Below are 55,918 nucleotides of genomic sequence, written 5' to 3' on the forward strand. Positions count from 1 at the left end.
CGCCGCAGTAACGAAGCCCGGGCCCAGGCAGTTTTGAGGGTTCGTTGACTGTCGGCGGCCGTCAGCGCCGGCCTAGAAGGAAGCGTTCACCGTCGCGAGGCTCTCCCGGATCCAGCCGGCCGTCGCGGCGACGTCATCCGGCCACCCGGAGAAGAAGAGGCGATCCGTCTCGTCCTCGATCCGCCGGCGCGCGTTCGCGCCCTTTTCGGTCGTCCGCGGCGGATCGCCCGCCGCGACGAGGCCGTCGCGCCGGAGGCGCGTCAGCTCTGCCGCGACGTCGGCGGGTCGCTGGGAGGTCAGCTTCGCGGCGAGATCAGCCTCGCTGGCGGCCTCGCCGCGCCAGATGCGGGTGAGGGCATCCAGCGTCGGGCCATCGAGGCCGGCCTGCCGCCAGGCCGCCATGTGGCAGTCGTCCCGTGCCTGCCAGAGACCAAAAACTGCGTTCTCGAGCGCGATCATCGGATGCGCCGTGGCGTCGCCGGCCATGCGCGCGGCCCTGGGGATGTGTGAGTGCCAGCGCCCGTCGAGGCTCGCAGCCGTCGCCTCGAAAGCGCCGTGCAAGAGGGACGCGAGCCGCGCGAGATCCTCCTTCGCGAGTGGCGACGGCAGCGTTCCGAGGTACGCATCGGCCTCGCGGCGGTAGCGTTTGAGGAGCTCGCGACCCTTCGGCGTGAGGTCCCAGCGCCCGTCCTTCTCGTCGACCAGGCCGGCGTCACGCGCCGCGGCGGAGGCGGCTTGCTGCTGGTCCCACTGGGTCGCGTAGGGGTTCCACATCTCGCTGAAGCGCCCGCCGCCTTGCGGAGCGACCCCGCCGATGGCGAAGAACAACGCGGGTCGATCGATCCCGAGCTCCTCCAGGAGGCGCAGCGGGAATGTGAACTTCGTCCGCCGCTTGTTCAGGAACTCGGGAAAGAGCGGCACGAGCTCCAGCGGATAGGGCGCTCTCATGCGGGCACCGCTTTGCGCGTCGCTAGTCGCAGCGCGAGCTGCTTCAGCGCGATGGCGGTCTTGTCGTTCGGCTCCGCGAGGATGTAGGGCACGCCGAGGTCCGCGGCCGCATCTGCCTTCTCCGCGAACGGAACGATGTTGTCGGGCTTCCGCTTCAGGAACTTCGCGATGCCCTCGTCCTCGATGCCCTTCGCCGTGCTGCGAACGAGCGCGACGAGGATGCGCTCGTCGGCGATGCCGATACGCGTGAGCATCGCAAGCGTGTCGGATGTACCCCGGAGCGATGCGAGATGTGGTGCGGTAACAACGCAGACGATGTCGGTGACATCGAGCGCCGCGAGCGTGATCTCGTCGAGCTTCGTCGCGAGATCGAGGACGACTGCGTCGCGTCCGCCACGAGCGAGATCGATCGCCTGCTGGACCGCGCCGACGCTCACCAGCTCGGCCTCCTCCGGTGACGCTGGCGCAGCGAGGACACGTACGCCGCTCTTGTGGTCGGCCAGGAACCGATTGAAATCGTCCTCGGTCACACGGCCGATGTCACCGCGCGCGAACTCCACGATCGTCGTCCGGGGACGTAGGTCGAAGAACATCGCGGCGTTACCGAACTGAAGGTTCAGGTCGAGCAACACGACGGACTTACCGTCTGTTGCGAGAGCCGCTGCGACGTTGGCCGCGAGTGTGGTCGCGCCCACGCCGCCCTTCCCGTGCGCGAAAGCGATGACCATGCCCAGCTTGCGTGGCGTCGCGACCACTTCAGCAACGGTTCGGGTGTGTCGCAGGATCGTTTCGATCTTCGCAGCCAGGACGGCGAGGTCGATCGGCTTGCCGATGTAGTCGTCCGCGCCGTGCGCGTAGCCGGCCAGGATGTCCGTCTCCTGCTTCGCTGCGGAGAGAACGATGATCGGTGTGCGCGCCGTACGCCGGTCCTCGCGCAGGCGTTTCACCAACTCGAGGCCGTTCATCAGGGGCATGTTCACGTCGGTCACGACGAGGTCGGGCGCGCCCTTGCTTTCGATGAGCTTTAGGGCATCGACACCGTTCGCGACCGCCTCGACCCGGTAACCGCGCTTCGCGAGATAGACCGTACAGAGCTTCCGGATCGGGTCCTCGTCGTCGACGCAGAGGATCTTCTCGCCCGCCATGCCTTCCTTTCGGCCTTCCACCCGCCGCTAGACTCGCCGCAGTGCGCGACCGCGAAACGATAGTGCTTCCTTGAGCACGGGAATCAATCTCGGAGACCCGTACAGCAGTCCGCGACGCTCGCGCCTGGCAGCCCGCATCCTTCTTGCGCTCGGAGTGATCATCGCCGTCATAGCGGGCGCGGGCACCTACTTCTACGCGGTCGCGGCGCGCACGGCTCCCCCGTCGGAGACCGCGATGGTCGACGTCCTTGTGGCCGCACGAGACATCGAGGCGCGATCCGCCCTCGGATCAACTGACGTCAAGGTCGTTCAGCTGCCACGCGACGCGGCGCCAGCCAACGCGCTTCACGATGCGACCGGCATGACCGGTCTGGTCACGACCGTCCGTCTTTCGGCGAACGAGCCGGTACTCCCGACGAAGATCGCGCTGCCGGGCAGTGAAGGTCACATCGCGGTCCTGCCACCCGGCCAGACCGTCGCGACCTCGGCCGCGTTCCGCGCGATGTCCGTGAACGTCCCGGATGCGAACGCGGCAGGTGGACTGATCGAGGCCGGGGATCACATCGACATCCTGTACACGCTCGCGATCATCGATCCGACGAAGCCGGACTTTGTCGGTCGCATCGTGCTCCAGGACATTCCCGTGCTCGCGAAGACGATCACGGTGTACACGCTTCGAGTCGACGCCACCACCGCGGAGCGCATCGCCGCACTCCAGGCGTCGGGCGGGAGCCTCCAGCTACTGCTTCGCGCGCCCGGTGATGCGCGACCCGCAGGCACCGCCGGCGCGAGCTTCTCCAATGAGGCGCAGCGAGTCTTGAGGCCCTAACTTCGCGCGAGCTATTCCACGAGTGATGGCACGCGCGTGCCCGCGACCGATCCCGCGGTGAAGCTCATCGTGAGCAGGTTGCCGCCCGCTATCCCGAGCTCGTACGCCACGATCTGCGACGCGATCGTCACGTTGTTCGCGGCGGTGATGGTGAGCGTCGCCGCGGGCACGTAGAGCGTTCCGCTGAGCGACGTTCCGGTCCGCACCGTGATCGCGACGGCGCCGGCGCAGCTGCGGTCTTGGAAGACGAGCATGCCAGCGTAGGAGCCGGTCGCGCCTGCTGATAGCGTCATCGTCCCCGAGCCGGCGAGCGACAGACTCCCGCAGACTCCGCCCACCGCCGGATAGTTCGCGTTGGCGTTGTACAGGAGAACACCGCCAGCGCCGGCGAGGATCAGCGAACCCGTGCCGGTCGTCGTGAGGCCGGCGCGAAAGATGTACCTCCCCGCGTTGAGCCTCGCGATACCGAGATTGCCGACGGTGACCAGTCCGGTGTACAGGCCGGGGCTCAGCGTCACCGTGGCGTTGGTGATGTTCTGCCCCGCGTAGCTCGGCACACCCGATGTCGTCGGACCAGCCAGCGATGAGAACGGATCGGCGACCGCCGCCGCACCCGTCGTCGGCGCCGGGCTCATGCGTCCCGCATCAGCCGCCCGCACGCCGCCGGTGAACTTGTGAAAGGTCGCGGTCAGGAAAGCACCGCCGCCCGCGATCTGTATCGCGTTGGCACTGGTCGTATTCGTGTTCGTGCCGCCGCCGGTGACCGTGAAACGCGTGCCAGTCGAAAGCCGGAACGTGGTGTTGCCACTTGGGCGCGTGACGATCACCGCCTGGCCCGAGCCGGACCGCGCGAGACCAGCGACGGCCCGGACCGTGATCGGGGTGCGACCTCCGCTTGCGCCGAAGAGGAATCTCGTGAGCACCTGCTCGGTGATCGTGACTTCGATATAGCCGGGATCTCCGATGAACGCCCCGGTCGTCGGTGGCGCCGCGGTGGTGAGGGTGATGAAACCGCCGTCCGTGTAGCCGTTGCGGGTCGCATCGGTCGCTGCGGCCGTGCGCGCCTGGGCAGCGCTGCCGCCCGCATAGAGCACAGCCGCGCCGGCCCACGCTCCCGCGTCCGCCGCCGTCTGCGCCGCCCGGCGCGCCACGAACAGCTGTCCGGTGTCGAGTGCGAGGCCGATACCGAGCAGCAGTCCGCCGAGCGCTAAGGCGATGAGGACGAGCGCCTGACCGCGCTCGTCGCGCGACCAGCGTCTCACTGCTCGATCACCAGCGTCGAACTGGATCGCAGGGTGATGCCGAGCCCGCTCCCGAGGAACACTTGCGAAAGGATCGGCGTGAACGGGAACGTCGCGGTCACAACGATGCGGCTTCCGCGGTTCGCGTTGCCGTCGGGCCAGGTCGACAGGACCGTCAGGTTGTTCGGCACGCCGGACGCATAGCCCCGGACCTGTGCGGTGATCGCGGTGTCCGTGTCCGGCGCCGTGTACGACGCCGCACCGGGGCCGGTCGGCGACGCGCTGAGAGCTCCGTGCACGATGCCGTAGCGCGTCCCCTCACGCACAGCCGTCGCCAGCGTGTTGCTGAGCCAGACCGCTCGGCCAGCATCAAAGAGGCCGACGATGAGAAGTAACAGGAGCGGTAGAACGAGCGCAGTTTCGACGAGAGCCTGTCCGCGCGAGTTGAGTGCGGACCCGAGAGACGGGCCGAGACGATCGACGCGGCGACGAGCGCCGCGCACGAACAGGGTCACGGGTAGTTCCTAAATGTCGCGGTCCGATCGAGCGAGAGCGAGTTCGGGACGAACGGCCAGGGCGCGAGCGTTCGATACGTGTACTGCACTCGCACGTTCACGAGCGACTCTCCACCCGCACCTGTCGTGTGAGTCACCGTGATCGTTGCCGCCGCGGGATCGACTCCCGCGATCCGGCCAAGCTCGTCGGTTGCGTAGGCGATGGCTTGAGCGTCGGTCGTGGCGGCGCGCGTCGCCCACGCTTCGGCGCCGGCGCGAGCGGAGTTCTGCACTCCCATCTGGGCCGCGAACGCCCGCGCCATGTCGGCGCCGCCGAGGATCGTGAACACAAGGAGGGACAGCGAGAGCGCGGTCTCGACCAGCGCCTGTCCGCTCTCGCCTCCGTGATGACCGTCTCGGGTCGCGCGACGCATGACTGCGCCTTCATTGTGCGGGTGGGTGTTTCCTCGCAGAATCGCCACATGCAACCCGACGAGCTCAGCAAACGGCGGGCGGAGTTCCATCTGCTCGACGTCCGCGAGGACGACGAGTGGGCGGCCGGCCATATCGAGGGAGCGCAACACATCCCGTTGGGGCAGCTGTCCGGCCGTCTCGGCGAGCTCCCGAAGGAGCGGACGATCGTCGCGGTCTGCCGGAGCGGCGGCCGGAGCGAAGCCGCGGTCCGCGGGCTGCGAAAGCTCGGCTACGAAGCGGAGAACCTCGAGGGCGGCGTGAACGCATGGGATCGTGCGAAGCTGCCGCTCGTCGACAACAGCGGCGGGCGCGGCCGGGTCATCTGAGTACGCTACGCGGGATGGCACAGCCCACCGCGAACGACGCGAGGCACCTCGACCGTGCTTGGCTCAAGCAGCATCTCGCCGACGAGCGCAAGGAAGCCGAGTGGCTCGGCGAGATCCGGGAAGCGCTCTTCGGAATGCAGGACGGGCTCGTCAGCACGCTCGCCGTCGTCAGCACCGTTGGCGCTGCGAGCGGCGATCGCTTCGCGGTCCTCGTAGCGGGGATCGCCTCCGCGCTCGCTGGGGTGTTCTCGATGGCAGCGGGCGAATACATGTCTTCGAAGAGCCAGCGCGAGATCTACCTTGCGCAGATCGAGAACGAACGCGAGGAGGTACGCGACCGCCCGGCAGAAGCGGAAGCGGAGGTCGCATACATGCTCGAGGCCGAGGGTCTCTCTGAGGCAGCGGCGCGACGGGTCGCGGCCGAGCTCGCGCGCGAGCCCACGGTGCTTCTGAAGACGATGGTCGAGAAGGAGCTCGGTCTCCTGATCGAGGAAGGTCCTGGCGCGCTACAGGGCGCGATCGTCATGGGCGGTGCTTTCGGGCTTGCTTCGCTCGTGCCCATCCTTCCATACCTGTTCGTCCCGATCGCCAGCGCGCCGGTCGCGTCCATCGTGCTGTGTGGCGTGGTCGTCTTCGGCATCGGCGTCGTGAAGAGCAGGTGGACAAGGGTAAGTCCGGTCCGATCCGGCCTCGAGGTCGTTGCGCTGACCGCGTTCGCCGGTATCGCCGGGTACCTATTCGGCTCGGTGTTGCCAAGCGTGCTCGGCTTCGCGGGACTCGGCGCGCCGTAGAGGATCGGCCGTGCTGCTCCAGCAATTCTTCGACGCCGGGTTGGGGCACGCGAGCTACCTCGTGGCCGATACGGACGCAGGCGTGGCGTTCCTCGTGGACCCTGACCGCGCCGTCGACGTCTATCTCGCGGCGGCGTCGAAGCTGGACGTCCTCATCACGCACTCGTTCGAGACGCACATACACAACGACTACCTGTCGGGCTCGCGCGCACTCGCCGAGCTGCGACCCATCGCGGTGGTCACGGGACAGCGTGCCCGGGTCGATTATCCACATCTCACGCTGAACGACGGGGCGAGTCTTGACGTCGGCGCGCTCCGCGTGCGGTGTGTCGCAACGCCCGGCCACACACCCGAGCACGTCTCGTTCCTCGTCAGCGACATGCGTCGTGCCGACGATCCGCAGTACCTGTTCAGTGGCGGCGCACTGCTCGTCGGACATATCGCGCGTGTCGACCTCCTCGGGCCTGAGCTCGAAGAGCCGCTCGCGCACGATGCGTACGCGACACTCCGCGACAAGGTGCTCAGCCTCTCCGATTACGTGGCCGTGTTCCCAACGCACGGCGGTGGCAGCGCATGCACCGCCACGGTGGAGACGTCGCGCTGGACGACACTTGGCTTCGAGCGCCGCCACAACGAGGTCGCGCTCGCGGCGGGCGGCGACTTCGGCCATTTCCGCGAAACGATCGCGCGCGGTCTGCCCGTCGCTCCGGCGTATTACCCGCACGTGCGCGCGCTCAACCATCGCGGCGCGACCCTCGCGGATCGCCGACCACTGCCGCTGCTGAGCGATCCCCTGCCGCCGAGCGCGGCGCTTCTCGATCCTCGGCCGCCGCACCTGTACGGCGCTGGTCACCGCCGCGGGGCGCTCAACATCGTGGGGAACGATGGCTTCGCGGTCCGCTGTGGCGCGGTCGTCCCGTTCGGTACATCCCTCGTCCTCCTCACGCGCGATGAGGAGCAGGCGGAGCGCTTGCGCACCCAGCTCGCGATGATCGGATTCGATGACGTCCGCGGCTACGCCGAGCCGATCGGGCCGACGGACGAGATGACGGCGACGACGCAGCAGGTCGACGCGCGCACCGCCGGACAGCTCGCAGGTGACGGTGCGCGTGTCGTCGACGTGCGCGAGCGATCGGAATACGACGATGGTCACGTGCCCGGCGCCCAACACATTCCGTACGAGCAACTCGAGCAGCGGATCGGCGAAGTGCCGCTCGATCGAACGCTCGTGGTGTATTGCGCGAGCGGCGTGCGCTCGAGCCTTGCCGCCGGCATCTTTGAGCGTCACGGCATCGCGGCCGCGAATCTCCGTGGTGGATTCAACGCTTGGCGGAACGCAGGGCTGCCTATCGAGGGCTCCGGCTAGCCTTACACTGACTACGGGCACTCCCCACGACCACCGATCTACTAAGGCGCCCACTACGGGTGGCCAGCGATCCCACCAAGACGAGCGCCCAGTCGGGAAATGGTGCTATGCGTATCGCCTTCGTCGCGTCCTCAGTCCCTCGCCGCTGTGGCATCGCCACGTTCACCGCGGACCTCTCCGCGGCCGTGAGATCGGCCGATCCGACCGTGCGGATCTACGCGGCGGCCATCGACGAGCCCGGCGCCGCACGTGCCTACGGGCCGGACGTCCGCTGGCGCATCCGTCAGGAGGAGCCGACCACATACCGCGACGCGGCGATCGCCATCAGCGCATCGAACGTTGACATCGTCAATGTGCAACACGAGTTCGGTCTCTACGGCGTGTGGCATGACGGAACCTACGACGATCACCTGCGCGTGTTCCTGGAGAACTGCACGAAGCCCGTGATCACGACGCTTCACACGGTCGCGCCGAAGCCGGAGCCTTGGGCGCTCGAGACCGTTCGCTACATCTCGGAGCACAGCGATCAGGTCGTTGTGATGGGCACGACCGCGGCGCGCCTGCTGGGCGAGGTCTATGGCGTAAGGCGTCCGGCGGTCGTGATCGAGCACGGCATGCCGGCCATCGAGCCGCGCGGCCGACATCGCCTGAAGCGTCAGCTCGGCGTCGAGGCGCGGCCGATCGTCTCGACCTTCGGTCTGGTCGACCCGCGCAAGGGACTCGAGTACGTCATCGAGGCGATGCCTCAGGTCGTCGCGCGGCATCCCACTGCGCTCTATCTTGTCGTCGGTCAGACGCACCCCGAGCTGCAGAAGCGGGAAGGCGAGGCGTATCGCAATTCGCTCATCGCGTCGGCGGCTCGTGTCGGGATGCGTGACCACGTCAAATTCGTCAACCAGTACCTGACCCAGCGGGAGGTCGTCGACTACCTGCTCGCGACCGATGTCTACGTCACGCCGTACCTCGACCCGAACCAGATCACGAGCGGCACCCTCGCGTACGCGCTCGGCGCCGGGAAGGCGATCGTCTCGACGCCATATCTGCACGCAAGAGAGGTGCTGGAGAGCGGCCGCGGGCTCCTCGTTCCGTTCCGTGATGCCGCGGCGGTCGCGACGGCCGTGAATTCGGTACTCGGCGACCCGGAGCGGAAGCGCGTGCTCGAGGCCCGCGCCTACGAGTACGGCAAAGAGATGTCCTGGCCTGCTATCGGCCGCCGAGTGCTCGCGGCCATGCGCGACATCCTCGACCATCGCATCGCAGTACCCGCGCTGGCGCCGGAGCCAGAGGAGCAGCCTGAAGACGAGGCGAGACCGATCGCATGAATCTCGGCGCTCGACTTCCGCAGAACCCACTCATCACCGCGCGCGACGTAAGACCGTCGCAGCCGTCGCTCGAGGTCGTGTCGGTCTTCAACGCCGCAGCGGCGCGCGTCGGCGACGAGACCATCCTGCTGCTCCGTGTCGCGGAGCGCCCCAGGACCGATCTCGCGCCAGGCCCCGACGCGCTGACGCTCGATCTTGCCGCGCCACATCCGATGCTCGTGCCCCTGCCCGCGCACTATCGCAAAGAGCAGCTCGTGGGGATGGCTTTTCTGGACACGCGCCACGGCGCTCCGCATGTCGTCGTGGCGTACCTACCAACGAACCTCCCGGGCCTTGACCTTCGCGACCCGCGGTCGATCCGCTACCGGAACGCGGCAGGCAATCTGCGCATGGCCAACGAGGGGTACATCGACTTCCTCGCGCAGATCTCGCATCTCCGCGTCGCGCGTAGCACCGATGGCGTCCGCTTCACGATCGACGAGACGCCGGCGATCGCGCCGCAGAACGACATGGAGGAGTACGGCGTCGAGGATCCGCGTGCGACGTTCATCGACGGGAAGTGGCACATCACGTATGTCTCCGTCTCTCGGTGGGGCATCACCACCAGCCTCGCGACGACGACCGACTTCCGGACCTTTGAGCGCCAGGGCGTGATCTTCCTGCCCGATCACAAGGACGTCGTGCTCTTCCCGAAGAGGGTCGGCGGCCGGTACGTCGCGCTCACGCGGCCGATGCCGGCGTCATTCAGCCGTATCTGCGGCATCTGGATCGCGTTCAGCGACGATCTCCGTTCGTGGGGCGGTCACGAAACGCTGTGCCTTCCACGCCCCGACCACTGGGATGAGCTCCGCACTGGCGGATCCGCGGTGCCGTTCCGCGTGGAGGACGGCTGGCTCGAGCTGTACCACGGCGTGGACCGCAACACCCGCTACGCGATGGGTGCGCTCCTTCTTGACGCGGACGACCCGCGCAAGGTCCTCGCGCGCTCGGCGCAGCCGATCCTGGAGCCATTCGAGGAATTCGAGCGCACAGGCCTCTTCAACGAGACGATCTTCTCGTGTGGGCATGTCGACCTTGGGGATGGCCGCATTCGCATGTACTACGGCGCTGCCGACTCGGTCGTGGCCGCCGCGGACTTCGACGTCCGCGACATCGTGAACAGCCTCGAGCCCTGGCCCGGCGCGGCAAAACGGCTCGTGCGGGTGTAGTCGTGTTGCGCCAGCTCGCTCGACTCACCGTCCCGGTCGAGTCCGCGGGAGAGCGCGCCTGCGCGATCGCCGTCTACGCCGATGCGGCCGATCGCACGATCCCGGCCGCCGAGCGCGGATACGAAGGGGTCGCATGCGTCGACGATGCATCGCGCGCGCTCATCCTCCTCAGCGACGTCTGGTCCGCGACCGCACTGCCGCGCATGCGCGAGTGGGCGGTCGGCCTGCTCGACTTCCTCCTGTACATGCAGCTGGATGACGGTCGCTTCGTGAACTTCATCGCCGATTGGTCGGGGCAGCGCAACGAGGCCGGCGTCACGTCGTTCCCGGGCGGGAATTTCTGGCACGCGCGCGGCGTGCGCGCCCTTGCACGTGCGACCGTCACGCTGAGCCCGGTCACCCTCAGCGGGGAGCGCGTGCGCGTCGGGCTGGAGCGCGGACTCGATCACATCCGTGTTGCGCGCGATGTACCGCCGGATGTCCGCTCGATCCACGTGCTCACGGCGCTGGAGCTTCTGCGTGCCGGCGCGTTCCCCGAACTGCGGGCGGAGCTTCCGACGTGGTGCGACGAGATCGCGGCGTGCCGGCGCGACGGCGTCTTGTTCGATAACCCTGATGAGACTGTTCCTCACCTGTGGGGCCATCAGCAGGAGGGTGTGCTCGCCGAGGCCGGCAGGTTCCTCGGACGCGACGATCTCATCGCGGTCGCACGCGAGAGTGCGCTTGCGTATCTCGCGTCGAAGATCGACTCGGGCTTCGACGAACCGACGGTCCAGCCATACGGCGTCGCCTCCGCGATCTACTCGGTCGAGCGCCTTCGCGAGATCACCGACGCTCCGCGCTTCGACGAGCTGTGGCGCTTGGCTCGCGCCTGGTTCGACGGTCGCAACCCCGCCCGAAGCGCGGTGTACGACCGCGAGGACGGACGCGTCTACGACGGGATCGACGACGGCGTACTGAACGTCCACTCCGGAGCGGAATCGAACGTGGTCGGCGCGCAGGCTCTCATCGGCCAGGTGATCCGCACCGCCGCGATGCTCGCTCCGCTCGTCGAGACCTGCTTCGCGCCCGAGATGCGCGAGCGTCTGGGCGGCGTACAGGAAGTCGGTCTCCGCTAGCCGATCGCGATCCGCACCGGTCGCACCGCGTTGTTCGCGTAGCCAAGAGCACCTCGTATCTCCTCGAGTGGCTGCCTCGTGCCGTCCGCGGTCACCGCACGTGCCTGCAGCACGAGCTGGCCGCTCTCATGCGGCGCGACCGCGGCGTGCCACGGCCGCCAGGCATAGGGGGAGAGCGCGTCGCCCAGCGTCGCGTCGCGCCAGGTGCGGCCGCCGTCGACGGAGAGGGCGACCCGCGCGAGATCGCCGCGCCCGCTCCACGCATAGCCGCGCGCAACGAAGGGGCGCGCAGCGAGGCGATCGCCGTCGCGCGGCCACGCGACGAGCGCGCGCGCCGCGATCTCACGCAGCGGCTTGTCCCCGACAACGTATCGCTTCGTCTGGAAGAAACCGTCGAACGCGCGCTCGAGGAGCCGCAGCCTCGTGAGCCACTTCACCGAGGCCATGCCATACCAGCCCGGGACGATGACGCGAAGCGGCGCGCCGTGCTGTGGCGGCAGATCTTCGCCGTTCATCGCATACGCGAGCAGGACGTCGTCGCGCATCGCGTCGGCGATCGGGAGCGATCTCTCGAACGCGATCCGCGTCCCGACGTCCGCGGGGGTTCCCGCGTCGGCGCCGATGCATAGGACTTCCACCGCCGTCGCCAGCGGCTGGGCCATCTCGAGCACGGCGCGCAGCGACGCGCCGGTCCACTCCGCCGTGCTGACCGCACCGGTGCGCCACTGCTCGCCGGCCACCGGCGGATCGACGAAGGCGCGGCCGTTGCCGGCGCACTCGAGCGTCACCACGAGCGACCGCGGTGGCAGGGAACGGATGTCATCGAGGTCGAGCTGCAGCTGCGCCCGCACCGCGCCTTCGATCGCGAGGCGTGCCGGCGCTTCCGGTCTGGGGAAATGATCGCGGACGTAGTGGCGCGATGCGGGCGTGATCACTCCGGTCTGTCGTTCGAGCCGAGTCTCCGCGTTCAGCGGGTCGCGGCTCAGGTAGATCAGGTCGTCGGCGCTCATGAAGGCCAAGTTTCCGGCATCGCCGCCGGGCTAGCATCCGGGGGTGCCACGGCGCCTCGTGAACCTCGCGTTTCTCGTCGTCGTGCCGCTCCTCGTCGCGACGGGCCTGCTCGCCTGGATCACGTCCAGCGCGATCGCGAACGCACTGCTCGTGACGCATCGGGTCGCCGGTGTCGGGCTCGTGATCGTGCTCGCGTGGAAGTACGGGATCGCCCGGCGCTCGGTCCGTCGCCGGTCGCGTGTGGGCGACCGTCTGGGCCTGGTCGTGGGCGGCCTCGCCTCCGTCGTGCTCCTTCTCGTGCTGGGCCTTGGCCTCGCATGGTCGCTCGGGATCGTGTCCTTCGACCGCCCTCTGGAGTACTCGCTTCTGAACGTGCACGTGTTCGTCGGTGTCGCGCTGGTCCCGCTGATGGTCGCCCACGCCGCGCGGCGCTGGGAATCGCGGCCGGCCGTCGCCGATCTCGGCAGCCGCCGGGTCGCACTGCGCGCACTTGCCGTCGGGTTAGGGGCGGTCGTCACCACTGTCGCGCTCGATCGCATCGGCCTCGTTCGCCGACCGACAGGATCGCGAGCGGCCGCCGCGCCCAGCGGAAATGACTTTCCGCTGACGATCTGGGCATTCGATGTCCCGCCAACGATCGATGTTGCGATCTGGCGCATTCAGGTCGACGGAGATGTGGCTTCGTCTGGCGCGATCGCCTATGACGATCTGCTCGCGATGCCCTTCACGGAGCGCGATGCCGTCCTCGACTGCACCGGAGGTTGGTGGACGGAGCAGCGCTGGCGTGGCGTGACCGTGGCCGACCTGCTCGCCCGGCACGGTGTGCGACCGTCAGCTGAGCGTGTCGATGTCGTGTCCCAGACGGGGCACGCTTGGTCCTTTCCCATCGACGAGGCGCAGCGGCTTCTTATCGCGACGCATGTTGGAGGCGAAACCCTGAGCACTGGTCATGGGTATCCCGCGCGGCTCGTTGCGCCCGACCATCGCGGATTCCAGTGGATAAAGTGGGTCACTCACGTGCATGTCGCTTAGCCTATGAACATGCGCCGACTGTTCGTCCTCGCCGTTGCAGGTCTCGCGGTCGTCGCGGCGACGGTCGTTGGATGCGGCGTGCTGTCTCCCGGCACCGTCCCCGGGATACCGGGTGGGCTTGGGGCGCAGCCCGCGGGTGGCGTTGCGGTCAAAGCGGGCGCACCGCTTCCAATGCTGCAAGACATCGATCCCGAGGATCTCGATCCGGCTCGGGACGTACCCGGCGTTCCCCCCGTCGCGTTGGCACCACCCGGCGGGGCGATCGTTCAGGGGAACGGCGTTCGCATCCCGAAGCCCGTGATGCCGAATGGACCGCGGCGCATCGGGATCCAGGTCGGCCACTGGATGACCGAACTGGTCCCGGCCGAGCTTGGAACGCGCATCACGTTCCAGACCGGAACGAGCTGGGCCGGCGTCGACGAGGTCGACGTGAACATGGACATCGCAGAGCGCACCAAGGCGCAGCTCACCGCGCGCGGATATCTGGTCGACATCCTCCCGACGACGGTTCCGCCGGGCTACCTCGCCGACGTCTTCCTTGCGTTACACGCGGACGGTGACGGGACAGGAGCGAACAGCGGATTCAAGCTTGCGCATGGATCCCGGCGTGGACCGTATGAGGACAAGCTCGTCTCCCTGCTGCGCGACGAATACGCGAAGGTGACGGGGCTCGATTACGACTCAGAGCACATCACCAGAAACATGTCCGCTTACTTTGCTTTCAACTGGGGCCGCTATCAGCACGCTGCCGCAGCCCACACACCCGCTGCGATCCTGGAGATGGGCTATCTATCAAACGGTCACGACCGTGACGTGATGGTGAATCACGCCGATGGCGTAGCCACCGCGATCGTCAACGGCATCCAGCGTTTCCTCGACGAGGTCCCGCGCTCGAAGATCTTCGGCGAAGACCTCATCGTTCCGCCGCAGCGTGGCTTCCCGAGTCCGTCCCCTCGAACTTAGGGAGCGCGGCCGCACGCTCCGCTTGCAGCAAGGCCCGGAACTCCTCTTCGGTCCTGCGGTGCTTTCTGCGGTCGCAGTGCCTGCACACAGGAAGAATGTTGCTGATTTCGTTTGACTTCGCGCTCCTCTAGGCAGGAGCGATGCCAGCGCGTACGATTCCCCGGCGCCCGTCGGGGCGACGAAACCAAGGGAGGCCGGACATGAGCGTTCGCACCGTACGCGCCCACTGCGCCGGCTCCCTCACCGCGGTGCTCGCCGCCTAGGGGCGCCTCGCAGATCCGCGCGTGCGGCGCTTTCTCTCATGGCCTGTTCCTCCGCGGAGGACGCATGCCGTCACGCGACCTGTTTCCCAGCGACTGGCTCGTCACCGGGGCATACCGGGATACGCGCCTGGGCGTCATCAAGACCGGCAAAGAGAGCGAGGTCCATCTCGTCGCTCGCACGGGGAGCGACCGGACGACCCTGCTCGCCGAAAAGCGGTTCAAGGCGCGCGAGCGCCGGTCCTTTCAGAACAATTACGTGTACCGCGGCGTTTGGGGTGAGGGGACCTTCCGCGAGAACCGAGCGATGAAGAAGAACACGCGGTTCGGCCACGAGGCGGCCCACGCGCGCTGGATCGGACAGGAGTGGGACAGTCTCGTGCTCTTCCACGGCGCCGGAATCACGGTCCCGCCGCCGGTCGAGCGGGTCGACGACGGCTACCTCATGGCGTTCGTCGGCGACGGCGAGCGCGCGGCCCCGCGTCTGTCGGAGGTCGACCTCGCGCCGGCGGTCGCCCAGCGCGTCTGGAACGAGTTACTCGACGAGCTCTCGCTGCTCGTCTCGGTCGACCGCGTCCACGGCGACCTCTCCGCGTTCAACGTGCTGTGGTGGCGCGAGCGTGCGGTGCTCATCGACTTCTCGCAGACGGTCGAGATCGTCACGCATCCCGCAGCGCACGATCTGCTCACGCGCGACATCGCGTCACTCGGGCGGTATTTCGAGCGGCGCGGCGTCGTGGTCGACATGGATCGGGTCCTCCGGCGTATCGGGGCGGACGTCCATCGCTTCACGCGGCAGCTCGGCGACGTCAACGTCGCCGGCCGAAGAGCGCCGCACCGCTGGCGCGACTAAAGTGAGGCCCAATGCCAGCGAAGAAGGCGACGGCCAAGAAGTCCACCGTCAAGACCACGCGAAAGACCACGCGCAAACGCAGGGGTCCGGCCGAGGCGCGCGGTCCCGAGCCGACGCAGAGCCCGATCGCGACCGACGACGCCGAGATCGGCGAGCTCGTCGCGCACATCCGGTCGTCGCGCGGCGCCGTCATCGGCGCGTATCGGGATCCGTACGGTGGCACGCCACTCGTGTTCGCGACACTGCCCGTCGGCGCCGTGGAGGCGACGGCGTTCCAGCGCGATCTCTCGCGCACCCACGCGGAGCGGCTGGCAACGGCGATCGGCGACACGGGCGCCTTCCTCGATCCGGTCATCGCGATCCCCGCGAAGGACGGATTCCTCTCACCCAACGGGCGCCACCGTATCGCCGCGGCGCGAGCGCTCGGTCAGCGCTCGATCACCGTGCTCGCGACGGGGGACCAGGCACTCGCGTATCGGATCCTCGCGATGAACACCGAGAAGGCGCACAACCTGCGCGACCGCAGTCTCGAGGTGATCCGCATGGCGCGTTCGCTCGCGAAAGAGCAGCCGCGCTCCAAGGAGAAGGACCACGCGACGTCGTTCGAGTCCCCGGCGTTCCTCACACTGGGCTGCGCGTATGAGAAGCGCGACCGATTCTCGGGCTCGTCATACAACTCGATGCTGCGACGGGTCGAGCTGTTCCTCGATCAAACGGTGCCCGCGGCGCTGCGCCAGCGCGAGCAATGGGCCGTGCGTCTCCTCGATATCGACGACCGAGTGAGCGCGCATGTTAAGGAGCTGCAGGAGATGGGGATGAAGAGCCCATACCTGCGCGCGGTGGTGGTCGCACGCTGCAATCCGGTCCGGTGGATCCCGTCGAAGAAGGGTGCCGGCCCACCGATGTCGGTCGCGGAAGCGCTCACTCGCATGACGAAGAGCGTGCGCGCCTTCGAGCCGAAGAAGATCCGTCCGCAGGATCTGGCGATCGCCGCTGCTGTTGGCGGTGGGGACGAAGGCTCCTAGGCGCGAGCGGAGCGTCTAGTTCGCGCTTTCCCCGGGTCCGCGAAACCGCCCCACGGCGGCGAGCAGCTCATCCAGGCCAAAGGGCTTCGCGAGATAACCCTCGGCGCCGACCTCATCGGCCCATCGCCTCGCGCTCTCGGCCGCCGTCATCACGACGATCGGCACGTTGATGCCCTGGGCGTGGAGCGCGCGCGCGACTGCCCATCCGTCCATCACCGGCATGCGCATGTCGAGGAGGATCACCGCAGGCTGTTTGCGAGCGACCGACTCGAGCGCCTCTTGGCCGCTCGTCACGCTGACGACGTCGTAGCCCTCGCCCGAAAGGATGGCGCTCACCGTGTCCAGGATGGAGGCGTCGTCGTCAACGACGAGCACGGTGTCACTTTGTCCGTCGCCTCGCGCATGTGGTCGTACCGCGCTGGATGGCCGCGCAGCCTTGCCTTCTGGGGCACCTGCGGTCCACTGGATCACCACCTAGTCAAGTCTCCTTCCATCAGCGATCGGCAACGCGACGTGGAACGTCGAACCCTTGCCGACCTCGCTTTCCACCCATATCCGGCCACCATGTTCCTCGACGATCCCGCGACAGATGAACAGACCCAGCCCCATGCCGTGGAAGCGCCGGTCATCGACATTCGACGCGCGCGAGAAACGCTCGAAGATCCGCGGAAGGTCCGCGGCCGGGATCCCGATCCCAGAGTCCTCGACCGTGATGCGCGCCTCTCCGTCCTCCTGCCAGACCTTGATCTTGATCGGTTTGCGCTCCGGACTGTACTTCTTCGCGTTCTCGATGAGGTTCTGGAAGAGCTGCTCGACGCGACGACGGTCGTAGTCTCCGACGACCGGACCGCCCGCCTCGACCCGACAGATGCTCGGGTCGAGCGAGTCGTGCGAACAGATGTCTTGTGCGAGCGTCGCGAGATCGACAGGCTCGCGTTCGCCCACGAGGCGTCCCTGCTCGAGGCGCGCCGCGTCGAGCAGGTCGCCGACGAGCCCCGCGAGTCGCTTGCTCTCGCGCACGACCCGTCGGATGCCCGCGAGGTCCGCGGGGACGGACGGTTCCCGCATCGCGCGGCGCTCGAGGAACTCGGCTTGGGCCACGACGGTCGTCAGCGGGGTCTTGAGATCGTGCGCCGCGGCCGAGAGGAAGTCCTCTTTGAGCCGCGTCGCCTCCTCACGCGCACGCACGCGTGTCGCGTGATCGATGAGCGCACGGCTCTCGAGCATGACCGCCGCTTGGTCGGCGAGCAGGCCCGCGAGCTCGATGTCGCTGAGCGCGAAGATAGGCGGGCGCTGAGCACTGAGGGTGAGGACACCAAGACGACGCTCACCCGCAGTGATCGGGGCCGCAAGGACCGCACCGACGTGACGCGAGCGATAGTCCACCGCACCATCTGGGTTGTCGCGGATCGGATTCGTGCTGAAGATCGGACGCTGCAGCTCGAATGCGCGCCCAGTGAAATGTTTGCCCGGCTCGACGTCGACGGTCGTCCCGTCGTCTTCCCAGAAGCGCAGCTTCGAGGTGGCTTCCTCCCACAATCCGATGCGCGCCGACGTGCCGGTGCTGTTCGAGGCGCCGCGCTCGAGCTCGCGCACGATGTCGAGCGTCGTGGGCAGCCGCGGCAGGCTGGCGGCGCGAGCAAGGAACGAACGGAGCTCCGGCTCCTGCCACGCTCTGCGGAGAATCGGCGGCGGCGCGAAACCGAGGTAGTACGCGACCGCCGAGCCAAGGCCGAGCAGCTGCGCGAGCGCCTGGAACACAGCGCGATCATCCGATGGCGTCAGCGGCGTCAGCCCTGCGATAAGGAGGTCGGTGCCCAGGAGGATGGAGCCGACCGATATCGCCTCCATCCGTCGCCGCGTGACCCCCTTGGCTCGGCGCGCCGCTCGGATGAACGCGATCGCGCAGTAGAAGGACACGACGAAGAAGTACCCGACGATGTAGAGCGTCACGGAGGTCGGCAGCGTCGCGACAGCCGTCGTCTGCGTCGCAACGGTCGCGTAGGTCGCGACAATGCCCGCCACGAACCCGAGTTCCGCCGCGCGCATGACGGGAGCGCGTACCTGCGTGAAGTCGTCGACGAGCCGGAGCAGGACGTACGGCATGGCGATGAGTACCGCTACCTCGAGCGCTATCAGCCACGGCGTTGCCGTCGTTCCGGTCAGCGTTGCGATACGCGACGCCAGGATGACGAACGCGAGCGCACCGAAGAAGAGCGTCATGTCGATGTGTGCGCGCGTGGGGTGCCGTAGCGCGCGCAGCGCGACGCTGATGAAGATCAGCACGTAGATGACCTGCGTGACCGCAGAGATGAGGTCGAGCGCGTTCAGGCCGGTGATTCTAGGAACTCAGCGAGCGAGCAATAGACCGAGCAGAGCACCGCCGATGACCACAACGGCTGGATGCAGACGGCCTTGATACGTGAATACCGCGGCCGCGATCCCAATGACCACCTGCCACCATGACGGCACGTCGCCGGGCACGATCAGCGAGAACCCTGTCGCGCATAGCAGACCCGCAGTCGCAAGCGCCGCGCCACGCACGAGACCGGCGAACGGCACCGATAACAGCCAACGCCGCGCGACCGCGGTCGCTGGAAGGATCACGAGCGGAGGGAGGCTCGATGCGACAAGCGCCATCGCTGCCCCGAGAAGCCCGGCCATCTGGTAACCGAGACTCACGATCCACAGCCCATTCGGTCCGGTCGAAAGGCGGCCGATCGCGAGCGCCTCCACCAGCTGGCTGTCCGTCACGACCCCGGTCGCGACGAGATCCTGCCGCAGCAGTGGCAGCGATCCAAGACCACCGAGGGCGAGTGCGGAGTCTTTAAGGAGTACGGCAAAGAGTGTGAGCGGATCCACGTCCTATTCGACCGCACCTTCGGGCGACGTCGGGCGCTCGCGCCCAAGGAACAGCGCGCCGCAGAGTGCCGCGGCGGCAATGACGGCGATGCTGGAGACCGTCGTGAGGAGCAGCACGGCGAACGCAGCGACGACCACCGCGATATCGACGACCGTCCGAAGGCCATGTCGACGCGCGTCGCGGACGAGAACGATCGCAAGCCCGAGCGTCATGCCGCCGGTGGCCGGCGCCATGCCCTGAAGCGCCGATCGTGCGAGTGGCTGATCCGCGATCAATCCGTACGCCGCGGTCATCGCCACCGTGATGACCGCGGCGGGGACCATCATCCCCGAGACGGCGACGATCACACCTCGCCAGCCAGCGATCCGCTGACCGAGCAGACCGGCGAGCGCCACGAGGTGGATGCCGGGGCTCAGCTGACAGAGCGCCCAGGCTTCGGTGAACTCTCGCCCACCGATGCGCCCCTCGCGCTCGACCAGAAAACGGCGAAGAAGGAAGAGCGTACTGGTCCCACCGCCCACGGACTGCGTGCCGACCGCGATGAAGATCCTCGCGAGCTCACGCATCGCCGCCTAGGCTATGTGGGCGGCCGGCGAGGTGCGCCACCGCTAGCAGGCTGGCACGCGCTGTGCTTCTTCCTGAGCTATGGACTGGTCGCTCGTCGATACCGAACGCCTCGCGAAGCTCGCGTGCATGAGTTGCCAGCACGGCCTCGCCGGTGGCGTCATGCGTCAGGTCGAGTGGACGACCCGTCGCTGCATTGTCGTGGTCGCGTGCCCGACTTGCAGCGCGGAGTCGATGGTGGTCCTTGAAACGAGCGGCCTGCGGCGCGCGGCGCCACCCATCGATGTCGATGACGTGCTTCGCGCGCACGTTGCGCTCGCGCACGTAGACCGGGTGAGTGACCTCTTCACGTCCTAGACCGCGCACCGGAGCTAGATCGCGAGGCGCAGCTGCGACGGCGCGACGGGCTCGGGCTTTCGGAACGGACGCTCTTCGAATTGGTATCGCAAGCGCACGCGACGCGCGCGCTCCTCGACCACATCGGTGTAGCTGCGCGCGGGGTTGACCCGCTCCGCGAACTGCGCCTCGGTCGCCGGGACGAGGGCGGGGGAGTGCTCCGAGAGGAACGCGAAGTAGTGTGGCTTCACCGCCGGATCGAGCTTCAGCGGACGCGTCGAGAAGAATGTCGCACCGCTCCTCGCCGCCGCGGCTGCCACCGCGTCGAGCGACTCCTCAGAATCGCTGAGGCCTGGCAGGATCGGCGCGGCGAGGACACCCGCGTCGATCCCGGCGGAGACCAGGCGTCGTACCGCCTCGAGTCGCGCTTTCGGCGGAGACGCGTGCGGTTCCGAGATCCGCGCGATCTCCTCAGAAACCGTGCCGACGCTGACGCAGACCTTGACGTCGAGTCGTGACAGCAGATCGACATCGCGGACCACCATCGAGCCCTTCGTGATCACGACAAGCGGCAGGGGCGACGCGACGAGCGCTTCGAGCGTTCGCCGAGTGATGCGGTAGCGGCCCTCGCACTGCTGATAGGGATCTGTGGCGGTCCCGAGTGCGACGGTCTCGCGCTTGCGCAACCGACGCAGCTCTTGCGTGAGCAGCTCGGAGAAGTTGATCTTCACGTCGATCTCGCGGTCGAAGCCGGCGCCGGTGTCGCGGCCGCGACGCGCGTGGTAGTCGCGCGCGTAGCAATAGACGCAGGCCCGCTCACACCCCATGTAAGGGTTGAGGCTCCACGCGAAAGGCATTCCCTGAACGCGCGTCAGCGCGCTCTTCACCGTGACCTCTCGATACAGGACGCCGCTCCCCATGGTCGTGGCGATGATAGAACATGCGTTCTAACAACAGAAAGGCTCAGATTGGGGACCACCCGCGCCTCAAGGAGACGAACGATCGCGCCCACGAAGAAGCCCGCGGCACGCGCCGGACTGGCCGAGTACAAGCGCAAGCGTGACTTCTCGCGCACGCCCGAGCCCGCGCCGCGCCCTGCGCGCTCGGCGACCCGTCGCAGCTTCGTCATCCAGAAGCATCGCGCGACGGCCCTCCACTACGACTTCAGGCTCGAGATCGGCGACGCGATGCCGTCGTGGGCAGTGCCAAAGGGTCCTTCGCTCGATCCAAGCCAGAAACGACTCGCGATGCAGGTCGAGGATCACCCGCTCGAGTACGCGGGCTTCGAAGGCGTCATCCCCGCGGGCGAGTACGGCGGCGGCACGGTGATGATCTGGGACGAGGGGACGTACGAGATGCTCGACGACGTCGATCCCGCCGTCGCGCTCAAGAAGGGCGAACTGCGATTCACGCTGAACGGCCGCAAGCTCAAGGGACGCTGGACCCTCGTTCGCACCGGGCCGCGGAAGTGGCTGCTGATCAAAGGGCGCGACGCGGAGGCGGACACGACCGACGTCACGGTCGCACAGCCGCGCTCGGTACGAACGAATCGCCTCCTTGCCGAGATCGCTCGCGATGAGGGAGGCGACGTCGATAAGGCGGCGACCGGCGACCCCGCCGTGAGTAAGACGTCCGGATCCGCGAAGCGTTGAGGGCACCGATCGCGCCGATGCTCGCCTCGCTCTCGAAGGAGGTGGTGAGCGGCCCGGACTGGGTCTACGAGGAGAAGTACGACGGGATCCGGGCCGTCGCGTACCGCGATGGCGATCGCGTGCGTCTTCTGTCGCGCACCGGTCAGGACCTGACCGCGGGTTTCCCGGCGATCGTCGACGCCATTCGCGATCTGCCGGATCCTGACACTGTGCTCGACGGCGAGCTCGTCGTCTTCGATCCGAGCGGCGTCTCGCGGTTCCAGCTGCTTCAGCGTCGCGGCATCGAGCGTGGCACGCGGACGGTCTACGCGGTCTTCGACTGCCTCCGTTCAGAAGGACACGATCTCCTCCGCCGGCCGCTTGATGAGCGACGCGCGCGACTCCTCAAGCTGATCCCGCGACGGTCGGGCGCGCTCATGCCGTCGCGGCGGCTGCCGCGTGACGGCGAGCGAGCGCTGGCGACCGCGCGCGAGAAAGGGTGGGAGGGCGTGATCGCGAAGATCGCGTCGTCGCCCTACGAGCCGGGGGTGCGCTCGCGGGCGTGGCTCAAGATCAAGGTGCGCGGTGAATCGGAGTTCGTCATCGGCGGATACACGCCGCCGCAGGGATCGCGCACGGAGTTCGGCGCGCTGCTCGTCGGCCTCTATGACGGCGGCAGGCTGCGCTACACCGGGAAGGTGGGGACCGGGTACACGCAGGACACGCTTCGCGACCTCGGGGCGAAGCTCATGGATCTGCGGACAGACGCGCCAGCGTTCGAGCCGACACCGCGCGTCTCCGGTGCGATCTGGGTGAAGCCGCGACTCGTCGCGCAGCTCGCATACGCGGAGTGGACGGCCGACGGAAGGCTGCGGCAGCCGGCGTTCCTGGGACTCCGCACCGACAAGAAACCAGAGGAGTGCACGTGGGCACGACGCGAGTGAACGACGGCGAGACGATCGGCGGGGTGGTGATCTCGAACGTCAACAAGGTGTGGTGGCCCGATGAGGGCATCACCAAGGGCGACATCGCGCGTTTCTACCACGCGATCTCGCCCCTGCTGCTTCCATGGATGCAGGGTCGCCCCCTCACGGCGGAACGCTGCCCCGACGGGATGCTCGGTGGCTGCTTTTACCGGAAGAACTTCCCCGAGGGCAACATCCCTGTCGGTGCGCCGCGGCTCCGGCTGCGTGCCGAGAGCACCGGCAAGGACGTGAACTACGTTGTCGGAGGCAACCTCGAGGCGCTCCTCGGCCTCGTCAGGGTGGGATGTATCGCCATGCACATCATGAACTCGCGCGTCGGCTCGATGCGTGATGCGGATTGGCTCGCGTTCGACCTCGATCCCAGCAGTGGCGAGTTCGCCGACACCATCCGCCCGGGCAGGGCATTGAAGGCGATCCTCGATGAGCATGGCCTGGTGTCGTTCCCGAAGACGTCGGGCAGCCGAGGGCTGCACGTGTTCGTACCGCTCCGCGCGGGGCATTCACAGGAGAACGTGACGGCCTTCGCGGTCCGCGTAGGCGAAGAGCTCGCGCGCCGCGAGCCTGAGCTCGTCACGATGGAGTTCAGCAAGAAGGCGCGGGGCACGCGCGTGTACGCCGATCCCTTCCGCAACGCGTACCTGCAGACCATCGTCACGCCGTATTCGGTGCGGCGTCGCCCGGGCGCCACGGTCTCGATGCCACTCGCGTGGGACGAAGTCACGGCGCGGCTCGATCCGCGCCGCTTCGCCATCCGAACGCTCGAGAAGCACATGGCGCGCGACGATCCCTGGGCCGACTTCAAGAAGAAGGCGCAGCGGCTGCCCAGCTAGCGAGCGAGTGGCACGGCGTATGCCCCTCACCGAGGTATGGACAACCGAGAACGTAGCGATCATCGCGTCGCCGTCGGACAGAAATTGCCACAGCGCGGCTTCAGCCACTGGTTCTCGCGCGTCGCGTCAAAGATCGCAGCGTTCACGGGTCGGCCGCGGGCGTTCCTGACCGCGATGCTGGTGATCGTGGTGTGGGCCATCACCGGACCCATCTTTGGCTTCTCAGACACCTGGCAGCTCGTGATAAACACCGGGACGACCGTCGTGACCTTCCTCATGGTCTTCCTTATCCAGAACACGCAGAACCGCGATGCGCGCGCGATCCACCTCAAGCTCGACGAGCTTCTGCGCGCTGTTCCAGGCGCGCGCAAGGAATTCATGGAGGCTGAGGAAGAGGATCTCGACGAGATCGAGCGCGAGAAGGCGATCGTGGACGAGGACGACCCCGCGCCGCCGGAAGGCCGCGCGCACGGTCACGCCATTCGCTAGCGCCAGGGCGGCAGCGGCAGGGCCCAGCCGCGGATGATGACCGCTCAGCGTGCGAGCTGTGAGTGGTCGGCGCTCCCGATCGGGTGCGGGACGAAGCGAGCGTCATCGCGCTCGTCGATGTGGTCTCTGATCAGCTGCTCGAGGAACACACCGCCTGTCGGGATCCAGTGATGGTCGGCGTCGGATGCGAACCCATCGCAGTAGCCGAAGGTGCCGTGATGCATGACGATCCCACCGACCCCGTCACGTGACCTTGTTGCGAGGTGAGTGGCGTTGCAGCACTCGAAGTGAATCACCGTCGACATGACGCGCCTCCCCACTGACGACGCCTGCGACACCGTGGTGTCGTTCCCCTGAGCTCAGGATACGAACGCATCACGACAGTTCAAGAGGAAAGTGAGGCGCTCGCGTGTGTACCGCGCGACCAAGCGAGCAGACCCGGCTAGGCGAACACCGAAAGCGCCGCCCTTCGGCACACGAACTCCGCGGGCAGGCCGCCCGCGAGGACCCCATCCGCGTGCACGGCGACGGGGTCGTCCGAGGCGATCGCGATGCGCGTTCCCCGGTACTGAACGGGCCGTACGGGGAGCTTGCCGCCGCGCCACACGGCGAAGAGCGATGCCATGAGCGCCCAACGACCGATGCGCGGGAAGACCGCGACATCGAGCAGGCCGTCGGTCATCGAGACTCGCGGCAAGAGCTCGAGCGACCAGCCGTAGTAGGGACTGTTCATCACGAACACCTGCAGCGCGCGCTGGCGGTCCTCGCGTCCGTCGACGGTGATCGCGACCCGATACGAGCGATGGGTCACCCAACGCACCGCGCGCCGGAGAGCTCTCCGCCAGTTGCCCCGCTCCGCGTGGCGCGCCGCGCCGAACATCTCCGCGTCGAGACCGATCCCGGCCGTCTCGAAGAAGACCTTTCCGTTGACCTCGGCGGCGTCCGCGCGTTTCACGCGGCGCCGAGTGATCACTTCGGCCGCTCTGACGGGCTCGAGCGGGATCCCCAGACCACGCGCGATGTTCATCACGCTGCCGAACGGGAGGATCCCAAGCACGACGGGACTGTCGAGGAGCGCCGCGGCCGCCGGCGCGACCGTTCCGTCCCCTCCGGCGACGATGCATACCGGGAAGCCTTGGTCGATCGCGCGCCGCGCGAGATCGGCCGAGCTCGGCGACTCCGCGCCCGTCCTCACGACCTCTAACTCGAAGCCCGCATCACGCAGAATATCCTGGCAGCGCTCGAGATCACCTTCCTCCGCGTGGCGCCCGCCCGCGGCCGGATTGGTGATCAACATTGCGCGCGACCGCAAGGTTCGTTCAGGCACTCTTCACGTGCTACGGTGGGGTTGGCACGCTGAGGGCGTGGCGACCCAGTGTCGCGATAGCGGGGAGGGGAACCATGGCAAAGGGTGGATTGGTCCACTTCATATGCATTGCCGATGCCCACGCGACGCGCGAGACCAGGTCGTCATCCGACACGCTGACCGTCGTCTCCAACCAGTGGGCGTACTGCGCGTTCGATGCCCGCGCCGAAGGCCACGAGTGGCAGGAGACCGAGGGCGTGACGTTCGAAGAGCTGCGATCGGGCCTTACGCGCAGCCGACTCTCCAAGCTTCCGGCCGAGGATCGCAGCCGCTAGTCAGCTGCCCGGCCCGCGGACCCGGTGGAAGACGACCAGCGCTCCACCTCCTGGGCCCTCGAACTCGACCATCTCCGCCGTCGCGTGCCACCAGCTGCCTTTGCGCGGCCCGCTCGCCAGCTTGAACCGGATCGACGCCGGCTTGCCGCGGGCGGCACGCGCGAGCGGTGTCGCGTCCGCGGGCAGCTTGACACCACGCTCGTCCTGATAGAGCGCGGCCGCGAACGTCCGCTGGAACGCCGGATTCGCGAGAAGCACCCGGCCGTCGCGGTCGACGACCACGGCGGGATCCTTCCCGACGAGCGACCCAAGCAGCTTCGCGCGGGTCCGCAGGGCATCGCGCCGTTCCTGCTGCGCGAGACGCTCGAGCTCGCGCACCGCTGTGGAGCGTTCGTCGATCTCCTGGTTCAGTGCCGCTACCGCGAGACCCGCTCGGCTCTCGACGCGGAACTTGAGGAACAACCGCGAGATGTGCGCTTTGACAGCCTGCTCGCCGATCCCCATCTCCTCGGCGATCGCCTTGTTCGCCATACCCGCGACGACGCGTTGAAGCACCTCGCGTTCACGTGGGGTGATGTCGGGTAAAGAGCTTCGTGACGCTACGTTCGTATACGGACCTTTTGTGGCCTTTCGTTACGGACCATCAAGCGAGTCTAGTAAGGGCAACCAATCATGACTGTTATTCAGAATCGCACGCCCTTCCAGGTTGCCCTGGTGGTGCGGCCACCCCTGACGGGCGTGGTCACGCTGGCGCTGACGCATATCCGCGCCGTTCCGCTCGAGACGCAGATCTCTGAGGTCGGCAAGGCAGGCTGCGATTTCGCTGTCCTGGACGAGGCCGCCGCCGACGGTGGGCTCAAGGACGCGATCGCTGAGATGAACAAATCGAACAAGCCGGTCCTGGTCCTTGTACGCAACCACGGCATGCAGGGAGCGCTGAACGCGATCGGCCTGGGTGCCACCGAGATCCTGCGCGTGCCATTCGATCCCGCTGAGCTGGTGATCCGCGCGAGCCAGGCGATCCACCGCACGACCGGCCACCTTCCCGATCTCGATAACGACGTGAAGATCGGAAAGCTGCACGTCGACGTGACCAACGGCCACATCGCCATGAACGGCAGCGCCCCGCATCTCACCCCGCTCGAGCGCGGGCTGCTCTACGTGCTCATCGCGAACGCCGGCCGCGTCGTGTCCCGTGAGGACATCATCGACGTCGTCTGGGGCGCCGACGCTGAGCCGAACAGCAACTTGGTGGACCGCCACATCCGGGACCTGCGCCGCAAGCTTCAGGACGACTGGCGCCGGCCGAACGTCCTCGCCACGATGCGCGGCCAGGGCTACATGGTGCCGATCACCGACTGACGGCAGTAGCACCGCCGTCCTTGACCAACTCATAGATTGAGCGCCGAGACCCGGGCCTAGACTGGGTCGACCGTATGACGCTGTCGAGGTCCGATCGACCCTACGGTCAGTTCCCGCGAGGGGCCGAGCCGGAGCCCGCTCCGGCGCCCGAGACCCCGCGGCACATCCCGTTGCGCGAGCGCATCATCGCGCGGCTCCGCGCGCCGCTCGCTCTTTTGTCACTGCTCCTGCTCAGCTGGTTCCTTGTTTCCGCCGTCCACACCGGCGGACTCGCCGCGCTACGCGCGCAGCAGGAGCAGCCGACTCCAGCGCCGACACCGCAGCTCGCGGCGGCCATCTATCAGCATGTCGCGCCGTCGGTCGTGCAGGTCACGGCGAACGGCGCGAGCGGGGAGCCCAGCAGCGGCGCCGGCGTGATCGTTGATGACATGGCCGAGATCCTCACCAGCCTGCACATCATTGATGGGGCCACCGGGATCACGGTGAAGTTCAACGATGGCACGAGCTCCGCCGCTCAGGTCGTCGCGCGTCTTCCCGATCGCGACATCGCGGTGCTGCGGGCGCTCGCGCCTCCGGCCCGGTTCCAACCGGCGACGATGGGGAATCCAGGCCGGCTCTCCGTCGGAGATCCCGCTTTCGTCATCGGCCATCCCTTCGGACTGACCAGCTCGCTCTCGACCGGCGTCATCTCCGGTCTGGATCGCGCGATGAACGCGCCGGGGCTGTCGCAGCCCATCACTGGTCTCATCCAGTTCGACGCGGCGGTGAATCCTGGGAACTCGGGCGGGCCGCTGGTGGATCTACATGGCGATGTTGTGGGTATCGTCACAGGGCTGGTGAACCCAGCGGGTAAGGTGTTCAGCGGGGTGGGCTTCGCGGTCACCATTGACTCGGCGGCGGCCGGGCTCGGCATCCCACCGGATTAGAGGAAGGAAGGCCATGACGACCAGTGTTCGTCCCGGCAGTCAGATGGAGCGCCTGCTCTTCGAGATCAAGAAGGTGATCGTTGGGCAGGACCATCTGCTCGAGCGCATCGTCGTCGCCCTGCTCGCGCGTGGCCACCTTCTCGTCGAGGGCGTGCCCGGTCTTGCGAAGACCCTCGCCGTGAAGACCGTCGCCCAATCGATCAGTGGCGAGTTCAAGCGGATCCAGTTCACCCCGGACCTCGTGCCCGCCGACCTCGTCGGCACTCGCATCTACAACCAGAAGAACGGCGAGTTCCAGACCTCGCTCGGTCCGGTCTTCACCAACCTGCTCCTCGCGGACGAGATCAACCGTGCGCCGGCGAAAGTGCAGAGCGCGCTCCTCGAGGTGATGCAGGAGCGGCAGGTCACGATCGGGCGCGAGACGCACAAGGTGCCGGATCCGTTCCTCGTCATGGCGACGCAGAACCCGATCGAGACCGAGGGCACGTACGCGCTGCCCGAGGCGCAGGTCGACCGCTTCATGATGAAAGTCCTCATCACATATCCGAGCGAGATGGACGAATTCGTCGTCGTCGAGCGCATGACAGGCCCGCTCGCCACGGTGCAGCCGGTCCTCACCACGGAGCAGCTCATCGGGCTGCAGCGCGAGGCCGATAAGGTCTTTGTCGACCCGGTGCTGATGGAGTACGTCGTCCGCCTCGTGACCGCGACGCGGTCTCCGAAGGAGTACGGCGTCCAGGACATCGCGAAATACATCACGTACGGCGCGAGCCCACGTGCTTCGATCAACATCGTTCTCACCGCGCGCGCTCTCGCCTTCATGCGCGGGCGCAACTACGTTCTCGCGCAGGACGTCTCGGACATGGCGGTCGACGTGCTTCGGCACCGCATCGTTCTCTCGTACGAAGCGCTCTCCGACGACGTGACATCCGACACGCTCATCGGAAAGGTCATGGAGCGCATCCCGGTGCCGACCGCGCCGATGCAGGGTCATGCTCTCGTCCGTTAGCACGCCGGAGCGCACGCTCCGCCGTCTCGACTGGACGGTCGTCCGACGCTTGGACGGTCTGCTGCAGGGCAACTACCGGACGTTGTTCCGCGGCCAGGGCCTCGACCTCGCGGACATCCGCGAGTACGTACCCGGTGACGATGTGCGCAATATCGATTGGAACGTCACCGCGCGGCTCGACCTCCCGCATGTCCGTGAGTACCTCGAAGACCGCGAGATCACCGCGCACTTCCTCCTCGATCTGTCGCCCTCGGTCGACTTCGGCACGCAGGCCGCGCTGAAACGCGACCTGCTCGTCGACTTCGTCGGTCTCATCGCGCGCCTGCTCACGCGACATGGCAACCGCGTGGGCGCGATCCTGTACGGGAAGCACGTGGAGAAGATGGTCCCCGCGCGTGGCGGTCGGATGCAGGTCCTGCGGCTGATCGACGAGCTCCAGCGGCGACCGCGTCTCGAGAGCTCGCCGGCGACATCTCTCGCCGAGCTCATCGAGACGGCCCTCCGCTCGATCAAGCGGCGATCGCTCGTGTTCATCGTCTCCGACTTCTTCACCATGCCGGGCTGGGAGAAGCCGCTCGGTCTGCTCGCGCAGCGTCACGAGACGCTCGCGATCCGCCTCACCGACCCGCGCGAGCGCGAGCTCCCGGACATCGGATTCGTGATCATGACGGACTCCGAGACCGGCGAGGCGCTCCACGTCGACACGCACGACGCGCGCTTCCGCAAACGCTTTGCCGAGGTCGTGGAAAAACGCGAGCGAGAGCTGGGCGCAACGTTCCGGCGGGCCGGCGTGGACACGCTCGAGCTTTCGACGGAAGAGGACCTCGTACGTACGGTCGTGCGCTTCGCGGCGACGCGCAAGCTGCGCCGCGCGCGCCACCGCGCGATGGGGCGAGCGTCGTGACCTTCCTCTTCCCGGTCGGCCTCTGGCTCACGCTCATCGTGCCGATCCTCATCGCCCTCTACGTCTGGGCGCAGCGCCGCCGCCAGAAGTACGCGCTGCGGTACGCGAGCCTCTCGCTTGTGAAGGAGGCGATGGGCCGCGGCCCGGGCATCCGCCGCCATATCCCACCCGCACTCTTCATCGCCGCGATGTTCTTCATGACCGCCGCGCTCGCCCGTCCGGTGATGGTCGTCGTCGCGCCTGCGCAGGAGGGCACGGTGATCCTCGCGATCGACGTGTCCGGAAGCATGCAGGCGGAGGACCTCAAGCCCAATCGCATGGAGGCCGCGAAGGAAGCCGCGAAAGCGTTCGTCGCGCGCCAGGGCGAGGACGTCTCGGTCGGCATCGTGTCGTTCTCGGGCGACGCGTCGCTCGTGCAGTCACCCACGACCGACAAGGACCTCGTGATGAAGGCGATCGACCGTCTGCGGCCGCAGCGCGCGACCGCGATCGGCCGCGGCATCCTGACCTCGCTCGACGCGATCTTCGAGAACGACGAGGAGATCCCGCCGAGCGTCCAGGCGTTGAAGGCGCTCGAGCAGAGCGGCGGTCAGGCGCGTCCGGCGGCCACGCCGCCGCCCGGTGGCACGCTCAACGCGCCCGCGACGATCATCCTTCTGTCGGACGGACAGAACAATCAGTTCCCCGCGCCGCTGCAGATCATCGATGCGGCGATCAGCCGCGGCATTCGCGTGTACACGGTCGGCGTCGGCAGCGCAGAAGGAACGATCCTCCGCCTGCAGGGTCGTCAGATCCGCACGCGCCTTGATGAGGCGACGCTGAAGCAGATCGCTGCGATGACCGACGCCGAGTACTTCAACGCCTCGAACGCCGCCGACCTGCGCTCCGTGTACGAGAAGCTCTCGACCCAGCTTGTGCTGCGTCAGCAGAAGACGGAAGTGACGGCATACCTCACCGCACTCGCCGCGGTGCTCTCGATCGTCGCGGGGGGGTTGTCGTTGCTCTGGTTCAACCGCCTGCCGTAGCTGTCCACCTGAGCAACGAGTCAGCGGACGCGCACCCTCGCTCGCTGCTGGCTACGCCGGCCCGCTGGTCGCGGAGCGCGCCCGTTCGGGCCGGCTGGGCGCAGACGCTCGCTCGGATGGCGCGCCCGCTGGCTCGTTGCCAATCAGTCCTCTAAGTCCGTTCCTGGTCAATAATCCCCGCGTGACGACTATTCCCGCCGCTGATCTCCGCTCGCGAGTGCATGAGCTCATGCCGCAGGTGAGAGCGGATCTCGAGCGACTCGTTCGCATCCCTTCGGTGAGTGCGGATGGGCACGATCCGGCTCCACTCGTGAGATCGGCGGAGCTTGTCGCCGAATTGCTGCGTGCGGTCGGCGCCGACACGAAGGTGCTGCGCGCCGCTGGCGGACACCCTGCGGTCGTCGGGTACTTCAAGGCACCGCCCGGGAAACCCACGGTCCTCCTCTATGCGCATCACGACGTTCAGCCACCGGGTCCCGATTCGGAATGGAAGACGCCGCCGTTCGCTCCGACGGAGCGCGACGGTCGCCTTTACGGACGCGGCGCCGCCGACGACAAGGCCGGCGTGCTCGCGCACATTGCAGCGCTGCGTGCATACGACGGCAAGCCGCCGGTGGGCGTCGCCGTGTTCATCGAAGGCGAGGAAGAGGCCGGGTCGGAGCGGCTACGCGGATATCTCGAGGGTGAGGCCGATCGGCTCCGCTGCGACGCGGTCGTCGTCGCCGACGGTGGCAACTGGCGCATCGGCGCGCCGGCGATCACGACGACGCTGCGCGGAGTCGTCGCGTGCGTCGTCGAGGTGCGCGTGCTCGACAAGGCTGTCCACAGCGGCGGCTTCGGTGGGCCACTTCCTGACGCGCTCACGACGCTCGCCCGCCTTCTCGCAACGCTTCACGACGCCAAGGGCAATGTCGCCGTCGAAGGGCTCGTCCGTGGGAAGGCGCCGCCACTCGACCTCACCGAGGCGGAGCTTCGCGAGCAGGCTGGCGCGCGAAAGAGCGTGAAGCTCATCGGCGACGGTGGGCTTACCGACCGCATGTGGACGATGCCCGCGATCTCGGTGCTCGCGCTCGACGCGCCGGCGGTGCATGACGCCGTGAATCAGCTCGTGCCCGTCGCGCGCGCGAAGGTGAGCATGCGGATCCCGCCGGGACAGGACGCGACAAAGGCGCTCGACGCGCTCGTGAAGCACCTCGAGAAGAACGTTCCGTGGGGCGCCGAGCTGAACATCGAGCGTCATCCGGTCGGCGAGCCGTTCGCGACGAAGACGGGCGGCCCCGCATACCGCGCGATGCATGCGGCGCTGTCCGAGGCGTGGGGTGCGAAGGCCGTCGACGTCGGCTCGGGCGGGAGCATTCCGTTCCTATTCGACTTCGCTGAGCTGTTCCCCAAGGCGGAGATCCTGGTGACGGGCGTCGACGATCCGCAGTCGGGCCCACATGGACCGGACGAGGGCCTCCATCTCGCGGAGTTCGAGCGCGTCTGCCTGGCGGAGACGTTGTTCCTATCTAAGCTCGCGGGCTAGCCGTCGCCGGATGTTCGACTTGAGCGTCCCGCTCTGGGAGATCGTCCTTCGGACGATGGTCGTGTATGCGACGGTGCTCGCTCTGCTGCGCCTCGGCGGGAAGCGCGAGCTCGGTACGATGAGCCCGGCGGACCTCGTCGTGATCCTCATCATCGCGAACGCGGTGCAGAACGCGATGAACGGTGGGGACGTATCACTCATCGGTGGTCTCGTGTCGGCGGCAACACTGGTCGGCGGGAATCTCTTGCTCGGTCGCTTCGGCCGAAACATCCCGATCCTCGGGCGGCTGGTCTACGAAGAGCCGACGCTACTCTTACAGGACGGTGAGCCCATCACGGAGAACCTGAAACACGAGCATGTCGATGTTGCCGAGGTGGAGATGGCCGCCCGCGAGCACGGCATCTCGGACCTCAACGAGGTCGCTGCAGCCATCCTTGAGATCGACGGATCGATCAGCATCATCCCCAAGAAGGGCGGCGGCTACCACAGGTCGCATCGCCGATTCAAGCAGGTGCGCGAGAAGACCTAGCGGCGATGGGACTTCTACCGCACGTACGCGGCGCGGAAATCCTCGAAGCTTGCGTAGAACGCATCCGGGCTCTGACCGAACGCTCCCGTGAACGCCGACTGCCACGCTTCGCCGCGGCCGACGCGCGCGCAGAACGTGCGCAGCGCGAGTGGGGCGTTCGCAGCGAGCATCCGATCGACCGCGAGGTAGCCGACCGCGAATGGGTTCGAGTCCGCGGGCCAGGCGGTCTCCAGCGACCGCAGCGTCACATACCGAGCGTTCCGGAGCTGACGTTTGATGAACAGGTCCATGTTCGCGGCGGGGATGAGGCCCGCGTCGACGAGCGACCGGTACGCGAGCGACTCCGCCATGCCTTCCGAGAGCCAGCGCGGGCCGAGCATGCAGGCCCGGCCGCCCAGTGCGTATTGCCAGGTGTGCACGTACTCGTGCGCCGCGAGCTCCTTGCGCTCCGTCGACGCGGTCCAGGTGTCGGACGCCGCGGCCGAAGGCGTCGCCCAGGCGCTGTTGCTCGTAAGGATGTCGAACGACGGCCCGGCGGTGATACAGCAGAACTGCTCGCTGCCGTTCCCGACGCTGACGTTGACGGTGATCGCATTCGTGCGATCGCCACCAACGCTCGCCGCGAGATACGCGCCGGCGCGCGCGACGCCTTCGTGCACCTCGGCGATGGCGGATGCATCGACGCTGTCGCCGATCGTGTACGTGACACCCGCCGGTGATGGTGGCGTGGGTCGTGGTGCCGAGCCGTCGGGGTTCAGCACGGTGACGAGCCAGAAGACGCCGTAGTCCTCCATCCACGTCGCGCCTTCGATGAGCGGGCGGATCCCGAGCCGGTAGGTACCGGGCAGGGACGGCGCCTGCACGCTGAACTGGAACCACGCGATCTGACCGGGGCCGACGTACGCCGCTGGCTGCACGGCGAGGCGGTTGTAACGTGGCCAGCCCGTCGCCGGCGAGCCGCGCGCGCCGTCGCCGCCGACGATGCTCGGCTGGTCCTGTCCCGGTTCCTGGTCCCATGTTCCGAGGTAGGCGACCTGACCGAGGCGGCCGGACACCCAGCCCGCCGAGCCGGAGTTGAAATACGCGACGACCGCGGTCGCGCGCGCGCCGGCGCAGAGGCTCATGTATCCGGACTGCCCGTACCAGGACGCGTGGAAACCCGGGATGCCACTGGCGACACGCGCCGGCGGTGCGATGCCGGGGCCGACCGAGCCGGCACACGTCAAGCCTGCCGGCGCGAGACCAGTCACGGCCCCAGGCGCGGGGCCCGCGGCCGCAAGTGACGCCATGAGCGTGACCACGGCAACAGCTAGTCCCATCACCAATGCAACTCTGCGCCTCGAGTGCCGTGATGGGAACGCCGCGTGCGTGAGGCCGCTACGCTGACAGGCGTGCCCGATTCGCCGCCGCGCGCCGTGTTGAGCCCCGCGTTCCGGCTCGTATTCCGCCTCGAGATCGCGAATCGACCGGGTATGTTCGCGAACGTCGCGATGGTCATTGGCGAGCGGGGCTGCAGTCTCGGAGCGATCGATCTCGTGGAGGCAACGCCCGCCGTCCACGTCCGGGACGTCACAGTCGACTGTCCGGACGAGCCGACCGGTGCGCAGCTGCAGGAGGACCTCCGCCGCATCGAGGGGGTCCGAGTGCGCAACGTCTCCGACCGCGCCTTCCTCATGCATCTCGGCGGGAAGATCGAGACGAAGGGACGCGTGAGCGTGCGCACACGCGACGACCTGTCGCTCGTGTACACGCCCGGCGTCGCGCGGATCTGCCGCGCGATCGCCGACGACCCCGACAAGGTCTGGCGCCTGACGATCCGGCAGAACTGCGTCGCGATCGTGAGCGATGGCTCGGCCGTCCTGGGCCTCGGCAACATCGGACCGGAGGCCGCGCTGCCCGTGATGGAGGGCAAGTCACTCCTGTTCGCGGATCTCGCCGGCATCACCGCGTTCCCGCTTTGTCTCGCGACGCAGGATCCCGACGAGATCGTGCGGACCGTGGTGAACGTGGCGCCGGTATTCGGCGGCATCAACCTTGAGGACATCGCGGCTCCCGCCTGCTTCGTGGTCGAGCGCAAGCTTCGAGAACGGCTCGACATCCCTGTCTTTCACGACGACCAGCACGGAACCGCCATCGTCGTGCTCGCGGGACTCCAGAACGCCGCGGCCGTTGTGCGTCGTCCTCTGGCGGAGCTGCGCGTCGTCATCGCGGGCGCGGGCGCCGCTGGGATAGCGACAGCGCGCTTGCTGCGTCTCGCGGGAGTCAGCGACATCACCCTGTGCGACCGGCACGGCATCGTTCACGCGAAGCGCGATGATCTGAACGAGGAGAAACGCGACGTGGTGACGATGCTCGCGACGACGCGTCGGGGGTCGCTGGAAGACGCTCTCGCCGGCGCGAACGTGTTCATCGGGCTGTCCGGCCCGCGGATCGTCTCGCTCGCCGCTCTGCGCACGATGGGACGGCCGCGCATCGTCTTCGCGCTCGCGAATCCGGATCCGGAGATCGACCCGCTCGACGCCGCCCCGGAGGTCGACGTGCTCGCTACAGGGCGCAGCGATTACCCAAATCAGGTGAACAACGTGCTCGCGTTCCCCGGCGTCTTCCGCGGTCTGCTCGATGCCCGCGCGCGAGGTGTCTCGGCCGAGGTCGAGCTCGCCGCGGCGGAAGCGCTCGCCGGCACGGTCCCGCCGCAGGTGCGATCGGCCGAATACATCCTGCCCTCGGTGTTCGATCGTGACGTCGTGCCCGCCGTCGCGAAAGCCGTCGCGGCCGCCACGCGTGACGCCGGTCTCTCGCGAAAGAGCGCGACGCCGGACTCGTAGTGCTCATCCATCGCCACGACGCCGCGCTGAGCGACGCCGAGTGGCGTGCGTTCCTCGCCGACCATGACTTCGGCGAGCTCGTCGTGCCGGGCGTCGGTCGCGATCTGCCGATCGTCGTGCCGACCCACTTCGTGTATGACGGCGACAAGACGGTCTGGCTCCACCTCGCGCAGCCGAATCCGGTGTGGGAGGCGCTGGCGGAGCGCCCGCGCGCTCTTCTTTCGGTCTTCGGCGCATACACCTACATCCCGGGCCATTGGAACCAGGATGAGTACGGGGTGCCGACGTCCTACTACGCGGCGGTGCAGCTCGCGTGCGACGTCGAGGTGCTCGATGATCCCGCGCAGATCGCCGCGATCCTCGAGCGCCAGCTCGCGCACTTCCAGCCAGAGGGCAAGCACGCGCCGGTCGAGCCAGGCGACAACCGGTATGGAAAGCTGCTCGGATCGATCCGCGGCATCCGGCTCTCGGTGACCGACGTGCGCGCCAAGTTCAAGTTCGGGGCGAACCGCACCGTCGAGCATCGGCTGGCGGTGGCCGCGAAGCTCGCGGAGCGCGGGCGACCGCTCGACCTCGAGGCGCGCGGGAACGTCATGCGTCGGATCGAGGGCCGCTGACGCTCGACCCGCTCTTCCTCGCCGGGCTCGCGGTCCTGGCGCTGCTGACGGTCTCTCCCGGAGCGGACATGGCGCTCGTCGCGAAGATCACGCTCGAGCGCGGCCGCCGCGCCGCGTTGGTCGCGTCGATCGGGATCTGTTCGGGCCTGCTCGTCCATGCGACCGCTTCGGCGCTGGGGCTGTCCGTGATCCTCGCGACCTCTGCGGAGGCGTTCACGACCGTGAAGCTCGTGGGCGCGGCATACCTGGCGTATCTCGGAGTGCAGGCGCTTCGCAGCTCCTTCCGTCATGACGAGGCTGATGTGCCGCCGGCGCGCCGCGGTGCCAATCCGTTTCTGCAGGGCGTGTTCAGCAACGTGCTCAACCCGAAGGTCGCGGTCTTCTACCTGACCTTCCTGCCGCAATTCATGTCGCCGGGGGATGACGTGCTCCTTCGCTCGCTCGCGTTCGCGCTCGCGCACAGCGTCATGGGCATCATCTGGCTCTCGGCCTACGCGTATGTGCTCTCACGCATCAGCGCTGTGCTCGGAGGCGCGGGCGTGCGACGCTGGCTCGAACGCGTTACCGGCGGCGTGTTGATCGCGCTTGGCGCGCGCCTCGCGCTGGAGCGGCGCTAGGTGGCGGCGAGGGCGAGAAATAGTTGATCAGCGATCACGCCTTATTCGGCGTGACAAAGGGGCGATGATTACGGCCAACTCCTGAGAGGAGCGCCACGGTCCGAAGGGCCCCCCGCTGCGGGTCCTTCGGCGGGGACACCGTGCCAAAGGAGAGTGGGCGCGGGATCCGACCGCGCGGAGCATCCGTCCGGATCCGTCCGCGACCGCGGACAGAAGGAAGGAAGCCAAATGGAACTGACCTCACGCGAACTGTGGACGGTCATCCACGGCATGGTGCTGGGCACGACGTTCCTGCTCGCGTTCGCCGGTGGCCTGGCCGGCCTGTACAGCCTGCGGCCTGAGCTCGTGACGATCACAGGCATCCGCGAGCGCCTCCCACGTCTCAACATCGGGACCGCCGTCATGGCCCTCGTGGCCTGGCTCACGGTCTTCACCGGAACGTGGCTCGTCTACCCCTGGTACCGGAGCGCTGATCCCAGCAGTCCACGATCTCTGCTTCTAGCCGACCCCACGAAGGCCGAATGGCACACGTTCGGTATGGAGTGGAAGGAGCACGTCGCCTGGTTCGCACCGATCATCGCCACGGTCGTCGCCTACGCCGTCTTCTACTACGGACCACGTCTGGCAAGAGAGCCAGGAATGCGTAGGGTCCTCATGGCGCTGTTCATCATCGCCTTCGCAGCAGCCGGGGTGGCGGGTCTCTTCGGCGCCTTCATCAACAAGGCCGCCCCGATCACGTGAGGAGGGAAGAAGAGATGACCACGATCACAAAGACACCGTCCGTCGGCAACGAGCAATACAGTAGGTCCGTCGACGCGATGGAGATCGCCAAGCCCAACGGACCGGTGCTCGGCGCCCTTCTGGGAGCCGGCGTCGGCTCGTTCGTTCTCGGCGTGTTTACGACGCTGGCGCAAGCGCACTCGGGCTTCAAAGCGCTCATGGACATCGACAAGAACCTGGGGTGGGCCGTCGGCGTCGGACCGCTCTCCGGTAAGTCGATCTACGCGGTGGCCGCATTCCTGTTGACTTGGGCCATCGCGGCGTTCGTCATGCGCGGCAAGAACTACGACTCCCGGCGGTTCTACATCGCGACGTTCGTCCTGATCGGGCTCGGTTTCATCGGGACGTTCCCCCTGTTTTTCGAGAACTTCCCGGTCCTACTGAAGTAGCCCGATCTCTGAGATGCCGGGTGTGTCCCAGCAAGGGTCACACCCGGCCCTTCACTCTCCTAGGTCGCTTGGAAGTACTTCGTGCCGCCGAGCCCCGAAGGATCAAGAGATCGCGCAGCTCGAGTAGTCGCGAGCGCAGCCACTCGCGCTCGTTACCGGCGAGCTGCGCGAGCGACACCGCGAGGAGCGCGATCTCATCCGCCTCGAGACCCATGACGACCTCGCCTTCGGCGGGATAGCCCGCCGCCGCGAGCAGCGCCGCGGCCGGGAGACCGAGAGCTTTGCCCAGACGTGCGAACACCGCGGCGCGCGGCTGTTCGATGCGACCGGCCTCGAGCTCGGAGATCGCGCTGCGCGAGACGCCGACTTGCTCGGCAAGTTCGCCCTGCGTGAGACGAAGACGCTCGCGGTTAGCGCGCACCAGCCGAGCGAGCGGGGGAGCGGGTGCGAGCGCGCGCGTCGGCATGTCAGAAAACTTACCGCATGTCGCCACAGCGACAGACGCGCTCACCTCGCGACAGTATACTGTCATGGTGGTCCACCCGATCGAGGCACGCCTTGTCGATCACGTGGAGCTCGCGACGCCGCTCGAGGCCGCTGGGTACGTCGCCGCGATGCTCCTCTGGCTCGCCGGCGTCACCTTCGTCGTCATCCGCAAGCTCCGCATGTCGCGCTAGATGCTCGAGACGCTGCAGGCGATCCTCGCGATCGCACTGATCGACCTCGCCCTCTCCGGCGACAACGCGCTGGTCATCGGGATGGCCGCGCGCGGACTTCCCAAGCGTCAGCGCCGGCGCGCGATCATCTTCGGCGGACTGGGGGCGGTCGTCCTGCGGATCGCCGCGGCCTCGGTCGTGACCCTGCTCCTCGCGGTCCCCTATCTGCAGTTCATCGCTTCGATCGCGCTTCTGGTGATCGCCTACCGGCTCGTGCGGCCGTCGACCGCACGCCACGGGCCATCGGTGCGCGAGGCCACGAGCCTACCGGAGGCGATCACGACGATCCTCATCGCCGACGCGGCGATGAGCCTGGAGAACGTTCTGGGAGTCGGAGCGGCCGCGCACGGGAGCATTCCACTCCTCGTCTTCGGCCTCGCGCTCTCGATCCCGATCGTGCTCTTCGGCAGCGGCCTGGTCGTGAATCTCCTCGACCGATTCCCACAGGGCATCTGGCTCGGGGCATTCGCGCTGATCTGGACCGCTGCGGAGATGATGGTCGACGAGCCGGCGCTGAATATCCGTGAGGCCCTCCCCTTCTCGGCCGAGGCCGTGCTCGCCGTCGTGTTCCTGCTGGTCATCGTCGCGGCGCATGGTGCGCTGCACCCGCGTAGCCGCCGCCACCCGGTCGCCGATCCCGGCGAATAGCTACCTTCCCGCGGAAGTGGGCGGGATGACTCCCATGCGGCCGGCGCGGTAGTCCGCGATGGCCTGGATGATCTCCTCGCGAGTGTTCATCACGAACGGTCCATAGAACGCGATCGTCTCGCGGATGGGCCGCCCACCAAGCACCAGGATCTCGAGGCGCGGCGCGCGGCTGGTCTGCTGTTCGTCGGCCGCCATCGCGACTGCATCGCCCGGCCCGAAGATGGCCAGCTGACCTTCGCGCACGGCGACCTCCCCGATGCCTGCAGTGCCTCGTCCGGACATGACGTATGCCAGCGCGTTGAAGTCACGCGGCCACGGCAGCTCGAGGCGCGCGCCCGCGGCGATGCTCGCATGCGCGTACACGATCGGCGTGTGCGTGAGGCCCGGGCCGGCATGACCCCCGAGATCGCCGGCGATCAGACGCACCAGGGACGCGCCGTCGTGCGAAGAGAGCAGGCGCACGTCGCCGGCGCGGATGTCCTGATAGCGCGGCGGGCTCCATTTCTTGTCGGCCGGAAGGTTCACCCACAGCTGTGTGCCGTGGAAGAGACCGCCCTTGACTAGCAGTTGGTGCGTCGGCATCTCGGAGTGGACGATGCCGGCGCCCGCGGTCATCCACTGCGTCGCTCCGTCGGTGATGACGCCACCGCCGCCGGTCGAGTCCTTGTGCTCGATCGCGCCGTCCATGATGTACGTCACGGTCTCGAAGCCCCGATGCGGATGATCGGGCGCGCCTTTCGCCTCACCCGGCGAGTACTCGACCGCGCCGAGATGGTCGAAAAGAAGGAATGGATCGGTCAGGTTCGGGTCGATCCCTGGGAAGGGGCGGCGCACCTGGAAGCCCTCGCCCTCTAGGGTGACGACCGCATCGACCACGCCGAGCACGGGCCGCACCGCGGCGGCGAGATCGGGCCGCTCGATGCGGGGCAGCGCGAGAGTGTCAGCTTCGACCGCAGGCATCGCTCACTGCAACTGCCCGCGGACCAGCCTCATTCCCGACTCACGAGGACGCCGGCCGGTATGCGGCCCACAGCAGCACGCCCGATGCGAACAGCAGCACCGCGCCGATGGCTGCCCACACGATCTGCCCGGTCATGAACGAGCCGGGGAGCACGCCGATGCCCTGAAGTATCCAAACGATGCCAGTCAGGTCGCAGAAGATCGCGAGGGAGGTGAGAATGGCTCGGCGCATCTAACGCACGATAGACTCATTACATGTCCCCATGTCGAGGCCTCGCGTAGCCATGCGCAGGGCCGATATCCGCAACATCGCGATCATCGCGCACGTCGACCACGGGAAGACGACGCTGGTCGACGCCATGCTGCGCCAGAGCCACATCTTTCGTGACAACCAGCAGGTCGCCGAGCGTGTCATGGACTCGAACGACCTCGAGCGGGAGCGCGGCATCACGATCATGGCGAAGAACACCGCCGTCATGTACCGCGGGACGAAGATCAACATCGTCGACACACCCGGACACGCCGATTTCGGCGGCGAGGTCGAGCGGGTCATGAACATGGTCGACGGCGTCCTGCTCCTCGTGGACGCCGTTGACGGGCCGATGCCGCAGACGAAGTTCGTGCTGCGGCAGGCGCTGCGGCGCGGTCACCGCGCGATCGTCGTCATCAACAAGATCGACCGTCCGAACGCGCGTCCGGTGCACGTGCTGAACGAGACCTTCGATCTGTTCCTCGACCTCGGGGCGGCCAACGAGCAGGCGGAGTTCGCGACCGTCTACACCAACGCGATCACGGGCACCGCCAGCACCGACCACCGCCACGTCGGCACGACGCTTGAGCCATTGTTCGAGGCGATCCTCGAGACCATACCCGCACCTGATGTCGACGCCGACGCGCCGGCGCAGCTGCTCGTGACGACCACCTCGTACGACGACTACAAGGGCAGGATCGCTGTCGGGAGACTGCAGAGCGGCGTGCTGCGGAAAGCCCAGCCGGTCATGCGCATCGACCACTCCGGCGCGCTCACGCCCGCGCGCGTCACGCAGCTCTTCACGTTCCAGGGTCTGGCGCGCGAGGAAGTCGATGAGGCGAGAGCCGGAGACATCGTCGCGGTCGCCGGCGTTCCCGACGTGGGCATCGGCGACACGATCGCCGACGCGATCGACCCTCGGCCCCTTCCACCGATCCGCGTGGAGGAGCCGACACTCCGGATGACGTTCGCGGTCAATACGAGTCCCTTCGCGGGGCGTGAGGGCACCCACGTCACGAGCCGAAAGCTGCGCGAGCGCCTCTACGCCGAGCTCGAGCGCGATGTCGCGCTCCGCGTCGCCGACACCGATAGCCCAGACACGCTCGTGGTGAGCGGCCGCGGCGAGCTGCACCTCGCCATCCTCATCGAGACGCTGCGGCGCGAGGGCTACGAGTTCCAGGTTTCGCGCCCAGAGGTCATCTACAAGGACGAAGGCGGCGAGCGCCTCGAGCCCTACGAGCAGCTCGAGGTCGAGGTGGCGCAGGACGTCCTCGGTCCGGTCGTCGAGCTCGCGGGCCGGCGTCGCGGAGCCCTCGTCGACATGAAGTACCGCGAGGACGGCAGCGCGCACTGCGTGTACAAGATCCCCACCCGCGGTCTGCTCGGCTTCCGTCAGGCGTTCCTCACGAACACGCGCGGCAAGGGCGTGATGAACACGCTCTTCGCGGGCTACGGCCCCTACGCCGGCGTCATCGAGTCGCGCGACCTCGGTTCGCTGATCGCTTTCGAAGCAGGCACGACCACTACATTCGGCCTGAACCAGGCTCAGGAGCGCGGCCAGCTCTTCATCGGTCCCGGCATCGACGTGTACGAGGGCATGGTGGTCGGCGAGCACATCCGCGACCGCGATCTCGAGGTGAACGTGGTGCGCAAGAAGCACCTTACGAACATGCGAAGCAGCAACTCGGACATCGCCGCGAAGCTCGATGGCCTGCGCGAGCTCTCGCTCGACGACGCGGTCGAATTCCTGGCCGATGACGAGCTGCTCGAGGTCACGCCGGTCGCCTATCGGATCCGCAAGCGTCTGCTCGCGAAACAGGACCGCGACCGCCTCGCGGGGCAGCGAAAGAAACAAGCCGCCGCCGTCTGAACGCCATTCAGGCGTTACAGTCCCTCAGGTGATGAGCCGTCACGACGACGCCGCCCTCCTCGCGGAGGTCGAGCCCGCCGTCGCGAAGCTCCTCGATCGGCATATCGGGGTCGCCAAGGAGTGGTTCCCGCACGATTACATCCCGTACAGCCTCGGTCGGGACTACGACAAGGAGCCCTGGACACCGGACCAGCCGCGCCTCTCCGGCGTGGCGCAGACCGCGTTCGAGGTGAACCTCCTCACCGAGGACAACCTGCCCTCGTATCACCGCCTCATCCACAAGATGTTCAGCAAGGGCGACGGCGCCTGGAAGAACTGGATCAACCGCTGGACCGCCGAAGAGGGCCGGCACGCGATCGTCATTCGCGACTATCTCGTCGTGACGCGGAACATCGACCCCATCGCGCTCGAGCGTGGCCGCATGCAGAACGTCATCACCGGGTACGACCACGACGTGGATGTGCTGCAGGGCCTCGCGTACACGTCGTTCCAGGAGCTCGCGACGCGCGTCTCGCACCAGAACACCGGCCGCTACTCGGAGGACCCAGTGGCCGACAAGATCATGACGCGCGTGGCGCTCGACGAGAACCTTCACATGATCTTCTACCGCGACGCGCTCGCCGCGATGCTCGAGATCGCGCCGTCAGAAGTGGTCAAGGCGATCACCCGCGAGGTCCTCACGTTCGAGATGCCGGGGAGCGGCATCGCCGGCTTCACGCGGAAAGCGGCGCGCATGGCGGACGCGGGGATCTACGACCTCCGCATCCATCACGACGACATCCTGTGGCCGCTGCTCCGGTTCTGGAGGATCTTCGAGCGCACCGGTCTCGACGCCGAGGCGGAGCACGACCGCGAGCGTCTTCGCAGATTCCTCGACAAGCTCGATGTCTCGGCGCGCAAGTACGAGGAGCGACGCGCGGCGCGTCACGATCGCGAGAGCAGCGCCGCTAAATAGTCTCCGTTAGCCTCGCAGGTCCGTGACCGTTTCCACCGACGACGCGCCGAGCTACGGGCGCCTGTTCGCGATCGCCGGCTTCCCGCGTCTGGTCGCGAGCATGATGCTCGCCCGCGTCGCGGAGCAGATGGTCTCGCTCGTCCTCGTGCTCTTCGCGCTTCAGCACTACGGATCACCGGAGATCGCCGGTGCGGTCACCTTCCTCAGCGTCGCGCCGGGGCTGCTCGCGAGCCCGATCGGCGGCGCGCTGCTGGATCGTCATGGGCGCACGCGGCTCATCGTGATCGACTACGCGATCGCCGGCATGACCCTCGCGCTCATCGCGGCCCTCGCCGTCGCGGACCGCCTGCCCGTGCCCGCGCTCCTCGTGATCGTCACGATCTCGTCCTTCACGCAGCCACTCGGGAACACCGGCGTCCGTACGCTGTTCCCGCTCATCGTTCCGCGTCCGCTCTGGGAACGAGCGAACGCGATCGACAGCAACGGCTACGTCGTCGCGAGCATCGTCGGCCCCGCGCTCGCGGGGACCCTGGTCGCGGTCTTCGACGCGCCAGCCGCGCTCGCGGTCACCGCATCGGTCTTCGCCATCGCGGCCCTGGTCGCCGTCGGCATCCGCGACCCCGGCGGTCGCACCGAGACCGGAAACCTCCTCTCCGACGCGTGGCGTGGCCTCGCATACGTCGCACGACACCCGACGCTGCGTCCGCTCGCGCTCTCGGTGACGACCGCGAACCTCGGCGGCGGCCTCTTCTTCCTCGCGCTGCCGGTGCTCGTGCTGGATCGCTTCGCGGCCGGGCCGCAGTTCGTCGGCCTCCTCTTCGCGCTCTCCGGGATCAGCGGATCGATCTCCGTGCTGCTCATGGGACGGATCTCGACGCTCGGCCGAGAGCGACAGCTGCTCGCGGGCGCCATGCTCGGCACGGCGGCCTGCTTCGCCTTCGTTCTGCTGTTCCCACAGCCTCTGCTCGTCGCGGTCGCCATGCTGCTGTGGGGCGTCGCCACGGGCCCATTCGACGTCGTCCTCTTCACCATCCGGCAGCGGCGGACGGACCCGGCGTGGCTGGGCCGCGCCTTCGCTGTGTCGATGGCGCTCAACTTCGCCGGGTTTCCCATCGGTTCGGCGATCGCGGGAGCCGTCCTGCCTATCTCCATCGAGCTTGGCTTCGCACTCGCGATCGCAGCCACCGCCCTGGGTGCTGTGCTCGCTTACATCGGGATCCCGGAGCACGACACGCCGGCATCGGTATCGTGAGCGCGTGATCCCGCTCGCCCCGTTCGGCAGCACCGGCCATCGGAGCACCCGCACGCTCTTTGGCGCGGCGGCGCTTTCACGCGTGACGCAGGAGGTCGCGGACGGTGTGCTCGACCTGGTGGAACGTCACGGGATCAACCACATCGACACGGCTGCCAGCTACGGCGACGCCGAGCTGCGCATCGCTCCCTGGATCGCGGGCGCAGGACGCGACCGCTTCTTCGTTGCGACGAAGACCGGTAAGAGGACCTACACCGAAGCGCGGGACGAGATCCGCCTCTCGCTCCGGCGGCTGGGGACCGACCACGTGGATCTCATCCAGCTCCACAACCTGGTCGACGAGACGGAGTGGCAGACCGCGTTCGCGACCGATGGCGCGCTCCGCGCCGCGGTCGAGGCGCGCGACGCAGGGCTTGTGCGCTTCATCGGTGTTACCGGCCACGGTCTGCAGGCGCCGGCGCAGCACCGCCGCAGCCTCGAGCGGTTCCCGTTCGACTCGGTGCTCTTTCCCTACAACTACGTTCAGCTGCGCGATCCGAATTACACGCGCGACGTCAAGGCGCTCATGGCGTTGTGCGAGACGCGTGGTGTCGCGATGCAGACCATCAAGGCGATCACGATCGGGCCCTGGCACGCCGAGCGCCCCGCCACACCGACGACCTGGTATGAGCCGCTGCACGACCAGCGCGACATCGATCTCGCGGTGGGCTGGGTCCTCGGCGACCCGCGGGTGTTCCTCAACACCGTCGGCGACGTTGGGCTGCTGCCGCTCGTGCTCGACGCCGCCTCGCGCGGAGGCGGGCGGCCGTCGGATGGCGAGATGGATGAGCTCGCGCGGCGCCGCGAGATGACCCCGTTCTTCGTCGCCTAGCGTGCAACGCGCGCGCTTGATCGGCCTAGCTTTGATCTTCCTCGACGCCGTTGCCATCGCATGGTTCGCGTACGGAGCGCCACCGTTGGGAAACGACCTGTGGCGCACCGGGTCCGACTACAGCGTCAACCCGGGCATTCCGATCGTCCTGATGTCGGTCGCAGGGATCGTCGGTGTGCTGGGGGTGGTCTTGGCCATCGCTCCCGGACGCGGGCCAGATCCCTGGGACCGCTAGGACCGATCGACCAGCTCCACGACTTGGTCGAGACCGCGCGGCTTCTCCGCTGCGCCGTCAGGCGGCAACAGCTGGAACTGCAGTCCCGCTTCCAGCGCGCCAGCGTCGGCGACGGGATGATCGCCGACCATGAGCGTCTCGGCCGGTCTCGTGCCGAGCGCTTCGCACGCATGGAGAAAGATCGCGGGGTCGGGCTTCTCGGCGCCGACCTCGAACGAGTGAGTGAAGGCATCGACCAGATCGGCCAGGTGGTGGGCCGCGAAGATCGGTCGCAGGTCCTGCGGCACGTTGCTCACGATCCCGATCCTCAAGCCGCGTGCGCGCAGCGCTCGAAGCGTCGGCTCGGTGTCCGGGTAGGGGATCCACGCGCGCGGGTCCATCACGCGCTCGTACAACGTCTTCGCAACGTTGGGCACCGCGGTGTTCGCGCGCTCGAAGAGCGCCGTCCAGACCTCGCGGTGCGCACCAGCCGACAGGTCGCGACCCTTCGCAAGCTCGTCCGGCGTCTTCCCGGCGTCCCACAGCTCGCTCCAGAGCGCGCGCGCCTCTTCGGGATCGATCCGGACGCCGCGCTCCGCGCCGGCCGCCACGATGACCTTTCCGGCATCCGGTGGTGAGAACAGCGTGTCGCCCCAGTCGAACAGCACGCCGCGGATCTGCGTCACCCGCTCGATTCTGACGGAGGGGCGCGTTCCATCGCAGAATGCGCGCTGTGCGTGTCGCCATCCTCGGTGTCGGACGTCTCGGCGCGTTCCACGCAAAGGTCCTGAGTGAAACGAAGGACGTGAACGAGCTTCGCGTGTACGACTCGGACCCCGCCCGCGCGAAAGAGGTCGCCGGCTCGCTGAAAGCGCAGGCTGCCGCGAGCGTGGACGAGGCGCTGAAGGGTGTGGACACCGCGGTCATCGTGACGCCGACGGACACGCACGCCCCGCTCATCAAGAAGTGCCTCGACGCGCGCATCGCAACGTTCTGCGAGAAGCCGATCGCGATCGGCGTCCCCGAAACGCGCGACATCGTCGCGCACGTCGAGCGTGCGAAGGGTCGGCTCCAGATCGGTTTCCAGCGCCGCTTCGACGCCGGCTATCGGACGGCGCGCGATGCGATCCGCGCCGGGCACCTCGGCAACGTGTACTCGTTCCTCATGGTGAGCTGCGACAGGCTGCCACCGCCGGACGCATACATCGCGACGTCGGGCGGGGAGTTCAAGGACCAGCTCATCCACGATCTCGACATCACGCGCTGGCTGTTCGGCCAGGAGGCGGTCGAGGTGACCGCGACCGGGTCGACGCTCGGTGTCCCCCAGTACGAGGCGATGGGAGATGTCGGCACATCCGCGGTCCTGCTTCGTCTCTCCGGCGGCACGCTCGGTCTCATCACCGGGCTGCGCCACAACGAAGCGGGGTACGACATCCACGTCGAGATCCATGGCGCCAAAGACACGCTCGCTATCGGCATCGACCCGCGCACGCCCTGGCGGTCGGTCGAGCGGGATGCGCCTCCGCTCGCCGGGCCGCCGTACCCGTCGTTCTTCGTCCGCTTCGACGGCGCGTATCGCGCCGAGCTCGCGCACTTCCTGCGCTTCGCGCGCGGCGAGGCAGAGAACGCGTGCACGGCCGCGGATGCGCTGGAGGCGCTGCGTATCGCTGAGGCTGCGAGCCGCTCCTACCGCGAGCGGCGGACCGTAAAGCTCGCCGAGGTCAATTGACCCTTCGCGTCACGTTCATCGGTAGCGGCAATGCGTTCGCGGACGGCGGACGATCGCATGCCTGTATCCACGTCAGCGCTCCGGGCGTCTCGTTGCTGCTGGACTGCGGAGGCTCGTCACTGCCCGGGATCAAGCGCGAGGTCGATCCGGAGGCCATCGATGCGATCGCGATCAGCCATCTGCACGGCGATCACTTCGGCGGCATCCCCTACCTGGTGATCGAGCAGCATTTCGCGGGGCGGACCGCACCGCTCGCGGTCGGCGGTCCGCGCGCGCTCACGGACCGGCTGCGCGCCGCCGAGTTGGCGCTCTATCCCGACTTCTTCCGCAAGACCAAGGTCCGGTTCCCGATCCGCGAGATCGTGCTGGGCGCGAAGGAGACGGAGTTCGGTGGCGCGCTCGTGAGCGCGCTACCCGTCAAGCATGTAGCGGAGTCGGATCCGCACGGCCTGCGCGTGCGGGTCGGTGACAAGGTCGTCGCCTATTCAGGAGACGCGATCTGGAGCGACGAGCTCGCCCGCGTCGCGAAGGGCGCGGATCTCTTCATCTGCGACGCGTCGTTCTTCGACACCGATGACCCATCGCACATCTCGTATCGCACGTTGATGTCGCACCGCGACGCGCTCGACTGCAAACGGGTCGTCCTCACGCATCTCGGCGCGGAGACGCTGGCGCGCATCGGTGAGCTCGAGCTCGACCATGCGGTCGACGGCGCGAGTCTCGTGGTCTGACGCTATCCGGCGGCGGGCTCGCGCGGCGCGGCCAGCCATAGAACGAGCGCGACGGCGGCGGCGAGCGCCGCGATGAACGCGACACCCCCGATAAATGCCCACCCCACGAGCTCGGTTGCTGATGCGTACATCACTTCGAACCTCCGCCAACAAGCCTGCGAGCGGCGAGGATGGGCGCCCAGTGCCAAAGGCAAGTCCGAAACAGGGTCTGACGGCCTGTTCGCCGGGCTGCCCTACTGCTGGGCGATGATGTGGATGCGCTCCGGCTTCACGGCAACGGTGACGGGACCATCGAAGTCAGCCGCCGCGCCCGGATCGGGCTGATCCACGATCCACTCGCGCCCGTCGACGGTCACCCAGTACCGCATGAGATCGCCGAGGAAGGCGCGGCGCGCGACCGTGCCGGGGATACGCACGCCGTCGGGATCGGCGGACGGCGGACGGAGCGCGAGCGCCTCTGGTCGCACGCAGAGGTGGACCTCGCGTCCGGCGCTCAGCGCGAGCCCCGCGGGCATGCGCACGGTGACCGACCGCTCGCCGAAGGCGACCACGACCTCATCGCCGCGCACCTCGCGGACCGTGCCCGGGATGATGTTCACCGCACCGACGAAATCCGCGAGGAAGGCCGTGCGCGGGTGGTAGTAGATCTCCCATGGGGTACCGGCCTGCTCGACCTTGCCGGCGTTCATCACGGCGATCCAGTCCGACAGGGAGAGCGCCTCGTCCTGGTCGTGCGTGACGTAGACGAACGTCATGCCAAGTCTTTGCTGCAGCGAGCGAAGCTCCCACCGCAGCTGCACGCGCAGCTTGGCGTCGAGGTTCGAGAGCGGCTCGTCGAGCAGCAGGATCTGGGGCTGGAGCACGAGCGCACGACCCACCGCGACGCGCTGCTGCTGTCCGCCGGAGAGCTGGTTCGGCCAACGGTCTCCAAGGCCGGCGAGTCCGACGAATTGCAGTGTGTCGTCGACGCGCTTCTCGCGCTCGGCGCCCGCGACGCCGGCGACGCGCAGTCCGTACGACACGTTGCCTTTGACCGTCATGTGCGGGAAGAGGGCGTAGTCCTGGAACACCATTGCGGTGCCGCGGCGATGTGCGGGGAGCTCGTTGATCCGCTTCCCGCCCAGGATGATGTCGCCTTTGTCGGGGTCGTAGAACCCCGCGATCATTCGCAGCGTCGTCGTCTTCCCGCAGCCGGATGGGCCGAGCAGCGTCGCGAACGACCCGCGCGGGACCTCGAACGAGATGTCGTCGACGGCGGTGACGCCCTCGAACGTCTTCGTGACGTGGTCGAGCCGCAAGTGGATCTCAGGCACGAGCTGCCCCAAGCGCGATCCGGCCGCGCGCGAGTACCGCCAAGACGCTGAGCGCGACGATCGCCATACCGATGTCGATCACCGTGAACGCAGTCGCGCCTCCCCAGTCGAGATCGTTGACCAGCTGGAAGATGCGGATCGTTGCCACCGTGGTGCCTGGCGTGAACAGGAAGATGACGACGGAGAGCGTCGTGACCGCGCGAACGAATGTCGTGACGAATCCGACCCGCAGCGACCCGCCGAGCATGGGTAGGAGCACGTCGCGGAAACCGCGCAGGCTCGATGCGCCGAGGCTCGTGGCCGCCTCGTCCATGGTGCGATCGATCTGCCGGAGACCGGCGACGGCGGCCTGGTATCCGACCGGGATGTTCCAGAAGATCATCGAGATGATGATGAGGACACCGCGGTTGAGCCAGTCGAGCCATGCCTCGTTGAACGCCGTTGCGTAGCCGATGCCAAAGAACAGGCCGGGCACGGCGGCGGGCATGATCAAAAGGAAGTCGAGCACCCGGCGTCCCGACCATGCGCCCCGCTGGACCAGCCAGGCCGCGAGGAGCGCGAACAGCGACGAGAACGCGGCCGCGGAGAGGCCGTAGACGAGCGTGTTGCGGAGTGCGACCCCGTTCACGCCCGAGAAGACGTACTCGAAGTGGCTCGTGGTGAAGGAGGTGTTGACGGGGAACGTGAGCGTGAAGGCGCTCACGACGAGCGACCCGTAGACCAGGAGGATCATCCCGCAGAGCGCGGCGCACAGCGCGAAGCATGCCCATGAGAGCCAGGCGGGTACCGGCGGGCGTGGCATCGATGACGCTCGCCCGCTTACGGTGACGAACGACTGCCCTCCGTCGAGACGGATCTTCGCGAGATAGAGGGCGAGTGCCAGGGAGAGCAGGATCGTGCTCACCGCCGCCGCGCTCGGTAGGTCGCCGAACCCGCTGATGAGCCCGTAGGCCTGTGTCGGTAGCACCGTGAACTGACCGCCGACCAGCGCCGGGTTCCCGAAGTCCTCTACGACGTAGATCGCGGTGGTGAGGATCGCGGCGCCGAGCCCGGGGCGAGAGAGCGGCAGCGTCACGGTCCGGAACACGGACCACGGGCCGGCACCGAGATTGCGCGCGGCCTGCTCCATGCGCGCATCGCTGCGCGAAAGGACGTCCGCGATGAGCTGGTACGCGAACGGGAAGAACGCGATCGTCTGCACGCCCCAGATCCCGCCCAGTCCGAAGATGCTGATCGTCTGCCCGAAGACGCCATAGGTGATCACGCCGCGCGGCCCGAACAGCAGGATGTACGACGCGGCGACGACGAACGGCGGCGACAGGAGCGGCAGGATGCCGATGAGCCTGAACAGCGGCTTCCAGCGCATGTCGGTGTAGACCATCGCGTACGCGAAGACGAAGCCGATGAGCACGGCCGTCGTGGTGGAGAGAGCCATCACCTGGAGCGAGTTCAGGAAGGGCTTCACCCAGCTGCCGGCGGAGAGGAAGTCCACGTAGGCCGTGCCTGGTGTAACGACGACCCGAACCTGCGGATAGACGATGAAGACGAGCACGAGCGCTATGACAGCAAGCAGCGCGAGCAGGACACCCGGCTCGCGCTGCAAGTTGCGCATATTCGCTACGAGATCGCGGTGATCGCTAGAGACCCACCGTTTGCTGCCATTTCTGGAGGAGGCGGGTCTTGTTGTCGGTCGCCCACTGGCGGTCGTAGTTCACAAGCTTCACGGACGTCAGGCCGGGTGAGCCCGGAGCCGCTGCCACGTCGGTGCGGGTCGAGCCGCGGTTGCTGAGCTTCACGTTGAGGTCGCCGGCCTCCTTCGTGATGGACCAGTCGACGAGGGCCTTGGCGGCGGCGAGGTTCTTCGTGCCCTTGATGATGCTGATCGCGCCGACCTCGAAGCCTGTGTCGGCCGGGACGGTCAGGTCGACCGGGTTGCCCTTGGTCTTCTCGGTCAGGATGTCGTGGCTCCAGTTCGGGCAGCCGACGAACTGACCCTGGTCGATGAGCGTCAACGCGCCCGGTGACGTCGGGATGTACTGCGCGATGTTGGCGTGGAGGCTCTTCATGTACGCCATCGCCTTGTCTTCGTCCTTGTTGAATCGGAAGATCTGCGTGGCGATGAAGATGTAGCCGCCGCCGGTAAGGGTCGGGCTGGGCAGGATGAGCTTGCCCTTCCACGCCGGGTCGAGCAGATCGTCCCAGGTCGCCGGTTTCTTACCTGCGATCTCCTTGGTGAGACGGTCGTTGTTCGAGATGAAGCCGAAGATGCCGGTGTACCAGCCGGTCCAGAGTCCGGTCGGCTCCTTGAACTGCGCTGCGATGTCCTTCGCGTTCGGCGAGATGTACGCCTCGAGCAGTCCTTGCTTTCCGAGCGGGTCGTGGAACTCGCTCGATCCGCCGATGAAGATGTCCGCCTTCGGGCTGGCCTTCTCAGCGGTGATCCGGGTCTGCAGCTCGCCGGCCGCCGCGAGAGGCAGCAGGTCGATGCTGACGCCTGGGTAGGCGGCCTTGAACGCGGCGAAGAACTGATCGTTCGTCGACTGGTTGAGTGCCGAGTACACCGAGATCGTGCCCGTAACGGGCGCTGCGGTCGGTGCCGCGGTCGCGGTCGCGACAGCGGTCGTCGCCGTCGGAGACGGCGTCGCGGCGCCACCGCAGGCGGCCGCCACCGTGACGACTCCAAGTCCCTTGAGGAATGTGCGTCGGTCGAGCACTGGCGTCATTCGTTCCCCTCCCGTCAGGTCCGGTCGAAGTCTAGAGCTTGCGGCCCGCCGAGCGGCTCAGCCCAGAAGGCGACGATGATCGGGGTCGAAGGTCACGCTCCACTGGCGGAGCGGGCCCGCCATGACGTTGAGGTAGTACAGGTCGTACCCCGGGGGCGCCGAGACAGTGTGGAAGCCGCGGGGCACGAGAACACAGTCACCGCTACGCGGCGCGAGGCTCTGATCCAGCGAGCGGTCGGCGGTGTACACACGCTGCAGCGCGAAGCCGCGCTCCTCGCGCAGCCGGTGGTAGTACGTTTCCTCGAGCGCGGTCTCCCGCGGCGGGTCATTCGTGTCGTGCTTGTGCGGCGGGTAGCTGGACCAGTGTCCGCCCGGCGTCACGACCTCCGTCACGAGCAGCGACTCGGCAGACGCGTCTTCCATGAGGATGTGGTGGATCCGCCGCTCCATCGCCCCGCTCCCGCGGATCTCGAGACGAGCATCGCCCGGAGCGAGGACGCGCGCCGTCGCGCCATGCTTCGCCGGCGCATGACCGAGCGCGACCTCGACTGGCCCGGAACGCGCGGCGATCTCGAACGCCGCGCCTGGAGGGAGATACGCACCGGCGGGTGGACCGTCGAACGGTGTCGCGCGCGTCCCCACGCCCTTCCAATCGCCAGCCTCCGAGCGGATGTCGCAGCTGCCTCCGAGAACGACGACGCACGTTTCGCGCCGAGGTAGTTCACGCCGCAGACGCGACCCGGCCGCGATCCGGTAGACCTCGAAGCCAACGTATCGCCAGCCAGCGCTTTCCGGCGTGATCCGCATGACGCAGCCGTCGGCGTCAGGCTCCTGCGCGCTGACGAGCAGACTCGTCACTGGGGCGGGCGCAGGTGATGGCGCGCGGCCTTGCGCCCCTTTTCATAGCGCTCCCGCGACCCCCGCACCTCTGGAAGACCGGAGACCTCCGCGGGCGCGACGTCCCACCACGATCCGTACGCGGGCACGCTCTCGTAGCGATCGGTCTCGATCGTGACGACATACGGGCGATCGACTCGCTTTGCCTCGGTCAGCGCGGCGCGTAGCTCGGTGATCGTGCGCACGCGCTTCGCGATCGCGCCGAGGCTCGCGGCGTTCGCCGCGAAGTCGATCGGAAGCGTGTCGCCCTGCGGGCCCTCGCGGTCGAGTCCGAGCGACCCCGACTTGCGATACCGGTACTGCGTGCCGAAGCCCTGAGATCCGAGCGAGCGCGATAGACCGCCGATCGATGCGTAGCCGTGGTTGTCGACGACGATGACGACGATCTTGATCCGCTCCTGAACCGCGGTCACGAGCTCCTGCGCCATCATCAGATAGCTCCCGTCGCCGACCAGCACGTACACCTCGCGATCTGGCGCGGCCATCTTCACCCCGAGGCCGCCCGCGATCTCGTATCCCATCGTCGAGAAGCCGTATTCGACGTGGTAACCCTTTGGATCGGGCGCGCGCCACAGTTTGTGGAGGTCGCCGGGCATCGAGCCCGCTGCGCACACGACGACGTCGCGCAGACCAGCGACCTCGTTCACCGCGCCGATCACCTCACTCTGCGCGGGGAGGGGCGTGTGACCGAGCGAGCAGAGGCGGTCCACCTCCTTCGACCACTCACGTGCGAGCCGTTCCGCTTTCTCGCGGTACGGCGGTTCGACCGTATGGACCCGGCTCGCGAGCGCCTCGATCGTGGCGCGCGCATCACCGACCAGCGCGAGCCCAGCATGCTTCTGCGCGTCGATCTCCGCGACGTTCACGTTGATGAAGCGCACCTTCCCGTCCTGGAACGCCGTCTTCGACGCGGTCGTGAAGTCCGTCCAGCGCGTGCCGATGCCGATGACGAGGTCTGCCTCGCGCGCGATCTCGTTCGCGGCGGACGTACCGGTGACGCCGATCGCGCCGAGAGCGAGTGCATGATCGAAGGGGAGCGCGCCCTTTCCCGCCTGCGTCTCAGCGACCGGTATCCCGGTCGCGTCGACCCACTTTCGCAGCGCCTCAGTCGCGCCGGAGTAGATGACGCCGCCGCCCGCCACGATGAGCGGGCGCTTCGCGGCGCCGATGAGGTCGGTCGCGCGCATGATGGCCGCAGCTTCAGGCAGGCGACGTTCGATGTGCCACGTCCGTTTTGCGAGGAACTCCTCAGGGACGTCGAAAGCCTCGGCCTGCACGTCCTGTGGGAGCGCGAGCGTGACCGCGCCGGTGTCGGCGGGGCTTACGAGCACGCGCATCGCCGCGAGCGCGGCCGGGATGATCTGCCCGGGACGCATGATGCGGTCGAAGTAGCGCGAGACCGGGCGGAACACGTCGTTCACCGAGATATCGCCGGCCCACGGCACCTCCAGTTGCTGGAGCACCGGGTCGGGCGCGCGCGACGAGAACACGTCGCCCGGCAGGAGCAGGACGGGGAGTCGGTTGATCGTCGCGAGGGCGGCGCCCGTGACCATGTTCGTCGCCCCGGGGCCGATCGATGTCGTGCATGCGAACGTCGCGAGCCGATCGCGCATCTTCGCGTAGCCACACGCAGCGTGCACCATCGCCTGCTCGTTGCGCGCCTGGTAGTAACGGAGATCGTCTGGCCGCTCCTGGAGCGCCTGTCCGACGCCGGCGACGTTACCGTGACCGAAGATGCCCCAGCAGCCGGCGAAGAAGCGCTGCTCAACGCCATCGCGCTCGACGTACTGGCTCGCGAGGAATCGCACCAATGCCTGCGCCATCGTGAGCCTCACCCTGGAGTGCGTACAGTACAACCTCCGACGATGAACACACCGCGCATTCGCATCGGCACCGCTCCGATCAGCTGGGGCGCATGTGAGATCCCGAACTGGGGCGATCAGCTTCCGTACGGCCAGGTCCTCGACGAGATGGCCGCGAGCGGGTATGAAGGCACCGAGCTGGGCCCCTGGTCGTATCTTCCATCTGACCCAACGACGCTCCGCCGCGAGCTCGACGCGCGCGACCTCACGCTCGCTGGAGCGTTCTGTCCGGTCACGCTCCACGATCGAGATCGGCTTGAGGCGTCGATGCGCGTCGCACGCAACACTGTCGATCTGCTCGCCGCGGCAGGCGCACCAGTCCTCGTGCTCGCCGAGGCCGGAGACGAGACGCGCACAGCGATCGCCGGCCGTGTGCCCGCGGATGGCTCGGCGGGCTTCAGCCACGGCGAATGGCGCCGCTTCAGCGACGGCGTGAATCACGTCGCGCGCTACGCGCGTGAGCAGGGTCTCGTCACCGCGTTCCATCCGCATGTTGCGAGCTACGTCGAGCGGCCCGAAGAGATCGACCGTCTCATGCGCGACACCGACCCCACGCTCGTGGGGTTGTGCCTTGATACCGGCCACGTCGCGTACGGCGGAGGCGATCCGGCGGAGATCGCACGCACGCACGCGCAGCGTGTACGGCACGTGCACCTCAAAGACCTGCGACGTG

64 protein-coding genes (1 of these 64 cut by a window edge) are annotated in these 55,918 nt (G+C 67.6%); 39 read left to right on the top strand and 25 right to left on the bottom strand.

The window, feature by feature from the left end; all coding sequences use genetic code 11:
- Positions 1-72: 72 nt before the first annotated feature.
- Positions 73-948: a hypothetical protein gene (locus VI056_01250; protein HEY6201644.1), complete on the bottom strand. Its 876-nt coding sequence runs from the start codon at positions 946-948 to the stop codon at positions 73-75.
- Entirely contained in the window at positions 945-2,114 is a 1,170-nt protein-coding gene (locus tag VI056_01255) for a response regulator (protein HEY6201645.1), read from the bottom strand. Before VI056_01255 ends, VI056_01250 begins: the two co-directional genes overlap by 4 nt.
- 49 nt (positions 2,115-2,163) lie before the next feature.
- On the opposite strand from VI056_01255, the gene cpaB reads away from it, so the two are divergent.
- Positions 2,164-2,922, top strand: a complete 759-nt coding sequence (gene cpaB, locus VI056_01260; protein ID HEY6201646.1) for a Flp pilus assembly protein CpaB — start codon at positions 2,164-2,166, stop codon at positions 2,920-2,922.
- Between the two features lie 11 nt (positions 2,923-2,933).
- Here the strand turns inward: cpaB and VI056_01265 are convergent, their stop codons facing one another.
- Genes VI056_01265 through VI056_01275 form a run of 3 tightly spaced genes read right to left on the bottom strand, consistent with a single transcriptional unit; the run spans position 2,934 to position 5,091 of the window.
- On the bottom strand, positions 2,934-4,184 hold the full coding sequence (locus VI056_01265; protein ID HEY6201647.1) for a pilus assembly protein TadG-related protein: 1,251 nt from the start codon (positions 4,182-4,184) through the stop codon (positions 2,934-2,936).
- Positions 4,181-4,678: a TadE/TadG family type IV pilus assembly protein gene (locus VI056_01270; protein HEY6201648.1), complete on the bottom strand. Its 498-nt coding sequence runs from the start codon at positions 4,676-4,678 to the stop codon at positions 4,181-4,183. Before VI056_01270 ends, VI056_01265 begins: the two co-directional genes overlap by 4 nt.
- Entirely contained in the window at positions 4,675-5,091 is a 417-nt protein-coding gene (locus tag VI056_01275) for a TadE family protein (protein ID HEY6201649.1), read from the bottom strand. Before VI056_01275 ends, VI056_01270 begins: the two co-directional genes overlap by 4 nt.
- Before the next feature lie 48 nt (positions 5,092-5,139).
- On the opposite strand from VI056_01275, the gene VI056_01280 reads away from it, so the two are divergent.
- From VI056_01280 to VI056_01305, 6 genes are read left to right on the top strand one after another with little or no spacing between them, the layout of a single operon-like run.
- A complete protein-coding gene (locus VI056_01280) occupies positions 5,140-5,457 on the top strand; it encodes a rhodanese-like domain-containing protein (protein ID HEY6201650.1) in 318 nt (105 codons plus the stop codon).
- Positions 5,458-5,471: 14 nt separating this feature from the next.
- Entirely contained in the window at positions 5,472-6,248 is a 777-nt protein-coding gene (locus VI056_01285) for a VIT1/CCC1 transporter family protein (protein HEY6201651.1), read from the top strand.
- 10 nt (positions 6,249-6,258) lie between these two features.
- Complete coding sequence (locus VI056_01290; GenBank protein ID HEY6201652.1) at positions 6,259-7,614, top strand: MBL fold metallo-hydrolase; 1,356 nt, start codon at positions 6,259-6,261, stop codon at positions 7,612-7,614.
- A gap of 59 nt (positions 7,615-7,673) precedes the next feature.
- Positions 7,674-8,936 (top strand): glycosyltransferase family 4 protein, encoded by a 1,263-nt coding sequence (locus tag VI056_01295; GenBank protein ID HEY6201653.1) that lies wholly within the window; start codon positions 7,674-7,676, stop codon positions 8,934-8,936.
- Positions 8,933-10,144 carry a glycoside hydrolase family 130 protein gene (locus VI056_01300; GenBank protein ID HEY6201654.1) on the top strand — a complete coding sequence of 404 codons (1,212 nt, stop codon included), beginning with the start codon at positions 8,933-8,935 and terminating at the stop codon, positions 10,142-10,144. Before VI056_01295 ends, VI056_01300 begins: the two co-directional genes overlap by 4 nt.
- 2 nt (positions 10,145-10,146) lie before the next feature.
- Positions 10,147-11,262 carry a hypothetical protein gene (locus VI056_01305; protein HEY6201655.1) on the top strand — a complete coding sequence of 372 codons (1,116 nt, stop codon included), beginning with the start codon at positions 10,147-10,149 and terminating at the stop codon, positions 11,260-11,262.
- On the opposite strand, the gene VI056_01310 is transcribed toward VI056_01305, so the two are convergent.
- The gene (locus tag VI056_01310) at positions 11,259-12,272 is read right to left on the bottom strand and encodes a sulfite oxidase (protein HEY6201656.1); all 1,014 of its coding nucleotides are present in this window, start codon (positions 12,270-12,272) and stop codon (positions 11,259-11,261) included. The genes VI056_01305 and VI056_01310 overlap by 4 nt on opposite strands.
- A gap of 43 nt (positions 12,273-12,315) precedes the next feature.
- Between VI056_01310 and VI056_01315 the strand changes: the two genes are divergently transcribed.
- The 4 genes from VI056_01315 to VI056_01330 all read left to right on the top strand — a co-directional run bounded on the left by VI056_01315 (position 12,316) and on the right by VI056_01330 (position 16,406).
- A complete protein-coding gene (locus tag VI056_01315) occupies positions 12,316-13,305 on the top strand; it encodes a molybdopterin-dependent oxidoreductase (protein ID HEY6201657.1) in 990 nt (329 codons plus the stop codon).
- Positions 13,306-13,314: 9 nt separating this feature from the next.
- Positions 13,315-14,268 (top strand): N-acetylmuramoyl-L-alanine amidase, encoded by a 954-nt coding sequence (locus VI056_01320; protein HEY6201658.1) that lies wholly within the window; start codon positions 13,315-13,317, stop codon positions 14,266-14,268.
- Between the two features lie 327 nt (positions 14,269-14,595).
- Positions 14,596-15,381: an RIO1 family regulatory kinase/ATPase gene (locus VI056_01325; protein ID HEY6201659.1), complete on the top strand. Its 786-nt coding sequence runs from the start codon at positions 14,596-14,598 to the stop codon at positions 15,379-15,381.
- An 11-nt stretch (positions 15,382-15,392) separates the two neighbouring features.
- A complete protein-coding gene (locus tag VI056_01330; GenBank protein ID HEY6201660.1) occupies positions 15,393-16,406 on the top strand; it encodes a chromosome partitioning protein ParB in 1,014 nt (337 codons plus the stop codon).
- Positions 16,407-16,421: 15 nt separating this feature from the next.
- On the opposite strand, the gene VI056_01335 is transcribed toward VI056_01330, so the two are convergent.
- The 4 genes from VI056_01335 to VI056_01350 all read right to left on the bottom strand — a co-directional run bounded on the left by VI056_01335 (position 16,422) and on the right by VI056_01350 (position 19,835).
- The gene (locus VI056_01335) at positions 16,422-16,781 is read right to left on the bottom strand and encodes a response regulator (protein HEY6201661.1); all 360 of its coding nucleotides are present in this window, start codon (positions 16,779-16,781) and stop codon (positions 16,422-16,424) included.
- A 99-nt stretch (positions 16,782-16,880) separates the two neighbouring features.
- Positions 16,881-18,692 (bottom strand): ATP-binding protein, encoded by a 1,812-nt coding sequence (locus tag VI056_01340; protein ID HEY6201662.1) that lies wholly within the window; start codon positions 18,690-18,692, stop codon positions 16,881-16,883.
- 63 nt (positions 18,693-18,755) lie between these two features.
- Positions 18,756-19,268 (bottom strand): chromate transporter, encoded by a 513-nt coding sequence (locus VI056_01345; GenBank protein ID HEY6201663.1) that lies wholly within the window; start codon positions 19,266-19,268, stop codon positions 18,756-18,758.
- Positions 19,269-19,271: 3 nt separating this feature from the next.
- Positions 19,272-19,835, bottom strand: coding sequence for a chromate transporter (locus VI056_01350; GenBank protein ID HEY6201664.1), 564 nt, complete (start codon positions 19,833-19,835; stop codon positions 19,272-19,274).
- Positions 19,836-19,914: 79 nt separating this feature from the next.
- Here VI056_01350 and VI056_01355 point away from each other — a divergent pair, with 79 nt between their 5' ends.
- On the top strand, positions 19,915-20,190 hold the full coding sequence (locus VI056_01355) for a hypothetical protein (protein HEY6201665.1): 276 nt from the start codon (positions 19,915-19,917) through the stop codon (positions 20,188-20,190).
- 14 nt (positions 20,191-20,204) lie between these two features.
- Here the strand turns inward: VI056_01355 and VI056_01360 are convergent, their stop codons facing one another.
- On the bottom strand, positions 20,205-21,089 hold the full coding sequence (locus VI056_01360; protein ID HEY6201666.1) for a radical SAM protein: 885 nt from the start codon (positions 21,087-21,089) through the stop codon (positions 20,205-20,207).
- A 48-nt stretch (positions 21,090-21,137) separates the two neighbouring features.
- Here VI056_01360 and VI056_01365 point away from each other — a divergent pair, with 48 nt between their 5' ends.
- The 4 genes from VI056_01365 (at position 21,138) to VI056_01380 (ending at position 24,105) form a co-directional block, all read left to right on the top strand.
- A complete protein-coding gene (locus tag VI056_01365; GenBank protein ID HEY6201667.1) occupies positions 21,138-21,821 on the top strand; it encodes a DNA polymerase ligase N-terminal domain-containing protein in 684 nt (227 codons plus the stop codon).
- Complete coding sequence (gene ligD / locus VI056_01370; protein ID HEY6201668.1) at positions 21,818-22,744, top strand: non-homologous end-joining DNA ligase; 927 nt, start codon at positions 21,818-21,820, stop codon at positions 22,742-22,744. The genes VI056_01365 and ligD (VI056_01370) overlap by 4 nt, the downstream gene beginning before the upstream one ends.
- Positions 22,726-23,616 (top strand): non-homologous end-joining DNA ligase, encoded by an 891-nt coding sequence (gene ligD, locus VI056_01375; protein HEY6201669.1) that lies wholly within the window; start codon positions 22,726-22,728, stop codon positions 23,614-23,616. The genes ligD (VI056_01370) and ligD (VI056_01375) overlap by 19 nt, the downstream gene beginning before the upstream one ends.
- An 84-nt stretch (positions 23,617-23,700) precedes the next feature.
- Positions 23,701-24,105 carry a low affinity iron permease family protein gene (locus VI056_01380; GenBank protein HEY6201670.1) on the top strand — a complete coding sequence of 135 codons (405 nt, stop codon included), beginning with the start codon at positions 23,701-23,703 and terminating at the stop codon, positions 24,103-24,105.
- Between the two features lie 44 nt (positions 24,106-24,149).
- Here the strand turns inward: VI056_01380 and VI056_01385 are convergent, their stop codons facing one another.
- Together VI056_01385 and VI056_01390 are read right to left on the bottom strand one after the other, a co-directional pair.
- The gene (locus tag VI056_01385) at positions 24,150-24,410 is read right to left on the bottom strand and encodes a hypothetical protein (GenBank protein HEY6201671.1); all 261 of its coding nucleotides are present in this window, start codon (positions 24,408-24,410) and stop codon (positions 24,150-24,152) included.
- Between the two features lie 137 nt (positions 24,411-24,547).
- On the bottom strand, positions 24,548-25,432 hold the full coding sequence (locus VI056_01390; GenBank protein HEY6201672.1) for a diacylglycerol kinase family protein: 885 nt from the start codon (positions 25,430-25,432) through the stop codon (positions 24,548-24,550).
- A gap of 74 nt (positions 25,433-25,506) precedes the next feature.
- Here VI056_01390 and VI056_01395 point away from each other — a divergent pair, with 74 nt between their 5' ends.
- Positions 25,507-25,746: a hypothetical protein gene (locus VI056_01395; GenBank protein HEY6201673.1), complete on the top strand. Its 240-nt coding sequence runs from the start codon at positions 25,507-25,509 to the stop codon at positions 25,744-25,746.
- On the opposite strand, the gene VI056_01400 is transcribed toward VI056_01395, so the two are convergent.
- Complete coding sequence (locus VI056_01400; GenBank protein ID HEY6201674.1) at positions 25,747-26,322, bottom strand: LuxR C-terminal-related transcriptional regulator; 576 nt, start codon at positions 26,320-26,322, stop codon at positions 25,747-25,749.
- Between the two features lie 138 nt (positions 26,323-26,460).
- Between VI056_01400 and VI056_01405 the strand changes: the two genes are divergently transcribed.
- The 7 genes from VI056_01405 to VI056_01435 all read left to right on the top strand — a co-directional run bounded on the left by VI056_01405 (position 26,461) and on the right by VI056_01435 (position 33,026).
- Entirely contained in the window at positions 26,461-27,108 is a 648-nt protein-coding gene (locus tag VI056_01405; protein ID HEY6201675.1) for a response regulator transcription factor, read from the top strand.
- Positions 27,109-27,182: 74 nt separating this feature from the next.
- On the top strand, positions 27,183-28,034 hold the full coding sequence (locus VI056_01410) for a trypsin-like peptidase domain-containing protein (protein ID HEY6201676.1): 852 nt from the start codon (positions 27,183-27,185) through the stop codon (positions 28,032-28,034).
- 13 nt (positions 28,035-28,047) lie between these two features.
- Positions 28,048-29,043 carry a MoxR family ATPase gene (locus VI056_01415; GenBank protein ID HEY6201677.1) on the top strand — a complete coding sequence of 332 codons (996 nt, stop codon included), beginning with the start codon at positions 28,048-28,050 and terminating at the stop codon, positions 29,041-29,043.
- Positions 29,027-29,947, top strand: coding sequence for a DUF58 domain-containing protein (locus VI056_01420; protein HEY6201678.1), 921 nt, complete (start codon positions 29,027-29,029; stop codon positions 29,945-29,947). The genes VI056_01415 and VI056_01420 overlap by 17 nt, the downstream gene beginning before the upstream one ends.
- Positions 29,944-30,972, top strand: coding sequence for a VWA domain-containing protein (locus VI056_01425; GenBank protein ID HEY6201679.1), 1,029 nt, complete (start codon positions 29,944-29,946; stop codon positions 30,970-30,972). Before VI056_01420 ends, VI056_01425 begins: the two co-directional genes overlap by 4 nt.
- Before the next feature lie 181 nt (positions 30,973-31,153).
- Complete coding sequence (locus VI056_01430; GenBank protein ID HEY6201680.1) at positions 31,154-32,497, top strand: dipeptidase; 1,344 nt, start codon at positions 31,154-31,156, stop codon at positions 32,495-32,497.
- Positions 32,498-32,507: 10 nt separating this feature from the next.
- Positions 32,508-33,026, top strand: a complete 519-nt coding sequence (locus VI056_01435) for a YetF domain-containing protein (GenBank protein ID HEY6201681.1) — start codon at positions 32,508-32,510, stop codon at positions 33,024-33,026.
- A gap of 14 nt (positions 33,027-33,040) precedes the next feature.
- On the opposite strand, the gene VI056_01440 is transcribed toward VI056_01435, so the two are convergent.
- Positions 33,041-34,345 (bottom strand): hypothetical protein, encoded by a 1,305-nt coding sequence (locus VI056_01440; GenBank protein HEY6201682.1) that lies wholly within the window; start codon positions 34,343-34,345, stop codon positions 33,041-33,043.
- Between the two features lie 72 nt (positions 34,346-34,417).
- On the opposite strand from VI056_01440, the gene VI056_01445 reads away from it, so the two are divergent.
- From VI056_01445 to VI056_01465, 5 genes are all read left to right on the top strand, one after another.
- Positions 34,418-35,851 carry a malic enzyme-like NAD(P)-binding protein gene (locus VI056_01445; protein ID HEY6201683.1) on the top strand — a complete coding sequence of 478 codons (1,434 nt, stop codon included), beginning with the start codon at positions 34,418-34,420 and terminating at the stop codon, positions 35,849-35,851.
- On the top strand, positions 35,851-36,468 hold the full coding sequence (locus VI056_01450) for an FMN-binding negative transcriptional regulator (protein HEY6201684.1): 618 nt from the start codon (positions 35,851-35,853) through the stop codon (positions 36,466-36,468). Before VI056_01445 ends, VI056_01450 begins: the two co-directional genes overlap by 1 nt.
- Before the next feature lie 44 nt (positions 36,469-36,512).
- Positions 36,513-37,085: a LysE family translocator gene (locus tag VI056_01455; protein HEY6201685.1), complete on the top strand. Its 573-nt coding sequence runs from the start codon at positions 36,513-36,515 to the stop codon at positions 37,083-37,085.
- A 228-nt stretch (positions 37,086-37,313) separates the two neighbouring features.
- A complete protein-coding gene (locus VI056_01460; GenBank protein HEY6201686.1) occupies positions 37,314-37,826 on the top strand; it encodes a hypothetical protein in 513 nt (170 codons plus the stop codon).
- A gap of 14 nt (positions 37,827-37,840) precedes the next feature.
- Positions 37,841-38,254, top strand: a complete 414-nt coding sequence (locus VI056_01465) for a hypothetical protein (GenBank protein HEY6201687.1) — start codon at positions 37,841-37,843, stop codon at positions 38,252-38,254.
- Positions 38,255-38,291: 37 nt separating this feature from the next.
- Here VI056_01465 and VI056_01470 read toward each other — a convergent pair whose 3' ends face one another.
- Complete coding sequence (locus tag VI056_01470; protein ID HEY6201688.1) at positions 38,292-38,720, bottom strand: helix-turn-helix transcriptional regulator; 429 nt, start codon at positions 38,718-38,720, stop codon at positions 38,292-38,294.
- A gap of 64 nt (positions 38,721-38,784) precedes the next feature.
- Here VI056_01470 and VI056_01475 point away from each other — a divergent pair, with 64 nt between their 5' ends.
- Positions 38,785-38,931 (top strand): hypothetical protein, encoded by a 147-nt coding sequence (locus tag VI056_01475; protein HEY6201689.1) that lies wholly within the window; start codon positions 38,785-38,787, stop codon positions 38,929-38,931.
- Positions 38,932-39,618, top strand: coding sequence for a TerC family protein (locus tag VI056_01480; GenBank protein HEY6201690.1), 687 nt, complete (start codon positions 38,932-38,934; stop codon positions 39,616-39,618). It begins immediately after the preceding gene.
- On the opposite strand, the gene VI056_01485 is transcribed toward VI056_01480, so the two are convergent.
- On the bottom strand, positions 39,619-40,578 hold the full coding sequence (locus tag VI056_01485; GenBank protein HEY6201691.1) for a pirin family protein: 960 nt from the start codon (positions 40,576-40,578) through the stop codon (positions 39,619-39,621). It lies immediately after the preceding gene.
- A 40-nt stretch (positions 40,579-40,618) separates the two neighbouring features.
- On the bottom strand, positions 40,619-40,810 hold the full coding sequence (locus tag VI056_01490) for a hypothetical protein (protein HEY6201692.1): 192 nt from the start codon (positions 40,808-40,810) through the stop codon (positions 40,619-40,621).
- A 52-nt stretch (positions 40,811-40,862) separates the two neighbouring features.
- Here VI056_01490 and typA point away from each other — a divergent pair, with 52 nt between their 5' ends.
- Genes typA through VI056_01515 form a run of 5 tightly spaced genes read left to right on the top strand, consistent with a single transcriptional unit; the run spans position 40,863 to position 46,011 of the window.
- The gene (gene typA, locus VI056_01495) at positions 40,863-42,698 is read left to right on the top strand and encodes a translational GTPase TypA (GenBank protein ID HEY6201693.1); all 1,836 of its coding nucleotides are present in this window, start codon (positions 40,863-40,865) and stop codon (positions 42,696-42,698) included.
- A gap of 31 nt (positions 42,699-42,729) precedes the next feature.
- A complete protein-coding gene (locus tag VI056_01500) occupies positions 42,730-43,653 on the top strand; it encodes an acyl-ACP desaturase (GenBank protein HEY6201694.1) in 924 nt (307 codons plus the stop codon).
- A 22-nt stretch (positions 43,654-43,675) separates the two neighbouring features.
- A complete protein-coding gene (locus VI056_01505) occupies positions 43,676-44,905 on the top strand; it encodes an MFS transporter (protein ID HEY6201695.1) in 1,230 nt (409 codons plus the stop codon).
- A gap of 4 nt (positions 44,906-44,909) precedes the next feature.
- Entirely contained in the window at positions 44,910-45,776 is an 867-nt protein-coding gene (locus tag VI056_01510) for an aldo/keto reductase (protein ID HEY6201696.1), read from the top strand.
- 16 nt (positions 45,777-45,792) lie between these two features.
- Positions 45,793-46,011, top strand: a complete 219-nt coding sequence (locus VI056_01515) for a hypothetical protein (GenBank protein HEY6201697.1) — start codon at positions 45,793-45,795, stop codon at positions 46,009-46,011.
- Here VI056_01515 and VI056_01520 read toward each other — a convergent pair.
- A complete protein-coding gene (locus VI056_01520; GenBank protein HEY6201698.1) occupies positions 46,008-46,676 on the bottom strand; it encodes an HAD-IA family hydrolase in 669 nt (222 codons plus the stop codon). The genes VI056_01515 and VI056_01520 overlap by 4 nt on opposite strands.
- 47 nt (positions 46,677-46,723) lie before the next feature.
- Here VI056_01520 and VI056_01525 point away from each other — a divergent pair, with 47 nt between their 5' ends.
- Positions 46,724-47,719, top strand: coding sequence for a Gfo/Idh/MocA family oxidoreductase (locus VI056_01525; GenBank protein ID HEY6201699.1), 996 nt, complete (start codon positions 46,724-46,726; stop codon positions 47,717-47,719).
- A complete protein-coding gene (locus VI056_01530) occupies positions 47,716-48,450 on the top strand; it encodes an MBL fold metallo-hydrolase (protein ID HEY6201700.1) in 735 nt (244 codons plus the stop codon). Before VI056_01525 ends, VI056_01530 begins: the two co-directional genes overlap by 4 nt.
- A 2-nt stretch (positions 48,451-48,452) precedes the next feature.
- Here VI056_01530 and VI056_01535 read toward each other — a convergent pair whose 3' ends face one another.
- The 6 genes from VI056_01535 to iolD form a co-directional block, all read right to left on the bottom strand.
- Positions 48,453-48,581: a hypothetical protein gene (locus VI056_01535; GenBank protein HEY6201701.1), complete on the bottom strand. Its 129-nt coding sequence runs from the start codon at positions 48,579-48,581 to the stop codon at positions 48,453-48,455.
- Between the two features lie 102 nt (positions 48,582-48,683).
- A complete protein-coding gene (locus VI056_01540; protein ID HEY6201702.1) occupies positions 48,684-49,763 on the bottom strand; it encodes an ABC transporter ATP-binding protein in 1,080 nt (359 codons plus the stop codon).
- Complete coding sequence (locus VI056_01545) at positions 49,756-51,375, bottom strand: iron ABC transporter permease (protein ID HEY6201703.1); 1,620 nt, start codon at positions 51,373-51,375, stop codon at positions 49,756-49,758. Before VI056_01545 ends, VI056_01540 begins: the two co-directional genes overlap by 8 nt.
- A gap of 25 nt (positions 51,376-51,400) precedes the next feature.
- Positions 51,401-52,486: a substrate-binding domain-containing protein gene (locus tag VI056_01550; protein ID HEY6201704.1), complete on the bottom strand. Its 1,086-nt coding sequence runs from the start codon at positions 52,484-52,486 to the stop codon at positions 51,401-51,403.
- A gap of 57 nt (positions 52,487-52,543) precedes the next feature.
- Complete coding sequence (gene iolB, locus VI056_01555; protein ID HEY6201705.1) at positions 52,544-53,344, bottom strand: 5-deoxy-glucuronate isomerase; 801 nt, start codon at positions 53,342-53,344, stop codon at positions 52,544-52,546.
- Entirely contained in the window at positions 53,341-55,206 is a 1,866-nt protein-coding gene (gene iolD, locus VI056_01560) for a 3D-(3,5/4)-trihydroxycyclohexane-1,2-dione acylhydrolase (decyclizing) (GenBank protein HEY6201706.1), read from the bottom strand. Before iolD ends, iolB begins: the two co-directional genes overlap by 4 nt.
- Positions 55,207-55,248: 42 nt before the next feature.
- Between iolD and VI056_01565 the strand changes: the two genes are divergently transcribed.
- A protein-coding gene (locus tag VI056_01565; GenBank protein HEY6201707.1) for a TIM barrel protein crosses the window boundary here: on the top strand, positions 55,249-55,918 show its 5' portion. The gene runs 245 nt beyond the window's last position; 670 of the gene's 915 nt are visible here — the first part of the coding sequence; it begins with the start codon at positions 55,249-55,251; the stop codon falls past the right edge of the window.

The organism is Candidatus Limnocylindria bacterium (assembly GCA_036523395.1).
Lineage (GTDB): Bacteria > Chloroflexota > Limnocylindria > P2-11E > P2-11E > CF-39.

Coding starts and splice junctions, on each gene's coding strand:
- VI056_01250 (HEY6201644.1), bottom strand. CDS start 948: ATGAGAGCGCCCTATCCGCTGGAGCTCGTGCCGCTCTTTCCCGAGTTC.
- VI056_01275 (HEY6201649.1), bottom strand. CDS start 5,091: ATGCGTCGCGCGACCCGAGACGGTCATCACGGAGGCGAGAGCGGACAG.
- VI056_01280 (HEY6201650.1), top strand. CDS start 5,140: ATGCAACCCGACGAGCTCAGCAAACGGCGGGCGGAGTTCCATCTGCTC.
- VI056_01285 (HEY6201651.1), top strand. CDS start 5,472: ATGGCACAGCCCACCGCGAACGACGCGAGGCACCTCGACCGTGCTTGG.
- VI056_01300 (HEY6201654.1), top strand. CDS start 8,933: ATGAATCTCGGCGCTCGACTTCCGCAGAACCCACTCATCACCGCGCGC.
- VI056_01310 (HEY6201656.1), bottom strand. CDS start 12,272: ATGAGCGCCGACGACCTGATCTACCTGAGCCGCGACCCGCTGAACGCG.
- VI056_01320 (HEY6201658.1), top strand. CDS start 13,315: ATGCGCCGACTGTTCGTCCTCGCCGTTGCAGGTCTCGCGGTCGTCGCG.
- VI056_01325 (HEY6201659.1), top strand. CDS start 14,596: ATGCCGTCACGCGACCTGTTTCCCAGCGACTGGCTCGTCACCGGGGCA.
- VI056_01330 (HEY6201660.1), top strand. CDS start 15,393: ATGCCAGCGAAGAAGGCGACGGCCAAGAAGTCCACCGTCAAGACCACG.
- VI056_01350 (HEY6201664.1), bottom strand. CDS start 19,835: ATGCGTGAGCTCGCGAGGATCTTCATCGCGGTCGGCACGCAGTCCGTG.
- VI056_01355 (HEY6201665.1), top strand. CDS start 19,915: ATGGACTGGTCGCTCGTCGATACCGAACGCCTCGCGAAGCTCGCGTGC.
- VI056_01360 (HEY6201666.1), bottom strand. CDS start 21,089: ATGGGGAGCGGCGTCCTGTATCGAGAGGTCACGGTGAAGAGCGCGCTG.
- VI056_01385 (HEY6201671.1), bottom strand. CDS start 24,410: ATGTCGACGGTGATTCACTTCGAGTGCTGCAACGCCACTCACCTCGCA.
- VI056_01395 (HEY6201673.1), top strand. CDS start 25,507: ATGGCAAAGGGTGGATTGGTCCACTTCATATGCATTGCCGATGCCCAC.
- VI056_01410 (HEY6201676.1), top strand. CDS start 27,183: ATGACGCTGTCGAGGTCCGATCGACCCTACGGTCAGTTCCCGCGAGGG.
- VI056_01415 (HEY6201677.1), top strand. CDS start 28,048: ATGACGACCAGTGTTCGTCCCGGCAGTCAGATGGAGCGCCTGCTCTTC.
- VI056_01420 (HEY6201678.1), top strand. CDS start 29,027: ATGCTCTCGTCCGTTAGCACGCCGGAGCGCACGCTCCGCCGTCTCGAC.
- VI056_01435 (HEY6201681.1), top strand. CDS start 32,508: ATGTTCGACTTGAGCGTCCCGCTCTGGGAGATCGTCCTTCGGACGATG.
- VI056_01440 (HEY6201682.1), bottom strand. CDS start 34,345: ATGGGACTAGCTGTTGCCGTGGTCACGCTCATGGCGTCACTTGCGGCC.
- VI056_01460 (HEY6201686.1), top strand. CDS start 37,314: ATGGAACTGACCTCACGCGAACTGTGGACGGTCATCCACGGCATGGTG.
- VI056_01465 (HEY6201687.1), top strand. CDS start 37,841: ATGACCACGATCACAAAGACACCGTCCGTCGGCAACGAGCAATACAGT.
- VI056_01470 (HEY6201688.1), bottom strand. CDS start 38,720: ATGCCGACGCGCGCGCTCGCACCCGCTCCCCCGCTCGCTCGGCTGGTG.
- VI056_01475 (HEY6201689.1), top strand. CDS start 38,785: ATGGTGGTCCACCCGATCGAGGCACGCCTTGTCGATCACGTGGAGCTC.
- VI056_01480 (HEY6201690.1), top strand. CDS start 38,932: ATGCTCGAGACGCTGCAGGCGATCCTCGCGATCGCACTGATCGACCTC.
- VI056_01485 (HEY6201691.1), bottom strand. CDS start 40,578: ATGCCTGCGGTCGAAGCTGACACTCTCGCGCTGCCCCGCATCGAGCGG.
- VI056_01490 (HEY6201692.1), bottom strand. CDS start 40,810: ATGCGCCGAGCCATTCTCACCTCCCTCGCGATCTTCTGCGACCTGACT.
- typA (HEY6201693.1), top strand. CDS start 40,863: ATGCGCAGGGCCGATATCCGCAACATCGCGATCATCGCGCACGTCGAC.
- VI056_01500 (HEY6201694.1), top strand. CDS start 42,730: ATGAGCCGTCACGACGACGCCGCCCTCCTCGCGGAGGTCGAGCCCGCC.
- VI056_01535 (HEY6201701.1), bottom strand. CDS start 48,581: ATGTACGCATCAGCAACCGAGCTCGTGGGGTGGGCATTTATCGGGGGT.
- VI056_01545 (HEY6201703.1), bottom strand. CDS start 51,375: ATGCGCAACTTGCAGCGCGAGCCGGGTGTCCTGCTCGCGCTGCTTGCT.
- VI056_01550 (HEY6201704.1), bottom strand. CDS start 52,486: ATGACGCCAGTGCTCGACCGACGCACATTCCTCAAGGGACTTGGAGTC.
- iolD (HEY6201706.1), bottom strand. CDS start 55,206: ATGGCGCAGGCATTGGTGCGATTCCTCGCGAGCCAGTACGTCGAGCGC.